The organism is Magnetospirillum sp. 15-1 (assembly GCF_900184795.1).
GTDB lineage: Bacteria > Pseudomonadota > Alphaproteobacteria > Rhodospirillales > Magnetospirillaceae > Phaeospirillum.
Genome location: NZ_FXXN01000014.1, coordinates 1 through 57,504 on the forward strand (window position 1 = coordinate 1; position 57,504 = coordinate 57,504).

The window sequence follows — 57,504 nt, forward strand, 5'->3', positions numbered from 1 at the left end:
ACCAAGGCCGGCGACCGCTATCTCCGCTCCTTGCTCGTCGTCTGTGCCACCGGCATGTTGCGCCACCGAACCGAAAGCCCGTGGATCAAGGCGCTGCTGGAACGCATGCCGGCACGCAAGGCTACCGTCGCCATCGCCAACAAGCTGGCCCGGATCGCCTGGGCTATTCTCGCCCATGGCGGCACATATCACAGGCAGGCCGGATTGGCCGCCTGAACCAAAGTCCAACCACGGCACTTCGATTGCGAGGGCGATGAAAGCGTGATGGCGACCGGTCAGACCCACGAGCCGAAAAACCCTGTTCGTGTCCCGGCCGGTCGAGGCCGTACGGATGATTTGGGAGCGGTTCGCGGATCACATCATGGCCAGCGGCAAGGTGTGCCGCGCAAACAGGCCGGACACATGACTGCCCCAGACCGGCGGACACTGCGCCTAATTTTCCTTGCAACGCAGGGGCCGTCCACACATGATCACGGAGAATGAAAATCCTCTCTCCGTGTCCATCCGCAAGCGGTGCGAAGCGCCGCATCCGTGTCTTCCGTGCCTTGTGGCTCCCCTCGGGCCGCGTCGGATTAAACCGGACGGCTGCGGGCTACGCCTCAGGGTGACGGGAACCCTCAGGTGATGTTGAAGCGCGACAGGGTCTCGGCCAGATCGTCGCCGAATTGAGGTCCCTTGCGGATCAGCGAGGCCCGCGGCGGCAGGCCCTTCAGCTTGGGATTGCCCCACTCGTAGCTGGTGAACAGGGCGAAGGGAATGGACTCGGTCACCGGCATGGCGCCCAGCGCGCAGCCCAGATCGACACCCGACAGCAGGCCCAGCTCCACCGAGGCGATCACCATGTCGGGACGGGTGCGCACCACGGTTTCCATGGCGGCAAAGCCGTCGCGGATGGTCGAGGTGCGATAGCCGCAGGCGGCCAACTCGCGCTCGACGATGCGCGACATGGCCTTTTCCGGCACCACCAGCAGGATTTCGACGTTCTTCTTCTCGATCTTGCCGAAATCGATGTCGGCGGTGCGCTTGGCCGGCAGGGCGCGCACCACGGCGGGGGCGTCGGCCTCGGAAATCTGCTCGCCGTCGGCCAGCTTCTCGATCTTGTCGACGAACACCTGAATCTCGTCCAGCTCGGACGGCCCGGCCTCCTTCAGCTCGCCCACATACTCGTCGAAACGGTGGGTGACCAGCTTGATCATCGGCAGGGTGAGACCCTGGGCATGGCTGCGCAGATTGCTGGCCTCGCGCTTCAGGGTGGCCAGACCCTCGGCGGCGGCAATGCTCTTCGAGCGCATGTTGCCGACCAATACCTGAAGCTGGCTGGCGGTATCGCGCAGCTCTTCCAGGAATTCGTTGATGACCCGAAGTTCGTTCTCGTTGTCGGCTGTATCAATAGCGGCCATGCTTCCCCCAAACAACTATGCCCGCAAAGGGATACACCACTTGCGGCATAGAGAAAACCCATCCGTAGGCAAGATTATTCGGCTGCCTGACGCTCCGCGACCAGCATGTCGGCCAGGGTATAGCCGTCCAGGACCTTGAAGAACGCCGACAGGCCCGACGACAGGGCGTCGCGGGCGATGCAGCTGCCCGACAGCCGGCACTCATCGGCCGAATCGCAGCGCATGCAGCGGACCAGGGTAAAGTCCTCTTCGGTCTCGCGGATGAACTGGCCCAGCTTGACGTCCTCGGGCCGGCGCAGCAGGCGGACGCCGCCGTACTTGCCCCGTACCGTCTCCAGATAGCCGGCGCGGCCCAACTGGTGCACCACCTTGGTCAGGTGGTTCTTGGAGATGCCGTAGCACTCGGCGATCTCGTTGATGGTGACCAGATCGCCCTTGTGCTGCCCCACATGGACGAGGACACGCAGCGCGTAATCGGTATGCAGGGTCAGACGCATGGTGGTGATTATCCACATGAAAATTACGGGAACGCTGAACATGCTGCGATAATATTTGATTTTGGTCAAGACCGCCGGAAGGCATGGGTGCCATACATTTCGCCGATTTCTTTCCACGCCGGAACCGTGTGGCCGCCACCCCCCTTCCCCCATGCCCGCTCCGCTTGTACCATCACGGCGAAGAGGCGAAGGATGGGACCCGCCGGTCATGGCGTATGCGCGCTTCGTTCGTTGGATCAGGGCCTTGCCCATCGCCTGGCGCATTCCGCTGGTGGTGGCGCTCAACGTCTTCGTGGCTCTGGCGGTCGGGGGCCTGGGCTGGCACGCCGCCTCGGTGATGGACAGCGACCTGGACGAATTGCGTACCGTCCAGCACCGCACCACCGCCCTGGCCGAGATCGACATCCGCGCCTCGCGCCTGCAGGGCATGATCCGCCAATATCTGGCCAATCCCACCGACGACCTGCTGAAGGACGCCATGCGCCGCTCGGAGGAGCTGTTCGTGGCCATGGGCGACGCCACCGCCCACCAGAAGCCCCTGTCCGAGGATGCCCACGCCATGCATCAGGCGGCGCGGCGCTTCGTATCGGGCTTTCAGACACTGAAGGCCATCAACGCCGATACCCTGCGCCTTTATGAAAGCGACGTGCTGCAATCCACCAGCGAGATGTCGGGCCTTTACGCCATCCTCAACTCCACCGCCCGGTCGCGGGCCAACGACCCCTTGAGCCCAGCCCTGGTCAAGTCCCACGAGAATTTCGTCGAGGCCTTGATTTCCATCAACGCCTTCTATTTCAACGGCTCCGGCGCCGGGGCATTCAACGCCCACGCCAGCCTGCAGCGGGTGACCGACACCGTTCCCGCCCTGACCGGGCTGGCCACCAGCGACCTGCAGCGCGATGCCCTGGCGGTGATCGGCACGCGGGCCCGCACCCTGTCGGCGGCCATCGACGCCATCGCGCGCGGCTTCGACGAGCGCTCCCGCATCCTGACCGACGAGGTGGATGCCAGCCAGGCCGCCATGTCGGCGGCCATTGACCGGCTGATCATCCAGGGTCGCGACCGCGAGGAACGGCTGCAACGCCGCTCGCGTCACGAACTGCTGCGCCTGGCGGTGGTCGGGGCCAGCGCCGCCCTGGTCCTGTTGCTGGTCGGCGCCTGGGTCAGCTGGATGATCGGCCAATCCATCCGCTCGCCGCTGCAGCGCCTGCGCGAGACCATGGAGGCCGGAGCCGGCGGCGACTGGTCGCGCGAGGTCGAGGGCCGCGACCTGCACGACGAACTGGCGGCCATGGCCCGCACCGTCGAGGTGTTCAAGCGCAACTCCCTGGAAAAGCAGCGCCTGGAGGCCGAACGCGAGGAGGCCGGGCGCCGGGCCGAGGCGGCCAACCGCCAGACCCTGCAGGATTTGCTGGCCCAGATGGAGGCCCACGAGCACCCGGCCTCGTTCGCCCAGCCGGTGGCCGCCGCCCCCGAAACCGAGGCCGCCGAGATCGCCGCCGCCTTCAACCGCGTTCTGGCCAAGTTCCACGAAGTCAACCGCGGACGCGACGCCGCCATCGACGCCCTGACCACCGCCAAGGAGAACGCCGAGGCCGCCAATCTGGCCAAGTCGGCGTTCCTGGCCGCCATGAGCCACGAAATCCGCACCCCCATGAACGGGGTGATCGGCATGCTGGAACTGCTGGACCACACCGAGCTGGATACTGACCAGCGGGACCTGGTGGCGACCACCCGCGATTCGGGCCTCGCCCTGCTGCGCATTCTCGACGACGTGCTGGATTTTTCGAAGATCGAGGCCGGCCGCCTGGAACTGGAACGGGTGCCCGTCCGCCTCGACCGCATCGTCGAGGGCGTGGTTCAGACGGTCAGCCCGGCGGCGGCGGCCAAGTCGCTCGGCATCTCGGCCTTCATGGACCCCGGCCTGCCCTCCACGGTGCTGGCCGATCCGGTGCGCCTGCGCCAGATTTTGTTCAATCTGGCCGGCAACGCCGTCAAGTTCACCGCCGAGGGCCGCGTCGCCATCCATCTGGGCCATGGCGGCACCGACGGGCAGGGCCGCGTGGTGCTGACCATCCGGGTGGTCGACACCGGCATCGGTATCGATGATTCCCTCCGCGACCGGCTGTTCCAGCCCTTCACCCAGGCCGAGACCTCGACCACGCGGCGCTTCGGCGGCACCGGGCTGGGTCTGTCCATCACCCGGCGCCTGGTGGATTTGATGGATGGCACCGCCGGTTTCGAATCCCGGCCGGGCCAGGGCTCGTCCTTCTGGTGCCGCCTGCCGCTGCCCACCATCGAGCCTCCCGTGGCCGAAGCGCAGGAAACCCCGCCCACCGCCGTTTTCATGGGCCTGCGCATACTGGTGGTCGATGCCGATACCGAGGAGCGCACCCTGATCGCCCTGGTCACCGAGCAAGGCGGCGCCGCCGTGGTCCGCGTCCCCGGCCCCAGGGAGGCCGAGGCGGCATCGCGCAAGGCGACCACCACCCAGGCGCCCTTCGATCTGGCCCTGATCACCGCCGATTCCGTCGCCTGCGAGGACCTGGCCCCCCTGGGCAGCACGCCGCTGCTGTTCATCGAGGGGCAGGATTCCGAACGGCGTTTCTGCCTGGAGCGCCAGCCCAACTGCCTGGGCTTCCTGGGACGGCCGCTGACCCGCACCCAGCTCATGGCGGCGGTGGAGCGGGTCATCGGCCCGGCCTCGCCCGCCCGCCCGGCCTGCGCCCCCTCGGCCCCGCCCGAGCCGCGCGACACCGCCTGGGACGGCGCCCCCATCCTGGTGGCCGAGGACCACCCGGTCAACCAGCAGGTGATCCGCCGCCAGTTGCACCTGCTGGGCTTCACCGCCGAGATTTTTCCCGATGGCGCCGCCGCCCTGAGCGCCTGGCGCGCCAGGCCCTATTCCCTGGTGCTGACCGACTGCCACATGCCCATCATGGACGGCTTCCAACTGACCGCCGCCATCCGCGCCGAGGAAAAGGCCGAAGGCCGCCGCACCCCCATCCTGGCGCTGACCGCCAACGCCCTGGCCGGCGAAGCGGAGCGCTGCCTGCGGGCCGGCATGGACTCGTATCTGTCCAAGCCGGTGGAGCTGCCCCATCTGCGCGAGGCCCTGGCACGCCTGCTTCCGGCCTATGCAAAAGGATAGAGTTTTCTTCTAATTCAACGAGATAGCGCTACAAAGAATCATAATTCGCGCTTTGCTTCACCAATAAAGCATCGATAACCTGAAACTGGATCCGGGTATCCGGACGCCAGGGGTTATTCGGATATGCCAAGGGACGATGTCAGGGTGAAGAGGTCGACGGGCGCCGCCTCCGGGCCGCCGCGCACCCACAACGACGTGGTCCGCGTCATCAATGACCTGCTGAAAAGCCGGGTGGCGACCATCTTCCGCTCGCTGATCCCCGCCTTCGAGAATACCTCGGGCGAGGAGTTCTACGACATCGTCATGGCCAATTCCGAGATGCTGCACGGCTGCATCAGCATCTTCCAGCGCAACCGCCAGGCCTTCCGCAATCTGCTGGTGGACGCGCGCGGGCGCCCGGTCAACGACGACTTCGTGACGCTGCGCTGCGGCCGCTCGGTGCACGACATCATCGCCATGATCGTCCGCACCCATGCCAAGCGCCACTTCAAGGCCGCCCTGGGCGGCGACCCCAACGACCCCACGTCGCGGGCCGGCGCCATGTATCAGGCCATCAACGAATACCTGATCCACGACTGGCAGGTGCCGCTGGTTCCCCATTACGCCCCCCTGCCCCTGGCCAAGGTGCGGGAGATGGGTCCCCGCCTGCTGGACATCCGCGAGGCGGAAATCCTGACCTCCATCGCCGGAGCGGCGGCGGAGGCCTCCGCCCTGCCCACCCATTCGCCCCGCCCGCCCGCCGCGCCCGAACTGCCGCAGCGCGAACAGCAATGGTGGAAGGCGCTGAACGATCCGTCCGTGGTCAAGGTGCTGGGCCAGCGCCAGGAATCCGAGACCCGCGAACTGGTCGCCGCCCTGGCCGAGATCAACGATCTGGTGCATGTCGACCTGTTTTCCCGCCTGGGGCTCAGCACCTTCCAGGCGGCGATCATCATGGTCACCGCCTACAAGCTGCTGGGCCGCGCCGGCTTCAACACCCAATTCGGCATCCCCGGCAAGCCCACCGTGGTGGCCGCCATTGCCCAGCGCCTGGACAAGCGCGAGGTCGGCCCGCATACCGACCTCAAGCTCATGCCGCAGATGATGGAAGGGGCGTTGCGGGGCTGACCCGCCCCGCGTCCCGCCCCTACTCCGCCGTGAAGACCGGCTTGCGCTTGGCGCGGAAGGCCGCCAGCCCCTCGGCGTAGTCCTTGGTCTCCAGGAAGCGGTAGCACTCGTCCAATTCCGTCTCGGACACCGGGGTGGCATCGTCCAGGCGGGCGATGAACGCCTTGTGCCAGCGGTTGGCCAGGGGGGCGCCGGCGGCGATGCGCTTGGCGGTGGCGGCCAGTTCCGCTTCCAGCGCGTCATCCTCGACCACCCGGTTGACCAGCCGCTTGGCGAGCGCCTCGTCGGCATCCATGATCCGGCCTTCCAGCAGGATTTCCAGGGCGGCGGCCGGACCGGCCACCCGGCGGATCTGCGCCAGTTCGGGATAGGCCATCACCACCGAAATCTTGTTGATGGGAACGCCGAACTTGCCCGACCTGGCGGACAGGCGGATGTCGCAGCAGCAGGCCAGTTCCAGCCCGCCGCCGACGCAGGGGCCCCACACGGCGGCGACCACCGGCTGCGGACAGGCGCGCACCGTGTCCAGCGCCTTGCGCATCACCAGATCGTAGGCCTTGGCCTGGGCGGGATTGGCGCGCAGGGTGTCGAATTCCTCGATGTCGGCGCCCGGCGCGAAGGCCTTGGTGCCGGCGCCGCGCAAAATCACCACGTGAATAGACTTGTCGGCGGAAATGCTCTCGAACGCCTCGGCCAGCCCCCGCCACATGGGCAGGTTCAGAGCGTTCATGCGGTCGGGGCGGTTCAGCGTCACGGTGGCGATGGCGCCCTCTCGGACAAGCTGGATCACGTCGGACATTTCAGTTCCCTATTCTGTCTTCTTGCAGGAAGGCGCGATTGTGCCTATAGACCCCCGTATCGGCAAGGCAAGAGGGCTCACCCATGGCAACCACCGTTTCCCGTACCCCGGAACAGAAGCAGGCGGCGCTGACCACCGCGCGCATCCTGCTGGAGATCAAGGCGATCAATTTCCGCCCGGAAGAGCCCTACATCCTGACCTCGGGCTGGGCCAGCCCGGTCTATGTGGACTGCCGCAAGGTGATCTCGTTCCCGCGCGCACGGACCAAGATCTGCGAATTGATGACCAAGGCCATCATGCGCGAAGTCGGCTACGAATCCGCCGAGGCGGTCGCCGGCGGCGAGACGGCGGGCATTCCCTATGCGGCGTGGATTTCCGACCGCATGGGTCTGCCCATGCTCTACATCCGCAAGAAGCCCAAGGGCTTCGGCCGCAATGCCCAGATCGAGGGCGATTTCAAGGACGGCGACCGGGTGGTGCTGGTCGAGGACCTGGCGTCCGACGGCGCTTCCAAGGTCAACTTCGTCAATGCGCTGCGTGAGGCGGGTGCCAAGGTCGACCATTCCTTCGTGGTGTTCTTCTACGGCGTCTTCCCCGGCGCCATGAAAAGCCTGGAGGAAATCGGCGTCGATCTCGGCTATCTGTGCAATTGGTGGGACGTACTGGAAGTGGTCGAGGAAGAAGGCCAGTTCGACAAGCGTGCCGTCGAGGCCGTGCGCTCCTTCCTGCACGATCCGGTCGGCTGGTCCAGCCTGCACGGCGGCCGCAGCGCCTGAAAATGGGAATACCCCGTCGCCGTATAGCGGCGGGGTTAGGCCCAAGGGGCCGCGCGGCTTATGCCGCGGAAGGCAAGGGCGCGGAGGCGCCCGCCCACCGCTTGAGGGCGATGCAAATATTCAATCGCCCCCCGTTTCGTTTCCCATGTTGCGAAGCTTGATCACCAGGATGGTGCCGGCCAGCCCCAGGGTGGGCAGATTGGCGGCGACGATGGGCCACGCCCCCAGCAGCAGGCCGTAAATCGTCCACAGGGCCACCCCGGCGACGAAGGTCGCCCACATGGCCAGGGATATGTCCCTGGTCTGGCGGGTACGCAGGGTCTTGACCACCTGCGGCACGAAGGAGATGGTCGTAAGGAGGCCCGCGACAGCACCAAGCAGGTCGGTGGGTGAAAGCCAGTCCATTGGGCACAGCCTGAAAGGAAACGGATCGTGCTTCCCTATATCACGGTTCTGCTGCTCTGCCAGCTTGCCGGCGAGGTGCTGGTCCGCCTCTCCGGCTGGCCCCTGCCCGGCCCGGTGGTCGGCATGGTGCTGCTGTTCACCGGCCTGGTGATCCGCGGCCGGGTGCCGGCCGGCCTGGACCTGGCGGTCAAGGCCATCCTGTCCAACTTCGCCCTGCTGTTCATTCCGGCCAGCGTCGGCGTCATGGTCCACATGAAGCTGATCGCCGAGGAGGCGCTGCCCATCGCGGCGGCGGTGCTGGGCAGCACGTTCGCCACCATCGTCGTCGCCGGACGGCTGATGCAGGCCCTGGGCAACCGGTCCAAGCCGAAGCAGGGAGACCCGTCATGAGCGGCGATCTTTCCAGTATCTGGGTCTACCTCTCCACCTCGCCGCTGCTGGGGCTGACCTCGACGCTGATCGCTTATCAGGCGGCCATGTGGCTGTTCGAGAAGGGCGGGCGCTCGCCGCTGCTCAACCCCATCCTGGTCTCGGTGGCGATCATCGTCGGCTTCCTGCTGGCCACCGGCACCGAGTACCGCACCTATTTCGACGGCGCCCAGTTCGTGCACTTCCTGCTGGGGCCGGCCACCGTCGCCCTGGCGGTGCCGCTTTACAACCAGATGCCCATCCTGCGCCGTGCCTGGCCCGCCATCCTGCTGGTGATCCTGGTGGGCGCCGTGATGGCGGGGGTCAGCGCCGTGGCCCTGGCCTGGGCCCTGGGCGGCTCCGAAAAGGTATTGCTGTCCCTGGCGTCCAAGTCGGTGACCATCCCCATCGCCATGGGCATCACCGAGCGCATCGGCGGCATTCCCTCGCTGACCGCCGTGATGGTCATGCTGACCGGCATCTTCGGGGCGGTATGCGGCGGCTGGATACTCGACCTGTTCCGGGTCAGGGATCAGGCGGCGCGCGGCCTCGCCCTGGGGATCGCCTCCCACGGCATCGGCACGGTGCGGGCATTGCAGATGAGCGAGACGGCGGGAGCCTTCGGCGGTCTGGCCATCGGGCTGACCGGTCTGGTCACCGCAATCCTGGTGCCGCTGCTGGTGGGATTACTGCGGTAGGACCTTCCTGATCCCGGCCAGATTCCAGCCCTTGGCAACCTCGCTCAGCACGTCGCTGCTGGCGAGGTTGTCGCCCTCGATCTGCAGCAGGACGCGCGGCCCCAGCACCATCAGCACCTCGCCGTTGCGGCCCTGGGGGTCCCAGCGCAGCCCGGCCTCCTCATTGCCCACCTTGACCTTGCGGCCGTTGGGCTGGGGAAAGGCCGCCAGTTGGGCGATCGCGGCGGAGACCGCCGGGCTGTCGATGATCAGCGAGATGTTCAGCGTGCCGTCGTCGCGGCCATAGGCCCGCGTCACCGCCATTCCACCGCCGCTGCCGGCCAGGGACTGGGTCTCCACCGGCTCGGCCTGCCAGCCGGAGGGAGGAGGAGGCAGGAATTCGGCCAGTTGCCTGCCCAGCCGGGCCTGCAGTTCGGCCAAGGCGGCCTCCAGCTCCATGGCGGCACGGGCCAGGTCACCCTTGGCATGGGCGGCGCGGGCGGCGTCCAGGTGGGTGGGAACCACATCGGCGGCCCGAGCCGGCGCGGCCAGCAGGGCGGCAATACAAAGAGAAAGCGCGACGCGGCGCATGATTCGGAGTCTCTCCCGCATGTTTCCCCAAAAGCTTTACAACGGGGAAAGGCGGGCGGCAAGGATGCGCGGCGCCCCGGCTTCTGATAGGTTTTTGTTGAATTGGGGGGAAGTGCTCGTTTGAACGCCGTATTCCTGGTCCTGGTCGTCGTCTCGTTCCTGGTGGCCGCCTTCGCCGAACTGTCGGGCGGAGCGGGCGCCATGGAAGCGCTGTCGGCCGGGCTGATCGACGCGGTGGCCGGCGCCGTGCCCCTGGCCCTGGGGCTGGTGGGCATCATGGCGCTGTTCCTCGGCCTGATGAAGGTGGCGGAGGCCGGCGGCCTGCTCGCCGCCGTGGCGCGGCTGCTGGAGCCGGCGCTCGGCCGCCTGTTCCCGGAAATTCCCGCCGGCCACCCGGCCATGGGCGCCATGGTGATGAACGTGGCCGCCAATCTGCTGGGGCTGGGCAATGCCGCCACGCCGTTCGGCATCCGCGCCATGGAGCACCTGGAAAGCCTCAACCGCCACAAGGGCACCGCCAGCAACGCCCAGGTGCTGTTCCTGGCCATCAACACGGCGGGGCTCACCCTGCTGCCCACCAAGGTCATCGCCTTGCGCGCCGCCACCAGTTCCGTCTTGCCCGCCGCCATCGTCGCTCCCACCCTGATCGCCGGCCTGGTCGCCGCGCTGGTGGGCGTGCTGGCGGCACGCGGACTGCAGGGCGTATGGCAGCCCCGAAGGGATGAGGACGCCGCGCTCCCCCATCAGGCGCCCGGTCCGTTATGGCCCTGTATCGCCGCGCTGGCCGGCGTGCTGGCCCTGGCGGCGGCAATGCTGGCCTGGGGCAAGGTGTTGGGACCGTGGATTCTGCCCTCCCTGGTGGTCGGGCTGCTGCTCTACGGCGCCGCCAAGGGCGTCCGCCTTTACGAAAGCTTCGTCGAGGGAGCCAAGGAAGGCTTCGAGGTGGCGGTGCGGATCATTCCCTATCTGGTGGCCATCCTGGCGGCCATCGGCATGGTGCGGGCGTCGGGCGCCATGGATCTGCTGATCCGCCCGCTGGGGCGCCTCACCGAGGGATTGGGTCTGCCGGCCGAGGCGCTGATGATGGCCGCCCTGCGCACCCTGTCGGGCTCGGGCTCCTACGGCATGCTGGCCGCCAGCCTGAAGGACCCGGCCATCGGCCCCGATTCCTATCTCGGCGCCCTGCTGTCCACCCTTTACGGCTCGACCGAAACCACCTTTTATGTGCTCGCCGTCTATTTCGGGGCGGTGCAGGTGCGGCGCATCCGCCACGCCCTGGCGGTGGGGCTGCTGGCCGATCTGGCCGCCCTGGTCACCGCCGTGATCGTCTGCCGGCTGCTGTTCGGAGGATTGCCATGAGTTTCGCCGCCGAACTGACCGCGCTCGCCTCGGTGGTCGCCATCGACGTCACCCTGGCCGGCGACAACGCGGTGGTGATCGGCATCGCCGCCGCCGGACTGGCGCCCGAGCAGCGGCGCAAGGCCATCCTGTGGGGCATCGCCGCCGCCGCCGGCCTGCGTATCCTTTTTTCCCTGTTCGCGGTGGAACTGCTGGGCATCATCGGCCTGCTGTTCGCCGGCGGGCTGCTGCTGCTGTGGGTGTCGTGGAAGCTGTGGCGCGAACTGCGTCAGGCCACCCACGGACACGACGACGCGGACGCCGACGCCGTGCCGGCCCAGCCCAAGAAATTCGCCGAGGCGGTCAAGCAGATCGTCCTGGCCGACGTCTCCATGTCGCTGGACAACGTGCTGGCGGTGGCGGGCGCGGCGCGCGAGCACGTGTGGGTCATGGTGATCGGACTGGCGCTGTCGGTCGCCCTGACCGGCGCGGCCGCCGAGACGGTGGCCCGCATTCTCAAGCGCTGGCACTGGATCGCCTATGTGGGTCTGGGGATAATCGTGGTGGTGGCGCTGCGCATGATCTGGGACGGAGCGCAGCCGCTGCTGGTGCTGGCCAACGCCGCTCGGGGGTAGGGAGCCCTCAGGCCCCCAGCCACTCGGCTCGGAGCGCATCCCGCTCCAGGACCAGCCACTGGATGGCCAACACCGCCATGGCGTTGTTGATGCGCCCGTCCCGGCACATGGCCAAGGCTTCGGCGGGGTCGATGACGAAGACCCTTATGTCCTCGCCCTCGTGGGCCAGGCCGTGGGTGCCGGCGATGGTGGACGAATCCACCCGGGCGCAGTAGAGCTTGCAGCTTTCCGACGAGCCGCCGGCGGTCACCAGATAATCGCCCACATGGACCATGTCGGTGGGGTCCGAGCCCGCCTCCTCGCGGGTTTCGCGCCGGGCCACCGCTTCGGGAGGCTCGCCCTCCTCGATGATGCCGGCCACGCATTCCACCAGCCAGGGGTGCCAGCCGGCGGCATAGGCACCGGGGCGGAACTGCTCGATCAGGGCGATGCGGTCACGCTCGGGGTCATAAAGCAGCACCACCACGGCGTGGCCGCGCTCGAACACCTCGCGCGTCATCACATCGGTCCAGCCGCCGGCGAAGGTGCGGTGGCGCAGGCGGTAGCGGTCGACCTGGAAATAGCCCTTGAAGACCGTCTCCTTGGAGAGGATCTCGACGTCCTTGTCCCGGTCCATGGCCATCATGCTCCCAGCAGCGAACCGGCCACGCCGACCACGATGCTGATCATGCCCAGGATCAGATTGACGGTGACGATGTGACGGATACGGACCTGATACTCGGCCGCCTTGGGGTAGTCCGAGGCGGCGAAGGCCCGCTTGAAGCCTTGCCAGGGGCCGAAGAACAGCTGGAAATACAGGGCCATCATCACCAGCCCGATCAGCTGCATGATGTCCACATGGCTGGGGCCGCCGGTGAACCCGGCCTTGAAGCCCATCAGCAGGGTGGAATAGCCGGTGGCGAGCAGCACGGCGATACTGATCCATACCCAGAAGAAGAAGCGGGGAAAGACCTCGCGCCACACCGCCAGCCGCTCGGGCGGCTGGCGTTCGGCCAGTACCGGGCGCAGGATCAGGTGGGCGAAGAACATGCCGCCCACCCAGACCACTGCCGCCAGAGTGTGCAGGGCCATGGCGATGGCATAGGCGTGGTCGAGGATCATGTCCATGGCGTCAGTCCAATCCCAGGATGCCGGCGATTTCATCGGCCAGCGCCTTGATCTCCTTGGTGGCGGTATGGCGGGGATTGCTCTCCACCACGCCCTTGCCCTCCATCATGGAGGCGGCGAAGGCCACCCGGTTGCCCAGCACCGTCTGGGCCACCGGCACCTCGGAATCACGAATCTTCTTGCGGACCGCGTCCACCAGCTTGCCGCGCGACGGGGTGCGGTTGAACACCATCAGGGCGGGCGATTTCTCCTTGCGGGCCATGTCCAGCGTCGGGCCGGTGGCCCAGAGGTCCATGGGGGAAGGCTGCATGGGAACCAGGATCAGGTCGGCGGCGCGCACCGCGATGCGCACCTCGGTCTCGGCATGGGGCGGGGAATCGATCAGCACCAGATCCACATCCCGCTTCAGGCGGTCCAGTTCGGTGGACAGCCGCCAGCCCGAGGCCTGCACGAAGACGATGCCACCGCCAGCTTCCTCGACCAGGGCCTTGCGGATGTCGTACCAGGCGGCCAGCGAGCCCTGCGGATCGATGTCGAGCAGACCGACGCGGCGCCCGGCACGGGCGAAGGCCACCGCCAGTTGCGCGGCGATGGTGGTCTTTCCGGCGCCGCCCTTTTGCTGGGCGATGGTTACGGCCTTGGCCGCCATGATGTCCCCCTCGTCTTGAACCGTCGGGAGAAGGCTATCCCTTTGGCCTCATTTTGCAAGGGGCTGTGAGCCGTCGCAGCGGATTCCCAGGGTGAAGATGGTTTCCTCGCCCACCTCGCAGAGGTCGTCGGGCCGGAAGCCCGGCAAGGCCCTGTTGACGAAGGCCGGCAGATTGTTGGCCTGATTGCCCCGGAACACCGTGCAGGGATAGGCGGCGACCACCTCGGCCACCACCATGGGCTTGTTCCACTGCATGAAGCCGCTGCTCCACCACGAATGCTCGTTGATGAACCAGGTGTAGTGGTCCTTGGGCATGAACTCGGCCAGCTTGGGCGAGTAGCGGGCCTTGGAGTTCATATCGCCGCGCTGCAGCGCATAAGACAGGGTCGAGGCGGAATCATAGTCGATCTTGGCGCAGGCCTTGAACCGGTTCATGTCGAAGGCCTGGGTCTGGCGGGTCCAGCGGGCCAGTTCGGCATATTGCCTCCACGAGGCCTGGGCGCTGATGACCACCAGGACGAGGCCGAGCACGCTCCACACCCTGAGATGGGGGCGGGGCGGGAATATCTTGGCCGACAGCACGAACAGAAGGGCGAGGCTGGGGCCGGTCAGCAGCAGGGCCGGCACCAGGTAATGGGCGGCGGGCTGCTTGGCCACCGCCAGGATGGTGAAGACCTCCGCCGCGACCAGACCGGCCAGCAGCCCGGCCATCTTGTCCGCCGTGATCAGGCCGCGCCGCCGCAGCCGCACATAGCCGCCCAGGGCGAACAGCGACAGCCCCACCACGATGGTGAAGATGATCTTGGAGCCGAACAGGCCGATCACCGCCTTGCCATAACGGCCCGATTGCACCACGCCGGCATCGCCGGCGCCATAGGCGCCGCTGTGGGTCAGTACCCTGGTCCACCAGCCCAGGAAAATATCGAGCGACGGCAAAGCGGGCGAGAAGAAGATCAGGAAGCCGGCGATGGTGGACAGCGGCAGCACCAGGAACAGCCGGCGGCGGTCCAGAATGAACAGCGGCACCAGCCCCAGCGCCACGAACTGGATCTTGCAGGCGATGCCGAAGCCCAGCGCCAAACCCAGCCAGCCCACCTGCCGGTCGGTCAGCGTCTCGGCCTTGGCCACCTTCAGGGCGACGATCAGCACCCAGGCCACAGCGATGATCAGAAAGCCCTCGGGCTTGGGGTGCAGGCCGAACTTGGGGATGATCATGGACAGGAACGGCGCGCCCTGGGCCAGCAGGGCCGGGGCCAGCCGGCCGGTCGCCACCATGAAGGCGCGGCCCATCAGGACCAGCGACAGGCCGATCAGCGGGTACATGACCCAGGTGACCACCCGCAGATGCCGCTCGGGATCGCGCAGCACGGCGTCGACGATGGCCCCGGTGGGCTCGCCCACATGCATCAGCCGGTAGACCATGGCGATGAACACGTGCACCGGCGTGCCGGGATGGCCCATGTCGGTGGGAGCCAGCCCCTCGACCAGCAGCAGGCCGTTGGTCAGGTAGTAGTAATCGGGGTCCAGGTTGAACACCTGCCAGAACGGCTGCGACGCCGCTCCCATGGCGAACAGCAGGGCGGTGAACAGCGCGGGAAGGATCAGGAGGCTGAGATTACGCTTCACGGCTTCACCTGCAGGACGGCATAGAGGTTGGCGCCCCAGATCTCGGGCGGATTGAGCAGCGCCCAGGACAACAGCCGGCAGACCAGGGCGTCGGTCAGACGCCGCCGGGTCGAACCCTGACGCTGGCCGTAGAGCAGCGGGGCGGCGAAACCGGCGGCATCGGCCAACTGGCGCACCGAGATAGGGGCGAAGGCGGTACGGTGGGTCAGGTCGCCGTACTGGTAGGACAGCCCCCAGGGCGAGCCGGCATTGGGCACCTTGATCACCACCCGCCCGCCATCGGCGAGGCGGCCGCGCAGGGATTGCAGCAGGCGCAGGGCGTCCGACGCCTCGAAATGCTCCAGCACGTCCAGCAGGACGATGCGGTCGAAGCGGCCCAGGGATTCGTCGGCCAGCACCTCCCACACGTCGCGGCAGATGAAATCGTCCCGCGCCGCCTCTGGGATGACCTTGGCCAGGGCGGGATCGTGGTCGATGCCCAGGACGCGGCGCACGCCCTTGCCCCGCAGATAGGCGAGGAAGGCGCCGGTGCCGCAACCGATCTCCAGAAAGGAATGGGAGGGAGAGCATTCGGCCGGCCCCCAGATTTCGGCGTCGAGCCGCGCCACCTGCTTGGGGCCGACCTGCGGCGTCACATAGCCCTTGTGGCTGGCATAGGTGCCGTAGAATCCCGGCGCACGCTGGTTCAAACCGGCCTCCCCTGTCTGTGTGTTGGGTGTAGCGGATCAAGGCGGCCTTGGGCAAGCCGCCGATTTGGCCCTATACTGCCCATCTCCTTCAAGCGCGAGGACACCATGCCAGGCAAACCCGCGTCCCCAGGCAAACCGGCGTCCAGGGCGAAAGCCCCCGTCCGCCTCTCCCTCACCGTCAACGGCATGCCACGCGACGCGGCGGCGGCCGATGGCGACATGCCGCTGATCTTCTGGCTGCGCGACGAGTTGGGCCTTGCCGGAACCCATCTCGGCTGCGGTAAGGGCGAGTGCGGCAGTTGCACCGTGCTGATTGATGGCGAGCCGGCCCGCTCGTGCCAGACCACCCTGGCGATGGCGGCGGGCAGGGCGGTGACCACCATCGAAGGGCTGGGCACGCCCCAGGCGCCTCATCCGCTCCAGGCCGCCTTCATCACCGAGCAGGCCGCCCAATGCGGCTGGTGCACCGCCGGACTGGTGGTGGAAGGCGCCGCCCTGCTGGCCCGTAACGCCCAACCCAGCCGGGACGAGGCCAAGGCGGCGCTGGACGGCCATCTGTGCCGCTGCGGCAGCCACCACCGTGTATTGCGCGCCGTGATGCGCGCCAGCGGGAGGGAGCCGTCATGAATCCGCCGCTCTCGCGCCGCGCCCTGTTGGGCTCCATGGCGGCGCTCACCGTCGCCTTCGCCCTGCCCCGTCCGGCCCGATCAGCCGCGGCCAAGACCAATGATCCGGCCGAGGTGGACGGCTTCCTGGCCATCGGCGCCGACGGCTCGGTCACCGTCTATTGCGGCAAGGTCGATCTCGGCCAGGGCCTGCGCGTCGCCATCCGCCAGATGGCCGCCGAGGAACTGGGCATCGGCATCGAAGCCATCGCCCTGATCGAGGGCGACACCCTGCTCACCCCCGACCAGGGTCCCACCGCCGGCTCCACCGGGGTGGCCAAGGGCGGCGTGCAGATCAGGCAGGCCGCCGCCACGGCGCGTCAGGCCCTGATCCGCCTGGCCGCCATCCGGCTGGAGCGCGCCCCGGAGGATTTGGACCTGCTGGACGGCGCCGTCACGCCCAGGGACGGCGGCCGCTCCATCGGCATGGGTGATCTGGTGGGAGAGGGCGGCTTCGCCCTGAAGCTCGATCCCAAGGCGCCGCTGCGCGATCCGGCCGGGTACCGGGTGGTGGGCAAGCCCCTGCCCCGCCCCGACATCCCGGCCAAGGTCTGCGGCACCCACGCCTATGTCCACGATTTCAAGCTGCCCGGCATGCTGCACGGCCGGGTGATCCGCCCGCCCTCGGTGGGGGCAAGCCTGCTCCAGGTGGATGAGGGCTCCATCAAGGCGGTCAAGGGCGCCCGCGTGGTGCGGATCAAGGACTTCCTGGCGGTGGTGGCGAGCCGTGAATGGGATGCCATCCGCGCCGCCCGGATGCTGAAGGCCGTCTGGTCGGACTCCGCCCCGCTGATGGGGCATCGGGCGGTACGGGCCGCCCTCGGGACCGGCCCCTTCATCGCCGAGGAGGTCCTGAAGACCAAGGGCGACGCCGCCGCCCGCCTCGCCGAGGCGCCGCCCGCCGTGGAATATTACTGGCCGGTGCAGTCCCACGGCTCGCTGGGTCCCAGTTGCGCCGTCGCCCAGGTCAAGGACGGCACCGCCACCATCTGGACCGCCTCCCAGGCCACCCACAAATTCCGTCCCGCCTTCGCCGCCCTGCTGGGCTTGCCCGTGGACAAGGTGCGGCTGGTCTATCTCGACGGTTCGGGCTGCTACGGCATGAACGGCCATGACGACGCCGCCGCCGATGCCGCCCTGCTGTCCAAGGCCACGGCCAAGCCGGTACGTGTGGCCTGGAGCCGCGATGATGAACTGGGCTGGGACCCCAAGGGGCCGCCCCAGTTGATCGCCTTGCGCGGCGCCATGTCGCCGGCCGGACAAGTGCTGGGCTGGAGCACCGAGATGTGGCTGCCCAAGGCCACCGCCGGCCTGTCCAACGTGCCGCTGCTGGCCCCCGAGGCGGCGGGCATCAACCAGCCCAGGGGGCTGATCACCGGCCTGATCGCCCAGAACGGCGACCCGCCCTACGCCACCACGGATCTGGAGGTCAAGGTCCACTGGCTGGCCGATGCGCCGCTGCGCCCCAGCAACATCCGGGCGCCGGGCAAGATCGCCAATGTCTTCGCGGTGGAAAGCTATTTCGACGAATTGTGCGCCGGCGTGGGGCTGGACCCGCTGGTCACCCGCCTGATGGGCCTGCGCGATCTCAGGGGCGTCGCCGTGCTGAGCAAGGCGGCCTCCATGATGGCCTGGGCGCCGCGCCCCGTCCCCAACCCCAAGGGCGACGGCAACGGGCGCGGCATCGCCTATGTCCATTACAAGCACTCGGAAACCTATGTGGCCGTCGCCATGGAGGTGGCCGTGGACCGCGACACCGGCCGTATCGTCGTGAAAAGGGTGACCTGCGCCCACGATTGCGGGCTGGTGATCAATCCCGACGCCCTGAAGATGCAGGTCGAGGGCTGCATCCTCCAGACCCTGTCGCGCACCCTGCTGGAGGAGGTGACCTTCGACCAGTCCCGCGTCACCTCGACCGACCAGTCGACCTACCCCATCCTGGGCTTCGCCGAGGTTCCCGAACTGGCCATCGAACTGATCGACCGCCCCGACCAGCCGCCCATGGGCGGCGGCGAGGCGGCCACCACCCCGGTACCCGCCGCCCTGGCCAACGCGGTGTTCGACGCGGTGGGCATCCGGCTGCGCACCGTGCCGTTCACGCCGGAGCGGGTGAAGGAGGCCCTGTCCCGCCTCCCCCGGCCGGCGGAGGGCGATCCGAAGCCCAAGGACGACGATACCGACACCTGAAGCGTACGCCCCTTGTAGTTCACCACCCGACTAGCTACATTCTTCCCGTGGTAATTAGATGGAAACTACACAAGTCATGACGGACATTCGCGACGGCTTCCTCGACTCCATCGGCAACACCCCCCTGATCCGCCTCAAGCGCGCGTCGGAGGAAACGGGCTGCCAAATCCTGGGCAAGGCCGAGTTCCTCAACCCCGGCGGTTCGGTCAAGGACCGCGCCGCGCTCGCCATCATCCAGGACGCCGAGCGCAGGGGCCTCTTGAAGCCCGGCGGCGTGATCGTCGAGGGCACGGCGGGCAATACCGGCATCGGGCTGGCCCTGGTCGCCAATGCGCTGGGCTATCGCACCGTCATCGTCATGCCCGAGACCCAGAGCCAGGAAAAGAAGGACATGCTGCGGCTGGTGGGCGCCGATCTGCGGCTGGTCCCGGCGGTGCCCTATGCCAATCCCGGCAATTACGTGCGCTATTCCGAGACCCTGGCGGGCGAGTTGGCCAAGACCGAGCCCAATGGCGTGCTGTGGGCCAACCAGTTCGACAACACCGCCAACCGCATGGGGCACTTCCACACCACCGGTCAGGAGATCTGGCGCCAGACCGACGGCAAGGTGGACGCCTTCACCTGCGCGGTGGGCACCGGCGGCACCCTGGCGGGCACCGGCATGGCGCTGAAGGAGCACAACAAGGACGTCAGGGTGGTGCTGGCCGATCCCATGGGCTCGGCGCTGTACAACCATTATGCCCATGGTGAACTGAAGGCCGAGGGAACCTCCATCACCGAAGGCATCGGCCAGGGCCGCATCACCAAAAACCTGGACGGCGCCCCCATCGACGATCAGGTGCAGGTCACCGACCACGAGGCGCTGCCGCTGATTTTCGATCTGGTCAAGCGCGAGGGACTGGTTCTGGGAGGATCGAGCGGAATCAATGTGATGGCCGCCATCAAGGTCGCGCGCATATTAGGCCCCGGACACACAGTGGTGACAGTGCTGTGCGATTATGGTACCCGCTATCAAAGCAAGCTGTTCAATCCGGCCTTCCTGCGCGAGCGTGATCTGCCGGTTCCCGATTGGCTGGACTGAGCGGCGACCAAACAAAAGCAAGCCCGCAAGGGGGGACACAAAGCATGAGCTATCCCAATCCGGACGCCCTCGTCAGCACCGAGTGGCTGGCCTCCCATCTCAGCGCCCCCGACGTCCGCGTCGTGGACGCCAGCTGGTACACGCCGGCCCAGAACCGCAACGCGCGCGAGGAATACGACGCCGAGCACATCCCCGGCGCCGTGTTCTTCGACATCGACGAGATCGCCGACACGGATTCTCCCCTGCCCCACATGCTGCCGGCCCCGGAGAAGTTCTCCAGCAAGGTGCGCAAGCTGGGCCTGGGCAACGGCAACAAGATCGTGATCTACGACGGCTCGGGCTTCACCAGCGCCGCGGCGCGCGCCTGGTGGATGTTCCGCACCTTCGGCCACCGCGACGTCTCGGTGCTGGATGGCGGCTTCCCCAAGTGGCTGCGCGAAGGCTTGGCCGTCGAGGACCTGCCCCCGGTGCCGCGCACCCGCCACTTCATCAGCCACTACAACCATCTGTTGGTCCGCGACCTGGACCACATGAAGGCCAACCTGGAAAACAAGCGCGAACTGGTGCTCGACGCCCGCGCTCCCGCCCGATTCAAGGGCGATGCGGCCGAACCGCGCCCCACCAAGCATCAGGGCCACATCCCCGGCTCGGTCAACGTGCCCTTCGCCGACCTGATCGACGAGAAGACCCGTTGCATGCTGCCGGCCGATCAGTTGAAGGCCCGTTTCGACGCCGCCGGCCTCGATCCCAAGCAGCCGGTGGCCATCTCCTGCGGCTCGGGCGTCACCGCCTGTACCGTGGCGCTGGCCTTGGACCTGCTGGGCCACGAGAACGTGGCGATCTATGACGGCTCGTGGGCCGAATGGGGCAACCGCGACGATACGCCCATCGAGAAATAGGCATTTCTCGACCGACCGGTCAGAAAACGAAGCCCCCCGCCCTCGCCGGCGGGGGTTTTTCGTTCAGGAGGCCTGGGACGGAGAGTCCGGCCGCTACATGGATATTTTGCCGAGGGCCGCCTGGGCCGCCGCCGCCTTCTCGCGGGCCTTGGCCGTATCCGGCTCGGCCGCGCCGTCCTTGACCATCTTCAGGGCGGCCTGCAAGGCGGGAACCTTGTCCATGGAGGCGTCCTGGATGGCGCCGAATCCCTGATCCTTGCAGGGGTTGGCCTGGGTCGCGTCAAAGCCCTCGCCCGCCGGGCCGACCAGACAATTGATCACATGCTGGAGATGGCCCCTGACCATCTTTTCCTCGGTCGCGGCGGCGGCCATGCCGGCATGGGCGGTAGCGGTGGCCACCTGCTGCTTGAAATCCCCCGCCACGGCGGGAGTGGTGCAAAGCGCGGCGAAGCCGGCCACGGCAATCGCGGCCGACAGCATCTTGATCCGAAGCATGATAAACCTCCTTGGAGGACGGCCCCAACCAACCGGGACTTAAGTCATGGAGAGCCCTCTTTCAACCCTCATATACCACAACATAGGCTGGATGGATGGGGTAGCATGCGAATCAAGCTTCGATCGCATATTGAAGCGCCACCGATTCACGTCCATATTTGAATCGTTGGACAGAAAGGAGATGTTCCATGCGTAACCGAAAGGCTCGTGCCCGCGTTGCCACGCAGGACAATTCCCATCTGATCCTCGCCGCCTTCGCCGCCCTGGCGGTGCTGGCCGCCGCGGCCCTGGCGCTGGCCGCCTAGCTTCAGAATTCTCTTGGCCGCACGTGCCCGGCGAGTCACCATGCTCGCCCCCGTCCCGGCCAGCAGAGAATCATGAAGAAGAGCACCCGCATCCTCCATGCCGGCCGCAAGCCGGAACAGTTCCACGGCGCCGTCAACCCCCCGGTCTATCACGCCTCGACCATCCTGCACTCCTCGGTGGCAGCCATGGAAAAGAGCGGCAAGACGCCGTTCGAGGGCGTGCGCTACGGCCGCTTCGGCACGCCGACCACCTTCGCCCTGGAAGAGGCGGTGGCCGAGCTGGAAGGCGGGCACCGCACCGTCGCCACCTCGTCGGGGCTGGCGGCCATCACCGGGGCGCTGCTGGCCTTCCTCAAGGCCGGCGACCATCTGCTGATGGTCGACACCGCCTATTTCCCGACGCGGAAATTCTGCGACACGGTGCTGAGCGGGCTGGGTATCGAGACCACCTATTACGACCCGCTGGCGGGCGCCGGCATCAAGGCCCTGATGAAGCCCAACACCCGTGTGGTGTTCACCGAAAGCCCCGGCTCTCTGACCTTCGAGGTCCAGGACATCCCGGCCATGGCCGAGGCGGCGCACGCCGGCGGCGCCATCGTCATGATGGACAACACCTGGGGCGTTCTGCACTTCCAGCCCTTCACCAAGGGCGTCGACATCTCCATCCAGGCGGCCACCAAGTACATCGTCGGCCATGCCGACGCCATGCTGGGCACCATCACCGCCGCCACGCCCGAGCTGTGGCTGACCGTCAAGACCTCGCTGGCCACCTTCGGCGCTTCACCGGGCACCGAGGAGATGTATCTCGGCCTGCGCGGCCTGCGCACCCTGCCGGTCCGCCTGCGCCAGCACGCCGAAACCGCGATGCGCCTGACCACCTGGCTGGAGACCCGGCCCGAGGTGGATCGCGTGCTTTATCCGCCGCTCCCCTCCGATCCCGGCCATGAATTGTGGAAGCGGGACTTCACCGGAGGCTGCGGCCTGTTCGGAGTGATCCTCAAGCCGACCGCCAAGGCGGCGGTGGATGCCATGCTGGACGGCTATTCCCACTTCAAGCTGGGCTTTTCGTGGGGCGGCTTCGAAAGCCTGGTGATTCCCACCAGCGGGCATTCCATCATCCGGACCGCCACCGCCTGGGCTCCCGCCGGCCCGTCCCTGCGCTTCCATGCCGGGCTGGAGGACACCGACGATCTTCTGGAGGATTTGGAGCGCGGCTTCGAGCGGCTGGCATGCGCCGCCTCCTGACCGTCCTGCTCTTGGCTCTGCCCGGACCGGCGCTGGCTCATCCCCATGTGCTGGCCGACGTCCACGCCCTGGTGGAGTTCAAGGACGGCAAGATCGTCAGCCTGTTCATGGGCTGGAAGTTCGACCCCGTCTTCAGCGCCTCGCTGCTCAAGGATTTCGACAAGAACAACAACAACCGCCTCGATGCCGACGAAATGAAGGATTTGGAGCGCGAGGCCTTCCGCGACACCAAGCCCCAGGCCCATTTCACCTACGCCCGCATCGGGGCGGAGCCGGTGGTCTGGCCCGACGCCACCGACTTCAAGGTGATCGGGGTCAAGGATTCGCTGATGTATGCCTTCCGTCTGCCGTTGCCCCGCCCGGTGGACCCGCGCAAGGAAGCGTTCAGCTTCACCACCTATGAAGAGACCTTCTACATCGACATGGACTTTCCCAATGACAAGGCGGTCACCCTCAACGGCGAAGGCTCGGCGGGATGCAAGGTGGTGATCGCCCCCGATCACGGCAACACCATCTTCGGCGGCGCGGTGACGCCGAAGCGGGCGACGATTACATGCGAGTAGGGCACATGCGGCTGATCGTCCTCGTTCTTTCGCTGCTGCCCGCCTCGGCCTGGGCCGCCCTGGTGCCGGGCGGCGGAGCGGCCGCGCCGGGCGATCAGCTGCCCGAGCCGCTGCGCAGTATCGCCGCCTGGGGCTTCGCCCTGCAGCGCGCGCTGACCGGAGAGTTGCGCGAGCAGTTGGCGGTAATGAAGAACACCGGCTCGTGGGAACCGGCCGCCGCCATCATCCTGGCCGCCTTTCTCTACGGCGTGTTCCACGCGGTCGGCCCCGGCCACGGCAAGGTGGTGATCGGCGGCTGGTTCGCCACGCGGCGCGCCCGCATCGTTCACGGTCTCGCCGCCAGCCTGATCGCCGCCATGGTGCAGGCCGGCTCGGCCATCGTCGCCGTGGGGCTGCTGGCCGGCATCCTCAGTCTGGCGCCGCGCGCCGTCACCGCCGGAGCCGCCTGGCTGGAGGTCGGCTCCTTCGCCATGATCGGCGTCATCGGCGCCCTGATGACCTGGCGGACGCTGACCGGCAAGGGCTGCGGCCATGATCATGGTCACCATGAGCATGAGCACGGGCACGGGCACGGGCACCATCATCACGACGGCACCTGCTGCGGCCATCATCACCATGCCCCGCCCCGCGACGAGCGGAGCGAGCGCAACGCCCTGTTCGCCATGGCGGCGGCGGTGGGCTTCCGTCCCTGTTCCGGCGCCATCCTGGTGCTGCTGTTCTGCTTCGCCAACGGCATGGTTCTGATCGGTGTACTGTCGACCCTGGCCATGGGCGTCGGCGTCGCCCTGACGGTGGCGGCCATCGGGCTTGGCGCCCTGGGCCTCAACCGGCTGGTGGAGCGGGGATTCGGCGCCTCCAGCCTGGGCGGGCGCATCCGTTTCGCCCTGGCGCTGGCCGGCTCGCTGGCCATCACCTTGCTGGGCGTGGTGATGCTGATCGGCGCCATTGTCAACGGACCGACACCAACCGGCTAGAATCTCGAGAATTCGTCGATTTTGTCACAGGCCGTTCATCCGGCGGGCAGCAAGGTTAGAATGGCCTGATATGACAGTCATTCCAGGCCACTACATCCTTACGCCAGACCAGCCCCACCCTTTCGCCCTCTGACGATCGGATACCTTCGCATAAGTAACAACCCGAATGGGTTAGGGGCGCCGCCTGATGGTGCCCCCTCGATCTCCAGCTTAGAATCCCCATATCGCACCAAGGTTCACATGCGATTGGAGACGGCCATGGCCCCCCTGGATTGCACGATGGATCACAGCCTGAAGCTGGCGGGCAAGCAGATCAGCTACCGCTTCTTCACCGGCGGGCAGGCGCCGCTCAAGGTCGACCTGTTCTTCGACCGCAAGACCTTCCGCCTGGATATCCCGCCCACCGCCCCCAAGCCGGACTGGGCCAGGCTGAGCCATCACCGCTGCCCCAACTGCACCCTGTCCGAGGATTGCGCCTATTGCCCGGCGGCGCTGGGCATCGCCATGTTCCTGCCCAGCTTCAAGGATTGCGTCTCCCACGACAAGGCGGTGGTCGAGGTCGAGACCGACAACCGCACCATCGTCGCCAAGACCACCCTGCAGTCAGGTCTGGGCTCGCTGATCGGGCTGGTCTGCGCCACCTCGGGCTGCCCGCTGACCCGTTTCCTCAGGCCCATGGCCCGCTTCCACCTGCCCTTCGCCGACGAGCAGGAGACCCTGTTCCGCTCGTTCTCGTCCTGGCTGCTGTCGGCCATCGTGCAGCAGCGCATGAGCGGCACTGAAGGTCCGGTGACCCTGGACGGGCTGAAGCAGCACTATCAGGACCTGTCGGTGATGAACTCGCATCTGGCCGAGCGCATGCGCAACTCTGTCAGCCGTGACGCCCTGCTCAACGCGGTGATCATCCTCGACCTGTTCGCCCAGATCGCCCCCGACAATATCGACGGGGGCTTCGAGGACATCCTGGACGCCTTCACGGTCGAGGACGAGTGATTCGAAATCCGAATGATCAATTCGGATTTCGAATTCAGCGCCCATTGCGGGCGCGGCCAAGCAAACCAAAGGTTTGCGCCCGGCGAGGGGCAAACAAATCACGCCAGCTTGAGGCCGAGGATGCCCACCACGATCATGGCGATGCAGGCCAGACGCAGGGCATCGGCCGGCTCGGCGAACAACACCATCCCGGCAATCACCGTGCCCACCGTGCCGATACCCGTCCACACCGCGTAGGCGGTGCCCAGCGGCAGGGACCGCACGGCCATCCCCAGCAGCACCACGCTGCCCACCATGGCGGCGGCGGTCAGCACCAGGGGCAGCGGCCGCGACAGGCCATCCACGTATTTCAGCCCCACCGCCCAGCCGATTTCCAGCAATCCGGCGGCCAACAGAAGAATCCACGGCATTTCGCAATGCTCCGTCCGAACCGGGCCGTCCCGGAAGTGGGGGAAGAGGGGCCGGGTCGTCCCGTCCCTACCGTTGATCGAAGCGGATCTCGATCCGGCGGTTCTTGGCGTAAGCGACTTCGGTGGTACCGGTGTCCACCGGCTGGAACTCGCCGAAGCCGGCCGCCGCCAGCCGGTCCCGGGGCACGCCGTCGGCGGCCAGCGCCCTCAGCACGGTGATGGCCCGGGCGGTGGACAGTTCCCAGTTGGACGGGAACTTGCCCGAGGTGATGGGACGCTTGTCGGTATGCCCGTCGACGCGCAGCACCCAGTTGAGCCCCTTGGGCATGCCGGCGGCGATCTCCTTGACCGTGGCGGCCAGACGCCGCACCTGCTCGCGCCCCTGAGGTCCCAGTTCGGCCGAGCCGGTCTCGAACAGCAGTTCCGACTGGAAGACGAAGCGGTCGCCCTCGATGCGGATGCCGGGATGATCGCCCAGCACCTTCCTGAGGCGGCCGAAGAATTCCGAGCGGTACTTCTGCAATTCCTCGACCTTGCCGGCCAGGGCGACGTTGAGACGCTTGCCCAGGTCGGAAATCTGGGCCTTGTTCTCCTTGTCGCGGGCCTCGGAGGCATCCAGCGCGGCGGTGACGCGGGCCAGTTCGTCCCGCATGGCCTCGATCTGGCGGCTGAGCAGCGCCAACTGGGCGCGCCCCTCGTCCGAGATCTTCTTCTCGGCGGCCAGTTCGGCCTCTTTCTCGTCCTTCAGGGCCAACAGGGACGCCATGTCCTGGTTGACGCCCGCCGCCCAGGCCTCCAGCTTGTCCTTTTCCGCCCGGCTGCTGACCAGTTCGGCCTGCAGCGCGGCGTTGGCCTTGGTCTGCAGGTTAAGCTTCTCGGCCAGGGCGGCCATCTCGCGGCCCAGATCGTCCAGCGCCTTCTGGCGGCCCGACAGCGCCTGTCCCAGGAAGAACTGGGCCAGCACGAAAATCATCAGCAGAAAGACGATGACCATGATCAGCGTCGCCAGGGCATCGACGAAGCCGGGCCAGATGTCGACGGAACGGCGGGCGCGGCGCAGGGCCATGGATCAGCGCTCCAGCGGTTCCTCGGCGATGGCGGCGATGGTGCGCGCCAGCAGCCGGATTTCCGTGCGGAGCTCGGCCGTCAGTTGCTCGCGGCTGACCACCGTCTCGTCCACCAGCCGCTTCATGCTGCCGTCCAGGCTGCGCAGATGGGTGCGGCTGGCGTCGTCCATGCCGCCGCCGGAGCCGCCCTCGACCATGCGGGCCATCAGGGCGCGGGTCTCCAACTGCCCCTCGCCCAGCTTGAGCAGCAGCGATTGCTCGACCTTCATGTGGTCGGTGAGCGTCGACAGCTTCTCGGTCAACTGGGTCAGCGAGGCGTTGACGCTGCCCCGATTGTCCTCGCCGCGCGCGATCACCCGCTGCAGATTATCCAGGCTGTCGGCGGTCTGCTCCAGCAGGGCCTGGATATAGGCCGGTACCGACTGGCCGGCGCCGCCGTCCTCGGCCGAGGTCAGCGGGCCGCCGGTGCCCAAGCGGGTCTGCCCGGCCAGCCATTCCTCCAGCTCGTTGTAGAAGGCGTTCTGCGCCTGACCGGCATTGAGGTCGAGGAACCCCAGGGCCAGCGATCCGGCCAGACCGAACAGCGAAGTGGAAAAGGCGGTGCCCATGCCGGCCAGCGGCTTGGACATGCCGGCCTTCAGGCCCTCGAAGGCGGCGGCCGGATCGGCACTGCCGACCGCCAGGGACGCGATCACCTCGCCCACCGAGCCCACCGTCTGCGACAGTCCCCAGAAGGTGCCCAGCAGGCCGAGGAAAATCATCAGCCCGACCACGTAGCGCGACAGGTCGCGCTGCTCCTCCAGCCGGGCGGCGATGGAATCCAGCACCGAGCGAAGCGCCATGGCCGACAGGCTGACCCGGCCCTGGCGCTCGCCCAGCATGCCCGCCATGGGAGCCAGCAGGCGCAGGCGCCCGGACAGGGCCGGCTGGCCCTTGCGCCAGTTGTCCAGCCACTCCACCTCGGGGGTCAGCAGCATCACCTGACGGAAATTGAGCACGATGCCGGCCACGAACACGCCCAGCAGTAGGCCGTTCAGGGCCGGATTGTGGGAGAAAGCCGCCATCAGCCCCTCGTGCAGCAGGGCGGCCAGGGCGGCGACCAGCACCAGGAAGGCGGCCATGCGCAACAGATAGCGGGTGGGACGGATCATGGGCGACACTCGATCAGGCTGCAGGCGGAAAGGCTCGCGTGCCGGTTACCCTGGCACGCGATCGTGTCCGAAATACGGCGAACAGCCGTCGCTCAGCGCGCCACCAGCATGGCGTCAACGCGGTCGGCGGCCCCGGATTCCACCTTGTTGCCCAGCGCGCGAACCTCGATGCGGGTGGAGCGCACCCCCATCTCCATCAGGTACTTGCGCACCTCGAGCGCCCGGGACAGCGACAGGCGCCGCGCCTTGCTGGCATTGGCCTCGTCGCCGGCGGCATAGGCCAGCAATTGGAGGTTCAGGTTCTCGTCCTTATCCATGCGCTGGGCCAGACGGTCCAGTTCCATGCGGGCGGATTCGGGCAGATGGGAGCTGTCGGTGGCGAAGGGCACCGTCAGATTGTCGCCCTTGCGGCTGGGCGCGGCGGCCGGGACCGGAGCGGCCGGCGGCAGGGCCGCCACCTGGGGCAGCGGCGCCGGAACGACGGCGGGCGGCGGAGCGGGCGGAGCCACCGGCAGCGGCGGCGCCACGGGGGCCTGAACCACCGGAGCGGGAGCGACCGGCACCGGGACGACGGGCATGGGAGCGGCGGGCATGGGAGCGGCGGGCGCCGGAGCAGCCGGTGGGGGCGTCTTGACGAACTGCACCGCCGACGGAGGCTCGGGCGCCTTGGGAGCCTCGACCACCTTGGGCGGTTCGACCTTGACCGGCTCGGGCGCCTTGGGAGCCTCGACCACCTTGGGCGGCTCGACCTTGACCGGCTCGGGCGCCTTGGGAGCCTCGACCACCTTGGGCGGCTCGACGGGCTTGGGAGTCTCGATGGCCTTGGGCGGCTCGACCTTGGCGGGCGCCTTGGGCGGAGCCGGCACCTCGGCGGCGACATCCGGCTTGGCCGGCTTGGGGGCCGGAGCGGCAGCCGGGGCCTTGGGCGCCTCGATGATCTTGGCGGGCTCTGGCTTGGCGGGTTCGGGTGCCGGAATCTCGGCCTTGGGCGCGGCGGCGACCTTTTCCACCTTGGGGGCGGCGGCAACCTTGGGAGCGGCGGCCTTGTGGCCCTCGGCATAGGGCCTGAAGCCCGATTGCGGCGCCTTGGGAGCGGCGGGGCGCGCCACGGGACGCGGAGTCCCGGGAATGGCGGCGGATGGCGGACGGGTCACCAGACCCGGCAGGGTCGGCTCCGGACCCAGCTTATCCAGCACGTCCCAGTTGACGTCGACGCTGGGGCGGTATTCCCCCACCACCACCTGGGCGGATGCGGGCGCGGCCGCGACGGAAACAAGCGCTCCCAGCGCCAGCAACGCGACCTTTCTCCCCCTGTTCATCACGCCACTCTCCCGGCTGGAATCCCTCGATATTCTTATGGTCAAGAATCTAGCCGAACCGGAGTCCGGCCACAACCCTATCCCCGCGCCGCCTTCAACAGCTTCATCAGCGGCTGGTGCAGGTGGTCGTTGGCGGCCAGGACCTGACCGTTCTCCAGCATCTTCGAACCGCCCTGGAAGTCGGTGACATAGCCGCCCGCTTCCTTGACCAGCACGATGCCCGCCGCGATATCCCACGGCTGGATGCCGGTTTCCCAATAGCCGTCGCAGCGCCCGGCCGCCACATAGGCGAGGTCGAGAGCCGCCGAGCCGAAGCGGCGGATGCCCGCCACCTGACCCATCACCGCGCCCAGCTCCCTGAGGAAGGTCTCGTGACCCGGGCGGCCGATGAAGGGAATGCCGGTGGCGATCAGGGTCTCTTCCAGCTTGCGCCGAGCCGAGACGCGCAGGCGGTGCTCGTTCAAGAAGGCGCCGGCGCCCTTTTCCGCGTGGAACATCTCGTCACCCAGCGGCTGGTAGACCACGCCGGCGAAGAGTTCGCCGTCACGCTCCAGCGCGATGGAGATGCAGAAATTGGGGATGCCGTGCAGGAAGTTGGTGGTGCCGTCGATGGGATCGATGATCCAGCGATGGCTCTTGTCGTCACCGGCGACCTCGCCGCCTTCCTCGAGCAGGAAGCCGAAACCGGGACGGGCCTTCTTCAGCTCGGCGCGCAACGTCTTCTCGGCCCTGAGATCGGCCGAGGACACGAAATCGGCAGGCCCCTTCTTGGAAACCTGCAGCTGTTCGATCTCGCCGTAATCGCGGACCAGGTTACGGGCGGCCTTGCGGGCCGCCCCCATCATGACGTTGAGCAGTGCCGAGCGAATGATCACCGTTCAGCCCTTGAACCGCTCGACATAGGTGCAGTCGGTGGTGTTGACGATGATCACCTCGCCCTCCTCCAGGAAGGGGGGGACCAGGATCTTCATGCCGTTTTCCAGCCGGGCGGGCTTGTAGGACGACGACGCGGTCTGGCCCTTCACCACCGGGTCGGCCTCGACCACCTTCATCACCACCTTTTCCGGCAGGGTGATGGAGACCGGCGAACCCTCGACGAAGTCCACCTCGACCACCATGCCGTCCTGCAGGAAGCCGATGGTCTCGCCCAGGGCGTCGTTGGGCATGGTGAACTGCTCGAAGCTCTCGGAATCCATGAAGGTCATGATGGAATCGTCGCGGAACAGGAAAGTGCATTCCTTGGCCTCGACGTTGCACTTCTCGACGGTATCGGCGGTGCGCCAGCGCTCGTTGGTCTTGTTGCCGGTGCGGATGTCGCGCATCTCGACGGTGATGAAGGCCCCGCCCTTGCCGGGCTGCACGATCTGGATCTTGAGCACGGCGTACTGGCGGCCGTTGTGCTCGAGGATGTTGCCGGGACGAATCAGATTGGCATTGATCTTCATGGGACTTCCAACAGGGCTGACGGAAAATTGGCGCGGACCGTAACAGGTCGTCCACGGGAAGGCAAGAATACCCGTCAATCGGGCGGATAGCCATGCCGGACACCCGCCGGATCGGTCACCGCCGCCGCCTCTTCATCCCAATAGTCCGGTCCCACCGGCACCTTGCCGGCCCCGCCGGGAATATCGAGCACGTAGGTGGGCTGGGCGATGCCCGACAGCCGGCCGCGCAAGCGACGCATCAGCGCGCGGCCCTCGGCGATGGTCAGGCGGAAATGGCCGGTGCCCGGCGCCAGATCGGGGTGGTGCAGGTAGTAGGGCCGCACCCGGTGACGCACCAGGGCGCGGAACAATTCCTCCAGCACCTCGGCGCGGTCGTTGACGCCTTTCAGCAGCACGGTCTGCGACAGCAGCGGAATGCCCGCCCCGGCCAGACGGGAAAGAGCGGCGGCGGCCTGGGGCGACAGCTCGCGGGAATGATTGACGTGCACCGCCAGCCACACCGCCTTGCCCGGCCCGCCCAGCACTCCCGCCAGCCGGGCGGTGACGCGGCCGGGATCGCTGACCGGCACCCGCGAATGGATGCGGATCAGGTCCACATGGGTAATGGCCCCGATGCGGCCCAACAGCGCTTCCAGCCGGGCGGCGGGCAGCATCAGCGGATCGCCGCCGGTCAGGATCACCTCGCGGATGTCCGGGCGCTCGGCCACGTAGGCCAGGGCGCCGTCGATCTCCGCCTCGCCCATGGTGGCGTCGGCATCGCCCACCCGGGCGCGGCGGAAACAGAAGCGGCAATAGACCGGACAGACCAGCAGCGGGGTCAGCAGCACCCGGTCGGGGTAGCGGTGGACGAGGCCCTTCACCGGGCTGTAGGCTGCGTCGCCGATGGGGTCGGCCAGATCCTCCGGCGCCGTGACCAGTTCCTCGGCCGACGGCACGTATTGCCGGGCGATGGGATCAAGCGGATCGGCCGGGTCGATCAGATCGGTAACCGCCGGGGTCAGCGCCACCGCGTAGGAGCGGGCGACACGCTCCACCGCCTCGGCCGTATCAGGCGGAATCAGGCCGGCATCCAGCAGGTCGGCGGCGGTGCGGAGGGTGCGGCGGCGGGCGGAAGCTGCGGTCATGAAGAAAATTCACCACGAAGGCGCGAAGGCGCGAAGGACCACGAAGATTGAGGGCAAGTCCTTCTTTTCTCTTCATGCCTTCGTGCCTTCGTGGTTAACCAAAGGCCGACACGCATGACGAGATGCCGGTTCTAAAGGAAAAAGCCATGGCAGGTAAAGGATGGTGGCGGCCCGAGGTGTTCGCCGGGCGCCGGGCGAACCTGGAGCTGCGCTCCCGCGTGGTCAACGCCACCCGCGCCTTCTTCGCCGCCCGCGACTTCGCCGAGGTGGAGACTCCCTGCCTGCAGGTATCGCCGGGGCTGGAACCCCACCTCAAGGCCTTCGCCACCGCCTTCACCGATCCCTATGGCGGTCCCGACCGGCCGCTCTATCTCCATACCAGCCCGGAATTCGCCATGAAGAAGCTGCTGGTGGCCGGCGTGCCGCGCCTCTACCAGTTGGCCAAGGTGTTCCGCAACGCCGAGCGCTCGGCCACCCACCATCCGGAATTCACCATGCTGGAATGGTACCGGGCCGGCGCCTCGCTGGACGATCTGATGGCCGACACCGAAACGCTGGTCCGCGACTGTGCCCGCGCCGCCGCGGTGGAGCGGCTGCGGCGCCGGGGGACCGGGTGCGATCCCTTCGCCCCGTGGCGGCGCCTGTCGGTGGCCGAGGCCTTCGCCGAATACGCCGGAATCGACGTGCTGGCCACCGCTCCCGATCCCTGGGCGCCCGACCGTGCGCACCTCGCCGCCGAGGCAACGCGCATCGGCATTTCGGTCAGCCCCTCGGACGCCTGGGAAGACATCTTCTTCAAGGTGATGCTCGACCGCATCGAGCCCCATCTTGGCTTCGACCGACCGGTCATACTGCATTCCTATCCGGTGTCCATGGCGGCGCTGTCGCGCCCCTCCCCCGCCGACCGGCGGGTGGCCGAGCGCTTCGAGGCCTATGCCTGCGGCGTGGAACTGTGCAACGCCTTCGGCGAGCTGACCGACCCGGCCGAGCAGCGCCGCCGCTTCACCGCCGACATGGACCTGAAGCAGGCGCTTTACGGCGAGCGCTATCCCCTGGACGAGGATTTCCTGGCCGCGCTGGAGGCCGGCATGCCGGATTCGGCCGGCATCGCCCTGGGCTTCGACCGGCTGGTCATGCTGCTGGCCGGGGCGGACAGCATCGACGAGGTGCTGTGGGCGCCGGTGGCCGGCTAGAATGCTTCAGCTTCAAGCCGAAGCATTCCAGGATTCTGTGTATACGAATACTCCGCTTTTTCAGGGCTCAAGCGCCGCTCGGGCTTAAGAGTTTTTCGATTTTCCGATTCAGCTTAAATGCGAAAAAACTCTAAATAACGTCCGCCAGGGTCTTGCCGTCGAACACGCCCAGGAAGGCGGCCAGGGCATCGTCCACCAGACGGCGCAGCCGGCACTCGACGATGGGACAGGTGTCGCAGGGCTCGTGGCAGGGCAGCAGGGCCAGATTCTCCTGCTGGCGGAACAGCTCGCCCAGGGCGATATCGGAAGGCTCGCGCGCCAGACGCAGGCCGCCATGCTTGCCCCGCACCGTCTGCACATGCCCCAACTCCGCCAGGGAGCGGACGATCTTCTTCAGATGCTCGGCCGAGATGACGTAGTACTCGGCCACCTCGCGCACCGTCACCACCCGGTCGCGGTGCCGCGACAGGTAGATGAGCAGACGAATGGAAAAGTCGGTGAATTGGGTGATCTTCATGGTGCTTCCGCCCGGGGGTGGGAACCCATGGTGCTACAGGCGGCCGACCCGTTCAACGACCTTGGCGACCAGACGGGTGATTTCACCGTTGTCACCCAGCGGAGCCAGGGCCTCCAGTTCGCCCAGCAGGCTGTAAAGCACCTCTTCGCCGAACATGCCGCACTTGCCGCGCATGGCGTGGGCGTGGTCGGCGAGACGGGGCCGGTCGAGCCCCTCGGCCAGGGTGCGCAGGACCTGCTGGTCCTTGGCCATCTCGGCCATGAAGGCGGGCAGCAGGTGCTCGAGCCCAGGGGGAATGTTGATGCCCGCCGCCAGCCCGGCATCGAGCGGAGCGGCATCGGTATCGGCCGCCGGCAGCATCTCGGCCATGGCGGCCAGCAGGTCCGAGCGGGCGATGGGCTTGGACAGGAAGCGGTCGAAGCCGGCCTCCAACGCCCGCAGCCGGCTGGACTCGGAATCGTCGACGGTCAGGGCGATCAGCGGCACCGGCGCCAAGCCGTGGGAGGATTCGAACAGGCGGATGGCCTTGGCGGCCTCGAATCCGTCCACGCCGGGCATGCAGAGATCAAGAACCACCAGTTGATGGCGGCTGCCGCCGTCGGGGCGGATGACGGTGGCCTTGGCGATGGCCTCGGCCCCGTCGGCGGCCTCGTCCACGACGCAGCCGGTGCCGTCCAGGAAGTCGCGGAACACCAGACGCACCAGTTCCATGTCGTCGGCGAACAGCACCCTGACGCCGTGGGGCGCCACGCCCTGCATCTCTTCATGCTCGGGCAGGCCCAGACGCTCGACCACGAATTCGCGGAAGCGCGAGCCACTGAGCGGCGGCGAGAAGAAATAGCCCTGGGCGGTGTCGCAGCCCCGCGCGGTGATGAAGGCCAGTTGCTCCTCGGTCTCGACACCCTCGGCCACCACCTCGAGGCGCAGCGAATGGCCGAGCGCGATGATCGCCTCGACCATGGTGGCGTCGTCGCCGCTCTGCCCCATGTCGGAGATGAACGAGCGGTCGATCTTCAGCACGTCCACCGGAAAGCTCTTCAGATAGGACAGCGAGGAATAGCCGGTGCCGAAATCGTCCACCGACAGGCTGACGCCCAGAGCGCGGATGGCCTCCATCTTGGCGAGGATTTCCTCGCCGTTGGACAGCAGCAGGCCCTCGGTGATCTCGATGGTCAGCAGCCAGGGCGGCAGGCGGGTTTCGTCCAGGGCGCGGCGGATGATGCCGACGATGTCGCCCTGCTGGAACTGCCGGGGCGAGATGTTGACGGCGATGTTGATCTCGCCCAGTCCCATGCCCTGCCAGACCAGCGCCTCGCGGCAGGCGGCGGTCAGCAGCCATTCGCCGATGGGACGGATCAGGCCGATCTCCTCGGCCAGGGGCACGAACTGGTCGGGACTGACCACGCCGAGATAGCGGTTGTGCCAGCGCAGCAGCGCCTCGGCCGCCACCACCTTGCCCGTCTTCACGTCGACCAGCGGCTGGAACACCAGATGGAATTCGCCCTGGGCCAGCGCCCCGGACAACTCGTCGGCCAGACGCGAACGGGCCTGGGCGCGGGCGTCCATGGCCGGGGTGAAGAAGCGGAAGGTGTTGCGTCCGGCCTGCTTGGCCTGCTGCAGCGCCGCGGTGGCGTTGCGCATCAGCGCCTCCACGTCCTCGCCGTCGCCGGGCCACAGGCACACGCCGATGGAACACGAGATCAGGATGTGGTGGTGCTCGACCACGAAGGGTTCCTGCAGCGCCTCCAGCACCGAACGGATCACCGCCTCTACCTCGGCGGTCATCCGCACGCCGGCCAGCACCACGGTGAACTCGTCACCGCCGAAGCGCGCCGCCGTGTCACCCTGGCGCAGGCAGGCCTGGAAGCGCCGCGACGCTTCCTGCAGCACCTTGTCGCCGATCCAGTGGCCGAGCGAATCGTTGATGTTCTTGAAACCGTCCAGGCCGATGAACAGCATGGCCGCCTTGGAGCCCTCGCGCGCCGCCAGGACCAGGGCCTGCAGCAGGCGGTCGAGGAACAGATTGCGGTTGGGCAGCTCGGTCAGCGGGTCGAAATTGCTGCGATGCCAGAGCTGTTCCGCCGTTTCGCGCGCCTCGGTGATGTCCCGGAAGACCGCGATGCGCCGCGCCGGCAGGCCATCGGCGCCGCGCTGGGTGCTGACGGACAGCCACAGCCGCACCGGCCGGCCGTCCTTATGGCGGTCGACGATCTCGCCCTGCCACTGGCCGGCGGTGGACAGCTGGCGCCACATCTCCTCGTAGAAGCTGCGGTCGTGGAACCCCGAGCTGAGCATGTGGGGATCGTTGCCGATGGCCTCTTCGGCCGAATAGCCGGTGATGGTGGTGAAGGCCGGATTGACGGCGATGATGCGATTGGCCGAATCGGTGGCGAACATGCCCTCGAAGGCATTGTCGAACACCGCCTGATAGAGCGAGAGGCGCTCCACTTGCTGCGACAGCTCGTCGACCCGCCGCAGCGGCGACTTCCCCTTACCTTCGACCACGACGCCCCCAAAAATCGGCTGCTGAGAGCATGGCCCCGAACATCTTTCAACGCAAGAGGGCTACCCGAGCAACAGCGCAGAAAGCTGGCGGAAGTCGTCGACGATCCAGTCGGCGCCAAGCTCGGCCACCGGCCCGTGGCAATAGCCGAAGGACAGCGCCACGCTGCGCACTCCGGCCCGGCGGGCCGACACGATGTCGTTGGTGGAATCGCCCACCATGACGGCGGCCCCGGCGGGCACCCCCAGGCGTTCGAGGATACAGGTGACGTGGGCCGGATCGGGCTTGATGGCCGGCGCGTCGTCGGCCCCCACCACCAGATCGAACCAGCGGTCCAGGTCCAGGGCCGCCAGCACCTCGGCGGTGGCGCGGCTGGGCTTGTTGGTGCACACCGCCAGGGCCAGCCCGGCGGCCTTCAGCTCGGCCAGGGTCTCGGGCACGCCGGGCCAGGGCCGGGTACTCTCGGCCGAGCGCGGCTCGTAATCGGCCAGGAAGCGCGCCAGATAGGGCTCGACCTCGGGACCGGGCATGCCGCCGCTGGCCATGAAGGCGCGGCTGACCAGCGTCCCCGCCCCGTCGCCGACCATGGACATCACCGCCCGGTCGTCCAGCGGCCCGCGCCCCTCGGTCGCCAGCAGGCGGTTGACCGCCCCCACCAGATCGGGAAGCGAATGAATCAGGGTGCCGTCCAGATCGAACAGTACCGCCCGCAAGCCCATGCCCACTGAAACCTTCCGCAACAAAGATTGACTTGGCCGTCTCGGGCCTTTTGTGGCACCTTCCGGCCACAACCGCAACAGATTGGGTCCAGCCCGCATCATGGCTTCCAGCAAGCTCGCCGTCATCGTCCTTGCCGCCGGCATGGGGACGCGTATGAAGTCGTCCCTGCCCAAGGTGATGCACCCGCTGGCGGGGCGGCCCATGGTGAGCCATCTGCTCGATACCGTCTCGGGCCTGGCGCCCAACCGCATGGTGGTGGTGGTCGGCCCCGACATGGAGGTGGTGAGCAAGACCGTCGCCCCCCATCCCACGGTGATCCAGGCCGACCGCCTGGGCACCGGCCACGCCGTTCTCCAGGCCAAGGCGGCGCTGGGCCAGTTCGACGGCGACGTGCTGGTGCTCTATGGCGACACGCCGCTGATCACGCGGGCCACCCTCGAACGCATGCTGGCCGAGCGGCGCGGCCCCCGCGATCCGGCGGTGGTGGTGCTGGGCTTCAAGCCCGCCGACCCCGCCCATTACGGCCGTCTGGTGGTGGGCGCCGAGGGGCTGAAGGCCATCGTCGAATACCGCGACGCCACCCCCGACCAGCGCGAGAACCCGCTGTGCAATTCCGGCGTGATGGCCATCGACGGCAACCGTCTGTGGAGCCTGATCGAGCGCGTCGACAACAGGAATTCCAAGGGCGAGTACTACCTGACCGACATCGTCGCCCTGGCCCGCGCCGACGGCGCCACCTGCACCCATGTGGAGGGCGACCCCGCCGAGCTGCTGGGCGTCAATTCCCGCTCGGAGCTGGCGGTGGCCGAATCCCTGGTTCAGGCCCGCCTGCGCGAGACGGCCATGGATAACGGCGCCACCCTGATCGACCCCGCCACCGTGTGGCTGTCGTGGGATACCCGGATCGGCCGCGACGTCACCGTCTGGCCGCACGTGGTGTTCGGCCCCGGCGTCACCGTGGGCGACAACGTCGAGATCAAGGGCTTCTGCCACTTCGAGGGCTGCTCCATCGAGGACGGCGTGGCCGCCGGTCCCTTCGCCCGCCTGCGTCCCGGCGCCGAGATCGGCGAGAACGCCCATATCGGCAATTTCGTCGAGGTCAAGAAGGCCACGGTCGAGGCCGGCGCCAAGATCAACCACCTGACCTATATCGGCGACGCCCGGGTCGGCGCCGGCGCCAATGTGGGCGCGGGCACCATCACCTGCAATTACGACGGCTTCAACAAGTCGTTCACCGACATCGGAGCCGGGGCCTTCATCGGCTCCAACACCTCCTTGGTCGCTCCGGTGACCATCGGCGACGGCGCCGTGGTCGGTGCCGGATCGGTGATCACCAAGGAGGTGACTCCCGGCGCGCTGGCGGTGGCCCGCGGCTCGCAGATGGAACTGAAGGGCTGGGCCGAGCGTTTCCGCGCCCAGCAGGCCGCCAAGAAAGCGAAGAAGGACTAAGCCCCATGTGCGGCATCGTCGGCATCATCGGCAAGGTGGAAGTGGCCCCTCTCCTGGTGGAGGGGCTCCGGCGCCTGGAATATCGCGGCTATGATTCGGCGGGCATCGCCACCCTGGTCAACGGCGATATCGAACGCCGCCGGGCCGAGGGCAAGCTGGCCAACCTGGAAGCCCTGCTGAAGACCAGGCCGGTGGGCGGCCTGATCGGCATCGGCCACACCCGCTGGGCCACCCACGGCGTGCCCAACGAGCGCAACGCCCACCCCCACGCCACCAGGCGGGTGGCGGTGGTGCACAACGGCATCATCGAGAACTTCCACGAGTTGAAGGCCGAGCTGTCCGCCAAGGGCCACGTGTTCGAGAGCGATACCGACACCGAGGCGGTGGCCCAGCTGATCGACCACAACCTGGGCCTGGGCATGGCGCCGGAAGAAGCCACCGCCAAGGCGCTGGAGCGCCTCCAGGGCGCTTTCGCGCTCGGCATCATCTTCGCCGGGCGGCCCGACATGATGATCGCGGCGCGCCAGGGCTCGCCGCTGGCCATCGGCTATGGCGCGGGCGAGATGTATCTCGGCTCGGACGCCCTGGCCCTGGCGCCCCTGACCCAGAAGATCAGCTATCTCAACGACGGCGACTGGGCGGTGCTGACCGCCGAAGCCGTGGTCATCCGCGACCGCACCGGCGCCATCGTGACCCGCGAGGTACGCCAGACCCAGTTCTCGGGCGCCATGATCGGCAAGGGCGAGCACCGCCACTTCATGCTCAAGGAAATCTTCGAGCAGCCGGAAGTGGTGGGCGGCACGCTCAACACCATGCTGAATCCGGCCGAGCGGACCATCACGCTGCCCAAGCTGCCCTTCGATCTGGCGGCGGTGAAGCGGGTGCGGATCATCGCCTGCGGCACCTCGTTCTACGCCGCTTCGGTGGCCAAGTACTGGATCGAGAAGCTGGCCCGCCTGCCGGTCGAGGTGGATATCGCCTCGGAATTCCGTTACCGCTGCCCGCCCATGGAGGCGGATGGACTGGCCATCTTCATCTCGCAATCGGGCGAGACCGCCGACACCCTGGCGGCGCTGCGCTATTGCCGCGAGCACGGCCAGAAGACCCTGTCCCTGGTCAATGTGCCGGAAAGCACCATCGCCCGCGAATCCGAGGCCGCCCTGCTGACCATGGCCGGCCCCGAGATCGGCGTGGCGTCGACCAAGGCCTTCACCACCCAGTTGACCGTGCTGGCCTGTCTCGCCATCGGCATGGGCCGCGCCACCGGCGCCCTGTCGGCAGAGCAGGAGGCGGAAATCTGCCGTTCCCTGGCCGAGATTCCCGCCCGCATCGCCGAGGTGCTGCGCCGCGACGACGATATCCGGGTGATCGCCCAGGGCATCGCCGAGGCCCGCGACGTGCTCTATCTCGGGCGCGGCACCGGCTATCCCATCGCCCTGGAAGGCGCGCTGAAGCTCAAGGAAATCAGCTATATCCACGCGGAAGGCTACGCCGCCGGCGAGCTGAAGCACGGCCCCATCGCCCTGATCGACGATTCCGTTCCGGTCATCGTCATCTGCCCGACCGACGAGCTTTATGAAAAGACCGCCAGCAACGTGCAGGAAGTGGTGGCGCGCGGCGGCCGCGTGGTGTTCTTCTCCGACAAGGAAGGCATCGAGCGGCTGTCGGCCAAGGTCTATTCCTCCATGGCCCTGCCCAGTGTCGACCCGGTGGTCGCCCCCATCCTCTACGCCATCCCGGTGCAACTGCTGGCCTATCACGTGGCCGTCGCCAAGGGCACCGACGTGGACCAGCCCCGCAACCTGGCGAAAAGCGTCACGGTGGAATGACCGCCTCCCGCGCTCCCAAATGGCTGAAGCCCGCCGTCGATTTCGGTCCGCTGGCGGTGTTCATGGGGCTTTACTGGCTGAAGGGCCTGTTGCCGGCCACCGCCGGGCTGATGGCGGCGACGGCGGTGGCCCTGATACTGTCCTTCGTCTTCACCCGCAAGGTCGCCCTGATGCCCCTGGTCACCGCCCTGGTGGTCGGCGTGTTCGGCGGGCTGACCCTGTGGCTGAACGACGAGACCTTCATCATGATGAAGCCGACCATCGTCTACGGCCTGTTCGCCATGGTGCTGGGCGGCGGCCTCGTGCTGAACCGTCCCACGGTCAAGGCGGTCCTGGGCGAGGCGCTGCGCCTGGACGATGCCGGCTGGCGCACCCTGTCGCTGCGCTTTTGCCTGTTCTTCGCCGCCATGGCGGCGCTCAACGAGGTGGTGCGCCACGTCGCCACCATGGATGTCTGGGTGCTGTGGAAGGTGCCGGGCAGCATGGTGCTGACCTTCGTCTTCATGCTGTTCCAGATGCCGATGGTCCGCCGCCACATGCCGGATGAGACCGTTTCCGCGGGCGAGTAACCCCGGCAGGAATACCTCGGCAATATGTGCCCTGGGCAAAATTTGCCGGGACGGACCTACCGATCATCCTTATAAGAAACATAGGAATTCCCTCGGCTCGTCTTGCGAGAAGGGTTCGGCATGTTTCTTGCGTTGCCACGCGGAATTAGGTCAGGCATCGCCGCGATCGTCTAGGGTCCGGTCGGAGAAGCACTCATGGTCTCGTCCATATCGTCGCTGAACGAGGCGCAGATCGCTCAACTGAGCGGTGCGACCATTCGGAGCCTGACGGCCTCGGATATCCGCGACCTCAGCTCCTTCCAGATCGCCGCCTTCACCGTCTCCCAGATCCAGGAGTTCAGCGGCACCCAGCTGGCGGCGCTCAGCACCTCGCAGATGACGGGGCTGACCGAGACGCAGATCGGCGCGCTGGCTCCGTCCCAGGTGGCGTTCAGCGGCGACCAGCTGTCGGTGCTGCTCGACGCCCAGTTCGACGCCTTCGGCGTGGACGTCATCTCCTCGCTCTCCACCCTGCAGATCAAGGGACTGACCGCCACCGACCTGGGCGAGATGACGGTGACCCAGTTCCGCGCCATGGCCCCCAGCCAGTTGGCGGCACTGTCGGCCACCCAGGTCCGGGGCCTGACCGCCACCGAGACCGGGGCCCTGACCCCCACCCAGATGGCGGGAATGGCGTCGAGCCAGATCGCCGCCATGACCGGCACCCAGGTGGGCAGCCTGACGGGCGAGGCCCTTGGGTCGCTGACCCTGGCCCAGGTGACCGGACTGTCCGTCACCGGCATGCTGGCGCTGACCTCCAGCCAGATTACCGCCTTCAGTCCGACCCAGATGACGGCGCTGTCCATTACCCAGGTGCGCGGCCTGAACCAGACGGCCGCCGGAGCCATGAGCCTCGATCAGATCGCCGCCCTGAGCAGCGCCCAGATCGCCTCGTTCAGCGCCTTCGGCATCCAGGGCTTCACCGAGACCCAGGTCGCGGCGCTGAGCAGCACCCAACTGTCGTCCATCACCGCGTCGCAGTTCCAGTTCCTCAGTTCCTCGGCCATCGCCACCCTGACCCCGACCCAGATGGGAGTGCTGACCTCCAGCCAGTTCGCGGCGCTGACCACCAAGCAGGTCTCGAGCCTGACCGCGACGCAGCTGGCGGCCCTGACCACCACTCAGATTTCCTATCTCACCGTCCGCGGACTGGGCGGCCTGGACGCCGGGCAGATCGACCAGTTATCGGCGACCCAGGTGTCGGCGTTCACCTCCGCCCAGATCCGCAGCCTGTCGACCACGGCGGTGGAATCCCTGGACGCCACCCAGATCGCCGGGCTGTCGCTGGGCCAGATCTCGGCCCTGACCACGGCTCAGATCGCCACCTTCTCCACCGACGAAATCGCCGGGCTGACCGCCGCCCAGGTGACGGGGATCAGCACCACCGACATCGGCTGGCTGTCGCAGGAGCAGGTCCAGGCGCTGACCGCGTCGCAGATGGGAGCGCTCAGCGCCACCCAGATCAAGGCGCTGAACGCCACCGAAATCGGCTATCTGTCGCCCGAGCAGTTGCAGGCCCTGAGCGGCGGCCAGATTTCCGCCCTGGCGCTCACCGCCATCGGCGGCCTGACCCAGACCCTCCTGCAGTCCTTGACCGCGACACAATTCGCCGCCCTGTCGGGGACCCAGATCAACATGCTGGGCGCCGATCAACTGCACGCCCTGACCCCGACGCAGATCGCAGGCATGAGCCAGTACCAGGTAAAGGGCCTGGGAATCCGCGCCCTGGCCGAGTTCGACGAGACCCAGGTGGGCGCGCTGGGAACCACCCAGATGGCCGCCCTGACCACCTCGACATTGCGCGGTCTGACCGAATTTCAGATGGTCCAGTTGAGCGCCGAGCAGTTGGGAGCGCTAAGTCAAACCCAATTGGGAGCGCTGGCTCCCACCCAGATCGCCGCGTTCAGCCCCACCCAGATCGCCACGCTGACGCCCACTCAGATGGCCGGGTTCAACATCACCCAGATCGCCGGGTTGGCCAACGACCAGATCGACCTCATGAGCCCCAACCAGTTGGGTGCCCTGAACCTCACCCAGCTCCGCGGCCTGTCCCCGACGCAGATCGCCGAACTGACCCCCACTCAGATCGCCGGGCTGACCCTCACTCAGATGGCGGCGCTGACTCCGACCCAGATCAAGGGATTGTCGGTCGAGGTCATCGAGAGCATGTCGGATTCCCGACTGGCGGCGCTGTCGCCCCTGCAGATCGGCGGCCTGAGCATCGACCAGCTCGCCGCCCTGAGCGAAACCACCCTGGACCGGCTCAGCACCACCCAGTTGGGCGGCCTCACCGCCGGCCACATCCACGCCTTCACCGACGAGCAGTTCGCATCGCTCGACGCCACCCAGTTCCGCGCCCTGACCACCACCGGGCTGCTGGGGCTGTCCCAGGATCGGGTTCCCCTGCTGAGCGAGGCCCAGGTCACGGCACTGACCACCATCCAGATCTCCGGGCTGGGCGTCAACGTGGTCGCCGCCCTGACCGCCGATCAGATAAGTCATCTCTCCAGCACGCAACTGAAGGGGCTGCAGGCGACCCAGGTGGCGGCGCTGTCCGCCGAGGCGCTGGCCGCGCTGACCCCGAGCACCCTGGCCAGCCTGACCACGTCCCAGGTCGGCGGCCTGACCGCCACCCAGATCGGCCAGCTCAGCAACGACCAGTTCTTCGGCCTGTCGCAGACCCAGGTGACGGCCTTGCGCCAGACGCAACTGGCGGGCCTGACCCCCACCCAGTTGGGCGAGATGCCGGTCACCCAGATCCGCGCCCTGAGCGCCACCCAGATATCGAGCCTGGCGGATACGGCGGTGGCCGCCCTGTCGCCCGCCGCCATCGCGGCGCTGAGCAGCGGCCAGATACGGGCGCTGACCGCCACCAATATCGGCCTGCTGTCCGATACCCAGATGGGGGCGCTGGCCCCATCCCAGATCGCGGCGCTGGGCGTCCCCACCCTGCGTGCCCTGACCGAGGCCCAGGTGGCCGGCCTTTCCGCCGCCCAGATGGGGGCGCTGACCGTCACCCAGGTGGCTGGGCTGACCGAGACCCAGATGGCGGCCCTCGGCAACGAGCAGGTGGCGGAGCTGTCCATCAACCAGATCCGCGCCCTGAGCTCTGTCCAGTTGGGGGCGCTGAACGCCGACCAGTTGCAGAGCCTGACCAGTACCGAGATCTCGGCGCTGACCGCCACCCAGATCCGCGGCCTGGGCGCCGCCACCCTGGCCGAGCTTGCCACCACCCAGATCGGGCTGCTGAGCTTCACCCAACTGGCCTCGCTGTCGACCACCGGCGTCACCGGCCTGACCAGCAGCCAGATCGAATCCCTGTCGACCACCCAGCTTCGGGTGCTGTCCACCACCCAGATCGCCGGCTTCAGCCCCGATCAGGTGTCCAACCTGTCGCTGACCGTGCTGTCGTCCCTCAGCCGCACCCAGTTGGGCGGCATGACGGCCACCCAGGTCGGCGCCATGACCCAAAGTCAGATCGAAGGGTTGAACGCCACCAGCATCGCCGCGCTGTCGTCGGGCGGCATCGCCGGATTGACCGAAACCCAGGTGGCTGCCCTCAGCGTCACCCAACTGGCCGGCCTGACCCCCACTCAACTGGCCGGGCTGACCGCCGCCCAACTGTCCCGCCTGGATTCCGGCGAGATCGGCGAGCTGTCGATCACCCAGTTGCGCGGCCTGTCCGCCGCCCAGTTGGCCAGCCTGACCCCGACCCAGGTCGGCGGCCTGAACCAGACCCAGCTGTCGGCCCTGACCCCGGCCCAGATCGGCGGCCTGGGCGTCACTCAGTTGGAGGCGCTGGGTCCGTCGCAGATGGGATTTCTGACCGCCACCCAGGTGACCGGCCTCAGCCGCACCGCCCTGTCGGGCCTGTCCAGCGCCCTGGTCGGCGGGTTGGGCACCACCCAGTTGCGGGCGCTCTCCGCCACCCAGATCAGCGCCCTGTCCGACGACGGCCTGGACGGGCTGGATTACGACGAACTGGCCTTCCTGTCGGTCTCCCAGATCCGTGGCCTGACCTCGAGTCAGGCTGCCAGCCTGGATTCCAATCAATTGGGGGCACTGACCGCCACCCAGGTGGCGGCGCTGAGCACCAGCGCCCTCGGCGGCCTGACCACCACCGGTATCTCCGGGCTGAACCCGGCCCAGCTGGCCGCGCTGAGCACCAGCCAGATCGCGGCCCTGAGCGTCGATCAGGTGGGAGGGCTGGACAGCGCCACCATCGCCGCCCTGACCGTCACCCAGATCCGCGCCCTCGGCCCGGCGCAGCTGGCCGGACTGGGAACCGATCAGGTAACCGCCCTTACCGCCACCCAGGTGGCGGCCCTGTCCACCACCCAGATGCGCGTGTTGAACAGCAATGTCGTCGCCAATCTGGACATCGGCCGATTGAGCGTCACCCAGGTGGGATGGTTGTCCGCCGCCGGCATCGGCGGCCTGACCCCGAGCCAGATCGCCCAAATGTCCTCGGCCCAGATGCGGACCCTGTCGGCCACCCAGGTGGGATGGCTGACCGCCGACCAGGTGCAGAGTCTGACCTCGGCCGAGTTGTCCTCCCTGACCATCACCCAGTTGTCCGGCCTGACCGCCGACCAGATGGGGGCCGTCACCACCACCACGCTGGACGGCCTGACCGCCACCCAGATGGGAGCGCTGTCGGCCACCGCCATGAGCGGGCTGACCGAGACCCAGATGGCCACCCTGGGCGAGACCCGTATCCGGGCTCTGTCGGTGACCCAGGTGGCCGGCCTGACCGATGTCCAGACCCTGGCGCTGACCACCGGGCAATTGGCCGCCCTGTCGGCCACCCAGATCACCGCGCTGGGCACCACAGCCCTGGCCGGGCTCAACGCCACCCAGGTCACCGCGCTGACCGATACCCAGATCAAGGCCCTGTCGGCCACCCAGATCGCCGCCCTGTCCGAGGACGGGCTGGACGGGTTGTCGTCCAACGATATGACGCTGCTGTCCACCACCCAGTTGCGCGGCCTGACCGCCGACCAGATGGCATCCCTGTCCACCGGGCAGGTCGCCGCCTTCTCCGCGGCCCAGGTCGGTTCGCTGAGCGCCGTGACCATCGGGGGCCTGAGCAACACCCAGATCGCCTCCATGAGCGATACCCAGATCAAGGCCCTGAGCCCCACGCAGGTCGGCGGCCTGAGCCTGGATCAGGTGGCCGCCCTGGGCACCACCACCCTGGGTGCGCTGACGGCCACGCAACTGCGCGGCCTGGGCGCCACCCAGCTGGCGGTTCTGGGCGCCGACCAGGTGACGGGGCTGACCAACACCCAGTTGGCAGGACTGTCCACCACCCAGATGCAGGGACTGTCTCCGGATACCGTCGTCAACCTGACCACCACCCAGTTGGGGGCCTTCTCCATCACCCAGATGGCGGCCCTGTCCGCCTCGGGCATTTCCGGCCTTTCCGCCACCCAGATCGAATCGCTCTCCACCGTCCAGTTGCGGGCCTGGAGCGCCGGCCAGGTGGGCGCCCTGACCCCCGACCAGGTCGCCGGGCTGACCGCCGCCGAGCTTGGCGCCCTGACCATCACCCAATTGGGCGGCCTCAACGCCAATCAGGTGGGAGCGTTGTCCACCACCACGCTTACCGGCATGACCGCCACCCAGATGGGGGCGCTGTCGGCCAACGCGGTGGGCGGCCTGTCGGCCACCCAGATGGCGGTGTTCAGCGAAACCCGCATCCGGGCCATGACCGCCACCCAGATCGCCGGGCTGAGCGAGGACCAGCTCAGCGCCCTGGCCACCACCCAACTGGCCTCGCTGGCCGCCACCCAGATCGCCGCCATCGCCGCGTCGGCCATCGACGGGCTGTCGGCGGCGCAGGTCAGCAGCCTCAGCACCACCCAATTGCGCGCCCTGTCGACCGCCCAGGTGGCGGCACTGTCCGAGGCCGGCATCGACGGATTGTCCAACACCCAGATGGCGTCGCTCACCAGCACCCAGGTGGGCGTGCTGAGCGCCGACCAGATGAGCGGGCTGACCAGCGGCCAGTTGGGCGCCCTGTCGGCCACCCAGGTCCGCAGCCTGGGCACCGTCCAGTTGGGAGCGCTGGACTCCGCCCAGTTCTCCGGGCTGTCCACCACCAGCCTGGCGGTCCTGACCCCCACCCAGATGAGCGGGTTGGCCGGAACCCAGTTGGGCGCCCTGAACTCGACCCAGCTCGCCGTCCTGTCCATCACCCAGATTCGCTCGCTGTCGGCGACCGGAGTGTCCGGTCTGCCCACCACGGAACTGGCGCAGCTGTCCACCACCCAACTGAGCGCGCTGTCCGCCACCCAGGTGGGAGCCCTGAGCCCGACCCAGGTCGGCGGGTTGGCCACCACGGCGGTCACCACGCTGACCGCCACCCAGATGACCGGACTGAGAGCCACCCAGGTGGCGTCCCTGTCCACCACCCAGCTCGCCGCCCTGTCGGTCACCCAGTTGCGCGCCCTGTCCGTCTCGGCGCTGAGCGGCCTGACCGGCGACCAGAGCGCCAGGCTGAGCACCACCCAGGTGGCGGCACTCACCACCACCCAGGTGGCGGGGCTGACCCAGGCGACCTTGTCCGGCCTTTCGGCCGGCCAGATGGCGGCGCTGTCCAACACCCAGCTACGCGCGCTGACCGTCAACCAGATGGGGGGACTGACCGCCACCCAGGTGGCCGGGTTGACCGGCACCGCCTTCGCCTCGCTGTCCACCACCCAGTTGTCGGGCCTGGGCGGCACCCAGACGGCGGCCCTGACCACTACCCAGGTGAGCGGACTGACCGCCACCCAGATCGCCGCCCTGTCGTCGGGCGGGCTGGGAGGCCTGACCGCCACCCAGATCGACGCCATGACCACCACCCAGTTGCGCGGCATGTCGGCCACCCAGATCGGCCAGTTGTCCGAAGCCGCGGTAAGGGACCTCAGCACCACGGATATCGGGGCGCTGACCATCACCCAGATCCGCGGATTCCTGGACAGCCAGGTGGACGAGTTGAACGAGACCCAGATCGGAGCCATGACCGCCACCCAGATCGCCGCCCTGTCGGTGACGGCGGTGGCCGGGCTGGGCGTCACCCAGATCGACGGCCTGTCCACCACCCAGATGGGCGGACTGTCGGTGAGCCATCTGGCCGCGCTGACCACCACCGCCCTGTCCAGCCTGTCGGCCCAGCAGATGGACGCCCTGTCCGTCACCCAACTGCATGGCCTGACCCCGGTCCAGATGGCGGCTCTGGGCACCGACCAGATTCAGGGGCTGTCCTCCACCGACCTGGCCGGGCTGTCCACCTCGCAGTTGGGCGGGCTGAGCTCCGTGGGCGTCGGCGCCCTGTCGGGGTCCCAACTGGCCAGCCTGTCCACCACCTCGCTCACAGCCCTGTCCAATACCGGCCTGTTCGGCCTGACCCCGAGTCAGTTGGCCGGCCTGTCGCTGACCCAGATTCTCGGCCTGGGCGCCACCCAGATGGCGGCGCTTGCCACCACGGCGGTGACCGGCCTGTCGTCCACTCAGGTGGCGGCGCTGTCCACCACCCAGTTGCGCAGCCTGACCGGACCGCAGATGGGCGCGCTGTCCGCCAGCCAGATCGCCGGCCTGTCCACCACCCAGGTGGCCTCGCTGGCCGCCACCCAGTTGGCGGGCATGACCGCCACCGGCATCGGCTCGCTGAGCGTCACCCAGTTGCGCGGCCTGTCCACCACCCAGATCAGCTCGCTTTCCAGCACCGGCATCGGCGGCCTGACCGAGACCCAGCTGGGGGCGCTGACCACCACCCAGTTGCAGGCGGTGACCGTCACCCAGATAGGGTCGCTGACCACCACCCAGGTGAGCGGCCTGACCGCCACCGAGATCGACGCCCTGACCACCACCCAGTTGGGCGGCCTGTCGGCCAGCGGCATCGCCTCGCTCAGCACCACCCAGATCTCGGCGCTGACCACCAAGCAGATTTCCTCGCTGTCGCAACTCGGCATCTGGGGCTTGACCGCCACCGAAGTGGCGGCTCTGTCCACCACCCAGATCGGGGCGCTGACGCCGTCCCAGATCAACGCCCTGTCGCCCACCGGCATCGTCGGCCTGAGCATCGAGCAGTTGGGGAGCCTCAACTCGACCCAGTTCTACGCGCTTGCCGGAGAGCAGATCGCCGCGCTGACCCCGACCGAGGTCGCCGGCCTGACGACCGCCCAGATCGCCCAGATGGACAGCGAGCAGTTGGGGGCGCTGACCCGCGTGCAGATCCGTGCGCTGACCACCACCCAGGTCCAGGCCCTGTCCGTCACCCAGATCCGCTCGCTCAGCACCGTGCAGGTGACCAACCTGACCGGCGGTCAGTTGCAGGCTCTGACCAACACCCAGTTCGCCGCCCTGTCGGCCACCCAGGTAGGGGCGCTGACGCCGACCCAGGCCAGCAATCTCAGCACCTCCGAGATGGCGGCCCTGTCGCCCAACCAGTTGGGCGGCCTGACCACCACCCAGGTGGCGGGGCTGTCGACCACCAATGTGGGAGCGCTCTCCACCACGCAGATCGAGGCGCTGAACGCCATCCAGATCGACGCTTTCACCAGCACGCAGATCGCCGCCATGACGCCCGAGCAGATCGCCGCCATGCAGTCGGCGGTGGCTTAAAGCCCTTACTCCTCCACGCCGACCTTCTCGGCCAGGAGAAGATACTGGCCGTCGGCGTCGATCACCGCCTCGCGGACCCCGTCGCGTACCGGCGATTGCTCGACGATGGCGGCCAGGGGCGACAGCCGCGACTTCGCCTCGTCCAGCGAGGCGACGTAGATATAGGGCGTCGTGCGGTTGAGCAGGACCGCCACGGTCCAGGGGCTGAACTGGCGCTCCATGAAGGCCTTGGTGGCCAGCAACTGGTAGCTGTGCCCGGCGCGCAGGCCGACGCAGCCGGCATCGCCGCTGTCCACCGGTTCGAAGCCCAGGGCGAGATACATCTCGACCGCTTCGCTGATGTCGGGCAACACCGTCAGGGGGGTCACCCGGCGGGCCAGTTCCTCCATGGTCTCACTCACCTTCGGGGAACACCGCCCATTTGGGCTTGGCGGCGATCAGCCCGGCTCCGCCGGCCGCCAGTCCGGCTCCGCCTTGGGCGCGGAACTGTTCCAGGCGCACCAGGGCCAGTCCCACGGTGCCGCAAGCCGAGCGCATTTCGCCGGCTTCCGCCTCGCCCAGCAGGATCGGGGTGCCGGGCGCGGGCGCCGGGCCATCGATCTCCACCGGCATCAGCCGCTTCCTGATCAGGCCGCGATACTTGGTGCGCGCCGTCAGTTCCTGGCCCATGTAGCAGCCCTTGTTGAAGTCGACGCCGTTCAGCTCCTCGAAGCCGTTTTCCAGCAGGATGGCCTTGTCCACCTCGAGATCGCGCGAACCGTCGGGCAGGCCGAGGCGGATGCGCGCCTCGTCCCACACCGCGAACGGCGCCGGCTTGAAGTCGTTGGCCTCCAGCACCCGGGGGCCGCCATCGGCGGGCAGCAGGGCACGCAGGCCGGCCCCGGCCAGGCGGGGGTCGACGAAGACGCTGCCGCCGGCGAATTCGGTGGCGACACCCGCCTCGTTGGGCAGATCGAAGGCCGAAGCCGCCCCCTCGCCCAGCACGGCGAACACCGCCATGTTGGCCGCCACGGCCACCGTCACCTTGGAGCGCAGCTTGTACATGGAGAGCTTCTTGCGCAACTCCTCGATGCGCGCCGCCTCGGCCTCGACCAGGAAGACGTCGCCCAGTTCCACCACGAACAGGTCGTAGAGGAACTTGCCCTGCGGGGTCAGCAGGGCGGTGAACACGGCCCGGTCGCCCGCCACCTTGTTCATGTCGTTGGAGACCAGCCCCTGCAGGAAGGCGCGGCGGTCCTCGCCCCCCACCTCGAGCACGGCACGCTGTTCCAGACGCACGAAGACCTTGTCGCTCATCAGTCAAATCCTCTCTGGCAACCTTCAGGACAAAGGGTGGGTCAAACCAGCCGGGATGACAAGCCCCACCGGCCGTCTTATAAGATTCCCACGATGCATATCACCCTGGTGGACGATTCCATTCCCTTCGACGGCTATTCCGCCGCCTCGCGCCCGCTGGGCGGAGCGGAGAAGGCCTTCGCCTCGCTGCCCGGCGCCCTGGCGCGGCTGGGCCACACCGTGCAGGTGTTCAACCGCTGCCGCTGGGGCATGTATATCGAGAACGCCCAGTGGGAGACCTTCGAGGGCAGGAAGCCGCTGCGCACCGACGTGCTGATCGCCTTCCGCAAGCCCTCCCTGCTGGAATTCGTCCGCCATGCCGGCCGGCGGGTGTTCTGGCACACCGGCCCCGGCCGCATGCTGGAGCGCCCCGCCGCCAAGGCCATGCTCGACAACCACAAGCCGCTGCTGCTGCTCGTGGCAGAGGCCCAGGCCCGGGATATCACCACCAAGGGTCTGGCCGCCGGGCTGCTGCCCATGGCGGTGCGCTCCGATTACTCGAACGGCGAGCCGCGCCCCCAGGACCCGCCGCGCGCCATCGTCACCACCCATCCCGCCCACGGTCTGGATTGGCTGGTGGACCTCTGGGTGGCGAAGATTCACCCCCGCGTTCCCAATGCCGAACTGCACATCCATTCCATGACCCTGGCCGCCGCCGCCGAGGGAACGGCCATCGACGAGGCGCTGCGCCCCCTGGCCGCCAAGGTCATGGAGGCCCGAATCCACGGCGTCTCCGTCCACCGTCCCCAGGGCGACTACCTGATGGGCGAGGCGCTGCGCGAGGCCAGCGTCCACCTGTTCCCCGGCCATGCCGACGACATGGGGTGCTTCACCCTGATGGAAAGTCAGGCGGCCGGCTGCCCGGCGGTGATCCGTCCCCTGGGCGCCGCCCCCGAGCGCATCGTCGACGGCGTCACCGGCTATGCCGCCCCCGACGACGAGGCCTTCGCCAATCTGGCCGCCATGCTGCTGACCGACCGGTCGGTCGGACAAGCCATGGGGACAGAAGCCCGCGCCCTGTGGAAGACCCGCACCTGGGACGGCGTCGCCGCCACCCTGGAAGGCTGGCTGAAATGATCCGGCTGCTGCAGGCCATGGCCGGCGCCCCCCATGGCGGCGCCGAGGCGTTCTTCGAGCGCCTGGCTCCCGCCCTGGCCCGCGCCGGAGTCACCCAGCGCCTGCTGATCCGCGACAATCCCAAGCGTGCCGCCCTGCTGCGCGGCCAGGGCTTGGAGGTGGTCGAGGCGCCGTTCGGCGGCGCGCTGGACCTCGTCACCCACTGGCGCTTTCGCCGCGAGGTCAAGGACTTCCAACCCGACATCGTGCTGACCTGGATGAACCGGGCATCCCGCTTCGTCCCCAAGGGCCCCCATGTGACGGTGGGCCGCCTGGGCGGCTATTACGATCTCAAATACTACCGCCAGTGCGACCACCTGATCGGCAACACCCCGGACATCCGCGACTGGATCATCGCCCAGGGCCGCCCGGCCGGGCAGGTCCACTACGTCCCCAATTTCGTCGCCGACACCCTGGGCACCGCGTCGGTATCGCGCGCCTCGTTTGACACCCCGCCCGGCGCCCCGCTGATCGTCGCCATGGGCCGGCTGCATCCCAACAAGGCCTTCGACGTGCTGCTCAAGGCGGTGGAGCCCCTTCACGACTGCTATCTGTGGATCGCCGGCGAAGGCCCCCAGCGCGCCGAGCTGGAAGCCCTGGCCGCCCATCTGTCGGTCAAGCCCCGCGTGCGCTTCCTGGGCTGGCGCGACGACGTGGCGGCGCTGTATGCCACCGGCGACCTGTTCGTCTGCCCCTCGCGCCACGAACCCCTGGGCAATGTGGTGATCGAGGCCTGGGCCGCCGCCCGCCCGGTGATCGCCTGCGCCTCCCAGGGGCCGAAACAACTGATCACCGACGGAAGCGACGGCCTGCTGGTACCGGTCAACGACGAGCAGGCCCTTTCCGCCGCCATCCGCCGCCTGCTGACCGAACCCGATACCGCCCGCGCCCTGGCCGATGCGGGCCGCGCCGCCTACGAGCGCCAGTTCACGGAAGCCGCCGTGGTGGCGCGCTACCTGGAGTTCTTCGACAAGGTGAAACGCTGATGTGCGGCATCGCCGGAGTGATGACCGTCAACGCCACGCCGGAAGAGGCGGTGCTGGACAAGCTGTCCGATGCCCTGGCCCATCGCGGCCCCGACGGGCGCGGCCGCCATGTGCACGGCAATGTGGGGCTGGTGCAGAACCGCCTGTCGATCATCGACCTGGAGGGCGGCAAACAACCCATCCTGGACGGCCAGGGCAACGCTATCGTCGCTAACGGCGAGGTCTACAATTACCTGGAACTCAAATCCGACATGGCGGGGCAGGCCTTCGTCACCGGATCGGATTGCGAGCCGCCGCTGCACCTCTATCGCCACCAGGGGCCGGCCTTCGCCCGCTCCCTGCGCGGCATGTACGCCATCGCCATCCACGATACCGCCGCCGAGAAGCTGATCCTCAGCCGCGATCCGTTCGGCATCAAGCCGCTCTATCTGGTGGAAGGTGCCCCCCTGGCAAAGGACGGGGGCCTGGCCTTCGCCTCCGAGCCCCAGGCCCTGATCGCCGCCGGGCAGGCCAAGCCCGAGGTGGATTCCGCCGCCCTGGCCGAGTTGCTGCAATTGCAGTTCACCACCGGCACCCGGACCATCTTCAAGGGCATCCGTCGCCTCGCCCCCGGCGAGACGGTGGTGGCCGAGGCCGGCTGCGTCACCGAAAGCCGCCGCCTGCCCGCGCTTCCGGCCGGCGGCCCGGTGGAGGGCAGCCTGGACCGCCTGCTGGACGAATTGGACGACGTGCTGACCGAATCGGTGGAGATGCACCAGCGCTCGGACGTGCCCTACGGCATGTTCCTGTCGGGCGGCATCGATTCGTCGGTGGTGCTGGCCCTGATGGCCCGGCTCAACCCCAGGGGCGTGCTGGCCTTCACCGCCGGCTTTCCCGGCACCAGGGTGCACGACGAACGCGCCCATGCCCGCGAGCTGGCCCGCGCGGTGGGCGCCCACCATGTGGAGGTGGAGTTCGGCGAGGCGGATTTCTGGCAGTTGCTGCCCCGGGTCGCCGCCGCCATGGACGATCCGGCGGCCGATTACGCCTGCCTGCCCACCTTCAAGCTGGCCCAGGAGGCCAGGAAGCAGGTCAAGGTCATCCTGTCGGGCGAGGGTGGCGACGAGTTGTTCGGCGGCTATGGCCGCTATCGCCACGCCATGCGCCCCTGGCCGCTGACCAAGCTTATGCGGCGTTCCGGCACCTTTGACGGGCTGGACGTGCTGCGCGACGGCATCACCGAGCACTGGCGCCACGGCATGAAGACGGCCGAGCGGGCCGAGGCCATGCATGGCCGCTCGCGCCTGCAGGTGGCCCAGGCGGTGGATTGCGCCGACTGGCTGCCCAACGATCTGCTGACCAAGGCCGACCGCTGCCTGATGGCCAACGGCATCGAGGGACGCGTGCCGTTCCTCGATCCGGTGGTGGCGGCCTTCGCCTTCCGCCTGCCCGACCACCTCAAGGTCAGGAAGGGATTGGGCAAGTGGCTGCTGCGCCGCTGGCTGGAGACGGCGCTTCCCGCCGCCCAGCCCTTCGACAAGAAGCGCGGCTTCACCGTGCCGGTGGGCGAGTGGATCAAGGCCCGGCCGGATATCGGCCAACTGGTGGCCCACCAGCCGGGCATCGCGGAAATCTGCCGCCCCGGCGCGGTGGAGGCCCTGTTCCGCAACGTCGGCAAGGAGACCGGCTTCGCCTGCTGGACCCTGCTGTTCTATGCCCTGTGGCACCAGCGGCACATCCTTGGACGAATTCCCAGTGGTGATACCTTTTCCGAGTTGGCGGAAAGGATATAATCCCCCCGGTTACCTGATTGGAGAGTGCCATGGCCCAGACCTTCGACCTGATCCTGCGCAATGGTACCGCCGTGACGCCCAACGGCACGCTGCGCACCAATATCGCGGTAAGCGACGGCCGCATCCGGGCCATCGGCGACCTGCTGGGCGCCTCGGCGGCCGAGGAGGTGGATGTGCGCGGCCTGACCGTGCTGCCCGGCGTGATCGACACCCAGGTGCATTTCCGCGAGCCGGGCCTGGAGCACAAGGAAGACCTGGAGAGCGGCACCCGCGCCGCCGCCCAGGGCGGTGTGGTCGCCATCTTCGAGATGCCCAACACCAAGCCGTCCACCACCACCGCCGACGCCATCCGCGACAAGCTGGCGCGCGCCAGGGGCCGCGCCTGGGTGGACCACGCCTTCTTCATCGGCGCCGCCTCGGACAACATCCCCCATCTGGCCGAGTGGGAGCGTATCCCCGGCTGCGCCGGCATCAAGGTGTTCATGGGGTCTTCCACCGGCAACCTGCTGGTGGCCGACGACGAGACTCTGGGCCGGGTCCTGGCCGAGGGATTCCGCCGCATCGCCGTCCATTGCGAGGATGAGGGAAGGCTGATCGAGCGCAAGCATGTGGCCGAGGAAGGAGCGCATCCCCGCGTCCACCACCAGTGGCGCGACGTGGAGACCGCCCTGATGGCCAGCACGCGGCTGATCAATCTGGCCGAGAAGGCCGGGCGGCGCGTCCACGTGCTGCACGTCACCACCGCCGAGGAAATGGAGTTCCTGGCCGGGCACAAGGATATCGCCACGGTGGAGACCACGCCCCAGCACCTGACCCTGGCGGCGCCCGAATGCTACGAGCGCCTGGGCACCTATGCCCAGATGAACCCGCCCATCCGCGGCGCACGCCACCGCGACGCCCTGTGGAAGGCCATCGCCGATGGGACCGTCGACGTGCTGGGCTCGGACCACGCGCCCCACACCCGCGAGGAGAAGGACAAGCCCTATCCCGCCAGCCCGTCGGGCATGACCGGGGTACAGACCCTGGTGCCCCTGATGCTCGACCACGTCAAGCAGGGCCGCCTCAGCCTGGAGCGTCTGGTGGACCTGACCAGCGCCGGCCCGGCCCGGATTTATAACATTACCGGCAAGGGCCGCATCGCGGTGGGTTACGACGCCGACTTCACAATCGTGGACATGAAGGCCGAGCGCATCATCACCAACGATTGGATCGAAAGCCGCTGCGGCTGGACGCCGTTCGACGGGCAGAAGGTCACCGGCTGGCCGGTCGCCACCATCGTGCGCGGCCAGACGGTCATGCGCGACGGCCAGTTGCTGGGCTCGGCCTCGGGCGAGCCGGTGCGCTTCCAGGAAAGCCGCTAGGCGCCGGGCCGGTGAATCTCCGCCCCTCCAACCGCCGGATTTTGGTGGGATTGCTGGGAGCCATGCTCCTGGTGCTGTGGGGATTCGTCGCCTACTGGTCGTGGTCGCAGCGCAAGAGCGTCATCGTCTCGAGCACCGTGATCCTCGAGCAGTTGACCACGGCGGCCGAGGAACAGACGCTGCGGCTGTTCCGGCACGCCGAGACCTCGCTGATGGTCAGCAATCACTGGCTGGCCGAGCATCCCCAGTTGGACCCCGGCGACTCGCCCTCGTTCATCGCCCTGGTGGATCGCCTGCGCCACATGTCGGACGGCATGCTGGATATCCGCATGGTGACCCGTTCGGGCGGCCTGCATTACATTCCCCGGCGCGGCCCCAAGGCGCTGGCCGACGTGTCCGACCGCGACTACGTCAAGGCGCAAAGCCGCATGGAGACCCGAGGCTTCTTCATCGGCAACCCGCTGATCAGCCGGGTGACCGGCAAGTGGGGCATTCCGGTCTCCGTCCCGGTGGACAAGGGCGGCGCCGACACCACCGTGCTGTTCGCCGCCATCGAATTGGACCGCATCGCCAAGACCTTCGAGGCCGAGCGCATCAAGCCCTCCGGCTCCATCGCCATCCTCAGGGCCGACGGCACCTTCTTGTTCCGGGTGCCGCAGGAAGATCACGTGATCGGCCTCAACATCGCCGACACCCCGTCCTTCAAGGAGAATTACGCCCTGTCGCTCAAGGGCGTCTTCCGCTCGTCCAGCCAGTTCATCGACGGCAAGGAGCGGATCGTGTCGTTCCAGCGGCTGCGCGACTATCCGCTGATCGTCATCGTCACCGCCGGCATCGACGATCTGCTGGCGCCCTGGCGCCGCGAGACCGCCACCCTGGTGGCCATCGCCGGCCTGGTCTCCATGGCCATCGGCCTGCTGACCCTGGTGCTGCTGCGCTCCATGAAGGCGGAGGAAAAGGCCCAGAAAGCCACCGAGCAGGCCCGGCACGAGGCCGAACTGATCCTCTCCAAGGCGGGCGAGGGGATTTGCGGCGTCAATGCCGCCGGGCGGGTCACCTTCATGAATCCCGCCGCCCGCGTCATGCTGGGCTGGGACCATGAGGACCCCACCGGCCAGAACCTGCACGTCACCAACCACCACAGCCGGGCCGACGGCAGCGATTATCCCGGCGACCAATGCCCGGTCGCCCACACCCTGAGCGACGGCGAGACCCGCGAGGTGCAGGGAGAGACCTTCTGGCGGCTCAACGGCTCCAGCTTTCCGGTGGAGTTCATCGTCACCGGCATCATGGACGAAAACGTCGTCAAGGGGGCCGTGCTGGTGTTCCGCGACATCAGCGAGCGTCTGGCCGCCGAACAGGCGCTGACCAATCAGGCCACCGAACTGTCGCGCTCCAACGCCGATCTCGAGCAGTTCGCCTATGTGGCCAGCCACGATCTGCGCGAACCGCTGCGCCAGGTGGCCAGCTTCGTATCGCTGCTGGAGCGCCGCTACGGCCCGGCCATGGACGACGACGCCCGCGACTACATCGCCTATGCCCGCGAGGGCGCCAAGCGCATGGACCGGCTGATCATCGATCTGCTGGAATTCTCGCGCATCGGCCACCGCTCCCTGCCGGTGGAGACGGTCAACCTGGGCGACGTCGTCGACGAGGCCATCGCCAATCTGCGCACCACCATCATCGAATCCGGCGCCCAGGTGGAACGGACCCCCGGCATGCCGGTC

The 57,504-nt window shown here is 67.9% G+C and carries 48 protein-coding genes and 1 pseudogene (1 of these 49 only partly in view); 26 read left to right on the forward strand and 23 right to left on the reverse strand.

Going from position 1 to position 57,504, the window contains the following annotated elements:
• Window positions 1-216: pseudogene (locus CP958_RS26205) on the forward strand (IS110 family transposase); the annotation flags it as partial.
• 401 nt (window positions 217-617) lie between these two features.
• On the opposite strand, the gene CP958_RS01885 reads toward CP958_RS26205, so the two are convergent.
• Window positions 618-1,400, reverse strand: coding sequence for a response regulator transcription factor (locus CP958_RS01885; RefSeq protein WP_096700323.1), 783 nt, complete (start codon window positions 1,398-1,400; stop codon window positions 618-620).
• Between the two features lie 74 nt (window positions 1,401-1,474).
• Window positions 1,475-1,897: an Rrf2 family transcriptional regulator gene (locus tag CP958_RS01890; RefSeq protein WP_096700412.1), complete on the reverse strand. Its 423-nt coding sequence runs from the start codon at window positions 1,895-1,897 to the stop codon at window positions 1,475-1,477.
• A gap of 244 nt (window positions 1,898-2,141) precedes the next feature.
• Between CP958_RS01890 and CP958_RS01895 the strand changes: the two genes are divergently transcribed.
• Window positions 2,142-5,048, forward strand: coding sequence for an ATP-binding protein (locus CP958_RS01895; protein WP_170958805.1), 2,907 nt, complete (start codon window positions 2,142-2,144; stop codon window positions 5,046-5,048).
• Window positions 5,049-5,192: 144 nt separating this feature from the next.
• Complete coding sequence (locus CP958_RS01900) at window positions 5,193-6,155, forward strand: hypothetical protein (RefSeq protein WP_242442689.1); 963 nt, start codon at window positions 5,193-5,195, stop codon at window positions 6,153-6,155.
• Between the two features lie 19 nt (window positions 6,156-6,174).
• On the opposite strand, the gene CP958_RS01905 is transcribed toward CP958_RS01900, so the two are convergent.
• Window positions 6,175-6,954: an enoyl-CoA hydratase-related protein gene (locus tag CP958_RS01905; protein WP_096700326.1), complete on the reverse strand. Its 780-nt coding sequence runs from the start codon at window positions 6,952-6,954 to the stop codon at window positions 6,175-6,177.
• An 83-nt stretch (window positions 6,955-7,037) separates the two neighbouring features.
• On the opposite strand from CP958_RS01905, the gene CP958_RS01910 reads away from it, so the two are divergent.
• Window positions 7,038-7,730: an orotate phosphoribosyltransferase gene (locus CP958_RS01910; protein ID WP_011383724.1), complete on the forward strand. Its 693-nt coding sequence runs from the start codon at window positions 7,038-7,040 to the stop codon at window positions 7,728-7,730.
• A gap of 120 nt (window positions 7,731-7,850) precedes the next feature.
• Here CP958_RS01910 and CP958_RS01915 read toward each other — a convergent pair whose 3' ends face one another.
• A complete protein-coding gene (locus tag CP958_RS01915) occupies window positions 7,851-8,135 on the reverse strand; it encodes a SemiSWEET transporter (protein WP_096700327.1) in 285 nt (94 codons plus the stop codon).
• Window positions 8,136-8,162: 27 nt separating this feature from the next.
• Between CP958_RS01915 and CP958_RS01920 the strand changes: the two genes are divergently transcribed.
• Both CP958_RS01920 and CP958_RS01925 read left to right on the forward strand, forming a co-directional pair.
• Entirely contained in the window at window positions 8,163-8,525 is a 363-nt protein-coding gene (locus CP958_RS01920; RefSeq protein WP_096700328.1) for a CidA/LrgA family protein, read from the forward strand.
• The gene (locus CP958_RS01925) at window positions 8,522-9,241 is read left to right on the forward strand and encodes an LrgB family protein (protein WP_096700329.1); all 720 of its coding nucleotides are present in this window, start codon (window positions 8,522-8,524) and stop codon (window positions 9,239-9,241) included. The genes CP958_RS01920 and CP958_RS01925 overlap by 4 nt, the downstream gene beginning before the upstream one ends.
• Here CP958_RS01925 and CP958_RS01930 read toward each other — a convergent pair.
• Window positions 9,230-9,811 (reverse strand): hypothetical protein, encoded by a 582-nt coding sequence (locus tag CP958_RS01930; protein ID WP_096700330.1) that lies wholly within the window; start codon window positions 9,809-9,811, stop codon window positions 9,230-9,232. The genes CP958_RS01925 and CP958_RS01930 overlap by 12 nt on opposite strands.
• 120 nt (window positions 9,812-9,931) lie before the next feature.
• Here CP958_RS01930 and CP958_RS01935 point away from each other — a divergent pair, with 120 nt between their 5' ends.
• Together CP958_RS01935 and CP958_RS01940 are read left to right on the forward strand one after the other, a co-directional pair.
• A complete protein-coding gene (locus CP958_RS01935; protein ID WP_096700331.1) occupies window positions 9,932-11,170 on the forward strand; it encodes a nucleoside recognition domain-containing protein in 1,239 nt (412 codons plus the stop codon).
• Entirely contained in the window at window positions 11,167-11,784 is a 618-nt protein-coding gene (locus tag CP958_RS01940) for a YjbE family putative metal transport protein (RefSeq protein WP_197706332.1), read from the forward strand. Before CP958_RS01935 ends, CP958_RS01940 begins: the two co-directional genes overlap by 4 nt.
• Before the next feature lie 7 nt (window positions 11,785-11,791).
• On the opposite strand, the gene CP958_RS01945 is transcribed toward CP958_RS01940, so the two are convergent.
• From CP958_RS01945 to CP958_RS01965, 5 genes are read right to left on the reverse strand one after another with little or no spacing between them, the layout of a single operon-like run.
• A complete protein-coding gene (locus CP958_RS01945) occupies window positions 11,792-12,406 on the reverse strand; it encodes an NUDIX domain-containing protein (protein ID WP_096700414.1) in 615 nt (204 codons plus the stop codon).
• Window positions 12,406-12,891 carry a DUF4149 domain-containing protein gene (locus CP958_RS01950; RefSeq protein WP_096700332.1) on the reverse strand — a complete coding sequence of 162 codons (486 nt, stop codon included), beginning with the start codon at window positions 12,889-12,891 and terminating at the stop codon, window positions 12,406-12,408. Before CP958_RS01950 ends, CP958_RS01945 begins: the two co-directional genes overlap by 1 nt.
• A gap of 4 nt (window positions 12,892-12,895) precedes the next feature.
• Window positions 12,896-13,540: a ParA family partition ATPase gene (gene parA, locus CP958_RS01955; protein ID WP_096700333.1), complete on the reverse strand. Its 645-nt coding sequence runs from the start codon at window positions 13,538-13,540 to the stop codon at window positions 12,896-12,898.
• A 48-nt stretch (window positions 13,541-13,588) separates the two neighbouring features.
• A complete protein-coding gene (locus CP958_RS01960; protein WP_096700334.1) occupies window positions 13,589-15,166 on the reverse strand; it encodes a hypothetical protein in 1,578 nt (525 codons plus the stop codon).
• On the reverse strand, window positions 15,163-15,855 hold the full coding sequence (locus CP958_RS01965; protein ID WP_096700335.1) for a class I SAM-dependent methyltransferase: 693 nt from the start codon (window positions 15,853-15,855) through the stop codon (window positions 15,163-15,165). The genes CP958_RS01960 and CP958_RS01965 overlap by 4 nt, the downstream gene beginning before the upstream one ends.
• Before the next feature lie 105 nt (window positions 15,856-15,960).
• Here CP958_RS01965 and CP958_RS01970 point away from each other — a divergent pair, with 105 nt between their 5' ends.
• The 4 genes from CP958_RS01970 (at window position 15,961) to sseA (ending at window position 20,687) form a co-directional block, all read left to right on the forward strand.
• Window positions 15,961-16,482, forward strand: coding sequence for a (2Fe-2S)-binding protein (locus tag CP958_RS01970; RefSeq protein ID WP_096700336.1), 522 nt, complete (start codon window positions 15,961-15,963; stop codon window positions 16,480-16,482).
• A complete protein-coding gene (locus CP958_RS01975) occupies window positions 16,479-18,707 on the forward strand; it encodes a molybdopterin cofactor-binding domain-containing protein (RefSeq protein WP_096700337.1) in 2,229 nt (742 codons plus the stop codon). Before CP958_RS01970 ends, CP958_RS01975 begins: the two co-directional genes overlap by 4 nt.
• 76 nt (window positions 18,708-18,783) lie before the next feature.
• The gene (locus tag CP958_RS01980; RefSeq protein WP_096700338.1) at window positions 18,784-19,788 is read left to right on the forward strand and encodes a cysteine synthase A; all 1,005 of its coding nucleotides are present in this window, start codon (window positions 18,784-18,786) and stop codon (window positions 19,786-19,788) included.
• 44 nt (window positions 19,789-19,832) lie between these two features.
• Window positions 19,833-20,687 carry a 3-mercaptopyruvate sulfurtransferase gene (gene sseA / locus CP958_RS01985; RefSeq protein ID WP_096700339.1) on the forward strand — a complete coding sequence of 285 codons (855 nt, stop codon included), beginning with the start codon at window positions 19,833-19,835 and terminating at the stop codon, window positions 20,685-20,687.
• A gap of 93 nt (window positions 20,688-20,780) precedes the next feature.
• Here sseA and CP958_RS01990 read toward each other — a convergent pair whose 3' ends face one another.
• The gene (locus CP958_RS01990; RefSeq protein ID WP_096700340.1) at window positions 20,781-21,182 is read right to left on the reverse strand and encodes a hypothetical protein; all 402 of its coding nucleotides are present in this window, start codon (window positions 21,180-21,182) and stop codon (window positions 20,781-20,783) included.
• 377 nt (window positions 21,183-21,559) lie between these two features.
• Between CP958_RS01990 and metC the strand changes: the two genes are divergently transcribed.
• The 4 genes from metC to CP958_RS02010 all read left to right on the forward strand — a co-directional run bounded on the left by metC (window position 21,560) and on the right by CP958_RS02010 (window position 25,262).
• A complete protein-coding gene (gene metC / locus CP958_RS01995; RefSeq protein ID WP_096700341.1) occupies window positions 21,560-22,732 on the forward strand; it encodes a cystathionine beta-lyase in 1,173 nt (390 codons plus the stop codon).
• Entirely contained in the window at window positions 22,717-23,295 is a 579-nt protein-coding gene (locus CP958_RS02000; RefSeq protein WP_096700342.1) for a DUF1007 family protein, read from the forward strand. Before metC ends, CP958_RS02000 begins: the two co-directional genes overlap by 16 nt.
• Before the next feature lie 5 nt (window positions 23,296-23,300).
• Window positions 23,301-24,269: an ABC transporter gene (locus CP958_RS02005; protein ID WP_096700343.1), complete on the forward strand. Its 969-nt coding sequence runs from the start codon at window positions 23,301-23,303 to the stop codon at window positions 24,267-24,269.
• A 258-nt stretch (window positions 24,270-24,527) separates the two neighbouring features.
• Window positions 24,528-25,262, forward strand: coding sequence for a hypothetical protein (locus tag CP958_RS02010; RefSeq protein ID WP_242442690.1), 735 nt, complete (start codon window positions 24,528-24,530; stop codon window positions 25,260-25,262).
• Between the two features lie 98 nt (window positions 25,263-25,360).
• On the opposite strand, the gene CP958_RS02015 is transcribed toward CP958_RS02010, so the two are convergent.
• From CP958_RS02015 to CP958_RS02045, 7 genes are all read right to left on the reverse strand, one after another.
• A complete protein-coding gene (locus tag CP958_RS02015; RefSeq protein ID WP_096700345.1) occupies window positions 25,361-25,672 on the reverse strand; it encodes a multidrug efflux SMR transporter in 312 nt (103 codons plus the stop codon).
• 67 nt (window positions 25,673-25,739) lie between these two features.
• Entirely contained in the window at window positions 25,740-26,738 is a 999-nt protein-coding gene (locus CP958_RS02020; RefSeq protein ID WP_096700346.1) for a peptidoglycan -binding protein, read from the reverse strand.
• A 3-nt stretch (window positions 26,739-26,741) separates the two neighbouring features.
• Complete coding sequence (locus tag CP958_RS02025; protein WP_096700347.1) at window positions 26,742-27,890, reverse strand: flagellar motor protein MotA; 1,149 nt, start codon at window positions 27,888-27,890, stop codon at window positions 26,742-26,744.
• A 92-nt stretch (window positions 27,891-27,982) separates the two neighbouring features.
• On the reverse strand, window positions 27,983-29,209 hold the full coding sequence (locus CP958_RS02030) for an OmpA family protein (RefSeq protein ID WP_242442691.1): 1,227 nt from the start codon (window positions 29,207-29,209) through the stop codon (window positions 27,983-27,985).
• A 77-nt stretch (window positions 29,210-29,286) separates the two neighbouring features.
• A complete protein-coding gene (locus CP958_RS02035) occupies window positions 29,287-30,084 on the reverse strand; it encodes an inositol monophosphatase family protein (RefSeq protein WP_096700349.1) in 798 nt (265 codons plus the stop codon).
• Window positions 30,085-30,087: 3 nt separating this feature from the next.
• Complete coding sequence (efp, locus tag CP958_RS02040) at window positions 30,088-30,654, reverse strand: elongation factor P (protein WP_096700350.1); 567 nt, start codon at window positions 30,652-30,654, stop codon at window positions 30,088-30,090.
• Window positions 30,655-30,728: 74 nt separating this feature from the next.
• Window positions 30,729-31,778: a lysine-2,3-aminomutase-like protein gene (locus CP958_RS02045; protein ID WP_096700351.1), complete on the reverse strand. Its 1,050-nt coding sequence runs from the start codon at window positions 31,776-31,778 to the stop codon at window positions 30,729-30,731.
• 146 nt (window positions 31,779-31,924) lie between these two features.
• On the opposite strand from CP958_RS02045, the gene epmA reads away from it, so the two are divergent.
• Window positions 31,925-32,971 carry an EF-P lysine aminoacylase EpmA gene (gene epmA / locus CP958_RS02050; RefSeq protein WP_096700352.1) on the forward strand — a complete coding sequence of 349 codons (1,047 nt, stop codon included), beginning with the start codon at window positions 31,925-31,927 and terminating at the stop codon, window positions 32,969-32,971.
• A 130-nt stretch (window positions 32,972-33,101) separates the two neighbouring features.
• On the opposite strand, the gene CP958_RS02055 is transcribed toward epmA, so the two are convergent.
• The 3 genes from CP958_RS02055 to gph are packed head-to-tail and all read right to left on the reverse strand — an operon-like array spanning window position 33,102 to window position 36,710.
• Window positions 33,102-33,488, reverse strand: a complete 387-nt coding sequence (locus tag CP958_RS02055; protein ID WP_096700353.1) for an Rrf2 family transcriptional regulator — start codon at window positions 33,486-33,488, stop codon at window positions 33,102-33,104.
• Window positions 33,489-33,521: 33 nt separating this feature from the next.
• Complete coding sequence (locus CP958_RS02060; RefSeq protein WP_242442692.1) at window positions 33,522-35,993, reverse strand: EAL domain-containing protein; 2,472 nt, start codon at window positions 35,991-35,993, stop codon at window positions 33,522-33,524.
• Window positions 35,994-36,053: 60 nt separating this feature from the next.
• Window positions 36,054-36,710 (reverse strand): phosphoglycolate phosphatase, encoded by a 657-nt coding sequence (gene gph / locus CP958_RS02065; protein WP_096700354.1) that lies wholly within the window; start codon window positions 36,708-36,710, stop codon window positions 36,054-36,056.
• Window positions 36,711-36,810: 100 nt separating this feature from the next.
• Here gph and glmU point away from each other — a divergent pair, with 100 nt between their 5' ends.
• From glmU to CP958_RS02085, 4 genes are all read left to right on the forward strand, one after another.
• Window positions 36,811-38,160 carry a bifunctional UDP-N-acetylglucosamine diphosphorylase/glucosamine-1-phosphate N-acetyltransferase GlmU gene (gene glmU, locus CP958_RS02070; protein WP_096700355.1) on the forward strand — a complete coding sequence of 450 codons (1,350 nt, stop codon included), beginning with the start codon at window positions 36,811-36,813 and terminating at the stop codon, window positions 38,158-38,160.
• Window positions 38,161-38,165: 5 nt separating this feature from the next.
• Window positions 38,166-39,989, forward strand: a complete 1,824-nt coding sequence (gene glmS, locus CP958_RS02075) for a glutamine--fructose-6-phosphate transaminase (isomerizing) (protein WP_096700356.1) — start codon at window positions 38,166-38,168, stop codon at window positions 39,987-39,989.
• On the forward strand, window positions 39,986-40,558 hold the full coding sequence (ispZ, locus tag CP958_RS02080) for a septation protein IspZ (protein ID WP_096700357.1): 573 nt from the start codon (window positions 39,986-39,988) through the stop codon (window positions 40,556-40,558). Before glmS ends, ispZ begins: the two co-directional genes overlap by 4 nt.
• A gap of 195 nt (window positions 40,559-40,753) precedes the next feature.
• Entirely contained in the window at window positions 40,754-49,207 is an 8,454-nt protein-coding gene (locus CP958_RS02085; protein ID WP_096700358.1) for a hypothetical protein, read from the forward strand.
• Window positions 49,208-49,212: 5 nt separating this feature from the next.
• On the opposite strand, the gene CP958_RS02090 is transcribed toward CP958_RS02085, so the two are convergent.
• Window positions 49,213-49,608, reverse strand: a complete 396-nt coding sequence (locus tag CP958_RS02090; RefSeq protein WP_141400393.1) for a hypothetical protein — start codon at window positions 49,606-49,608, stop codon at window positions 49,213-49,215.
• Window positions 49,601-50,503: a folate-binding protein YgfZ gene (locus CP958_RS02095; protein WP_096700360.1), complete on the reverse strand. Its 903-nt coding sequence runs from the start codon at window positions 50,501-50,503 to the stop codon at window positions 49,601-49,603. Before CP958_RS02095 ends, CP958_RS02090 begins: the two co-directional genes overlap by 8 nt.
• Window positions 50,504-50,596: 93 nt before the next feature.
• On the opposite strand from CP958_RS02095, the gene CP958_RS02100 reads away from it, so the two are divergent.
• The 5 genes in view from CP958_RS02100 to CP958_RS02120 are tightly spaced (at most 29 nt apart) and all read left to right on the forward strand, a layout consistent with a single transcriptional unit that may run on beyond the window.
• A complete protein-coding gene (locus CP958_RS02100; protein WP_096700361.1) occupies window positions 50,597-51,619 on the forward strand; it encodes a glycosyltransferase in 1,023 nt (340 codons plus the stop codon).
• The gene (locus CP958_RS02105) at window positions 51,616-52,644 is read left to right on the forward strand and encodes a glycosyltransferase (protein WP_096700362.1); all 1,029 of its coding nucleotides are present in this window, start codon (window positions 51,616-51,618) and stop codon (window positions 52,642-52,644) included. The genes CP958_RS02100 and CP958_RS02105 overlap by 4 nt, the downstream gene beginning before the upstream one ends.
• Entirely contained in the window at window positions 52,644-54,416 is a 1,773-nt protein-coding gene (asnB, locus tag CP958_RS02110) for an asparagine synthase (glutamine-hydrolyzing) (protein ID WP_096700363.1), read from the forward strand. Before CP958_RS02105 ends, asnB begins: the two co-directional genes overlap by 1 nt.
• Before the next feature lie 29 nt (window positions 54,417-54,445).
• Window positions 54,446-55,777, forward strand: a complete 1,332-nt coding sequence (locus tag CP958_RS02115) for a dihydroorotase (protein ID WP_096700364.1) — start codon at window positions 54,446-54,448, stop codon at window positions 55,775-55,777.
• A gap of 11 nt (window positions 55,778-55,788) precedes the next feature.
• Window positions 55,789-57,504, forward strand: partial view of an ATP-binding protein gene (locus CP958_RS02120; RefSeq protein WP_242442693.1) — the 5' portion only. Its footprint extends 342 nt past the window's final position; only the first 1,716 of its 2,058 coding nucleotides appear in the window; its start codon is at window positions 55,789-55,791; the stop codon falls past the right edge of the window.

What these genes read in the sequence shown, in the direction of transcription:
- CP958_RS01885 (WP_096700323.1), bottom strand. Translation starts at nt 1,400, where the DNA reads ATGGCCGCTATTGATACAGCCGACAACGAGAACGAACTTCGGGTCATC.
- CP958_RS01890 (WP_096700412.1), bottom strand. Translation starts at nt 1,897, where the DNA reads ATGCGTCTGACCCTGCATACCGATTACGCGCTGCGTGTCCTCGTCCAT.
- CP958_RS01905 (WP_096700326.1), bottom strand. Translation starts at nt 6,954, where the DNA reads ATGTCCGACGTGATCCAGCTTGTCCGAGAGGGCGCCATCGCCACCGTG.
- CP958_RS01910 (WP_011383724.1), top strand. Translation starts at nt 7,038, where the DNA reads ATGGCAACCACCGTTTCCCGTACCCCGGAACAGAAGCAGGCGGCGCTG.
- CP958_RS01915 (WP_096700327.1), bottom strand. Translation starts at nt 8,135, where the DNA reads ATGGACTGGCTTTCACCCACCGACCTGCTTGGTGCTGTCGCGGGCCTC.
- CP958_RS01925 (WP_096700329.1), top strand. Translation starts at nt 8,522, where the DNA reads ATGAGCGGCGATCTTTCCAGTATCTGGGTCTACCTCTCCACCTCGCCG.
- CP958_RS01930 (WP_096700330.1), bottom strand. Translation starts at nt 9,811, where the DNA reads ATGCGCCGCGTCGCGCTTTCTCTTTGTATTGCCGCCCTGCTGGCCGCG.
- CP958_RS01940 (WP_197706332.1), top strand. Translation starts at nt 11,167, where the DNA reads ATGAGTTTCGCCGCCGAACTGACCGCGCTCGCCTCGGTGGTCGCCATC.
- CP958_RS01945 (WP_096700414.1), bottom strand. Translation starts at nt 12,406, where the DNA reads ATGGCCATGGACCGGGACAAGGACGTCGAGATCCTCTCCAAGGAGACG.
- CP958_RS01950 (WP_096700332.1), bottom strand. Translation starts at nt 12,891, where the DNA reads ATGGACATGATCCTCGACCACGCCTATGCCATCGCCATGGCCCTGCAC.
- parA (WP_096700333.1), bottom strand. Translation starts at nt 13,540, where the DNA reads ATGGCGGCCAAGGCCGTAACCATCGCCCAGCAAAAGGGCGGCGCCGGA.
- CP958_RS01970 (WP_096700336.1), top strand. Translation starts at nt 15,961, where the DNA reads ATGCCAGGCAAACCCGCGTCCCCAGGCAAACCGGCGTCCAGGGCGAAA.
- CP958_RS01975 (WP_096700337.1), top strand. Translation starts at nt 16,479, where the DNA reads ATGAATCCGCCGCTCTCGCGCCGCGCCCTGTTGGGCTCCATGGCGGCG.
- CP958_RS01980 (WP_096700338.1), top strand. Translation starts at nt 18,784, where the DNA reads ATGACGGACATTCGCGACGGCTTCCTCGACTCCATCGGCAACACCCCC.
- sseA (WP_096700339.1), top strand. Translation starts at nt 19,833, where the DNA reads ATGAGCTATCCCAATCCGGACGCCCTCGTCAGCACCGAGTGGCTGGCC.
- CP958_RS01990 (WP_096700340.1), bottom strand. Translation starts at nt 21,182, where the DNA reads ATGCTTCGGATCAAGATGCTGTCGGCCGCGATTGCCGTGGCCGGCTTC.
- metC (WP_096700341.1), top strand. Translation starts at nt 21,560, where the DNA reads ATGAAGAAGAGCACCCGCATCCTCCATGCCGGCCGCAAGCCGGAACAG.
- CP958_RS02000 (WP_096700342.1), top strand. Translation starts at nt 22,717, where the DNA reads ATGCGCCGCCTCCTGACCGTCCTGCTCTTGGCTCTGCCCGGACCGGCG.
- CP958_RS02005 (WP_096700343.1), top strand. Translation starts at nt 23,301, where the DNA reads ATGCGGCTGATCGTCCTCGTTCTTTCGCTGCTGCCCGCCTCGGCCTGG.
- CP958_RS02010 (WP_242442690.1), top strand. Translation starts at nt 24,528, where the DNA reads ATGGCCCCCCTGGATTGCACGATGGATCACAGCCTGAAGCTGGCGGGC.
- CP958_RS02015 (WP_096700345.1), bottom strand. Translation starts at nt 25,672, where the DNA reads ATGCCGTGGATTCTTCTGTTGGCCGCCGGATTGCTGGAAATCGGCTGG.
- CP958_RS02020 (WP_096700346.1), bottom strand. Translation starts at nt 26,738, where the DNA reads ATGGCCCTGCGCCGCGCCCGCCGTTCCGTCGACATCTGGCCCGGCTTC.
- CP958_RS02025 (WP_096700347.1), bottom strand. Translation starts at nt 27,890, where the DNA reads ATGATCCGTCCCACCCGCTATCTGTTGCGCATGGCCGCCTTCCTGGTG.
- CP958_RS02030 (WP_242442691.1), bottom strand. Translation starts at nt 29,209, where the DNA reads ATGAACAGGGGGAGAAAGGTCGCGTTGCTGGCGCTGGGAGCGCTTGTT.
- efp (WP_096700350.1), bottom strand. Translation starts at nt 30,654, where the DNA reads ATGAAGATCAATGCCAATCTGATTCGTCCCGGCAACATCCTCGAGCAC.
- CP958_RS02045 (WP_096700351.1), bottom strand. Translation starts at nt 31,778, where the DNA reads ATGACCGCAGCTTCCGCCCGCCGCCGCACCCTCCGCACCGCCGCCGAC.
- epmA (WP_096700352.1), top strand. Translation starts at nt 31,925, where the DNA reads ATGGCAGGTAAAGGATGGTGGCGGCCCGAGGTGTTCGCCGGGCGCCGG.
- CP958_RS02055 (WP_096700353.1), bottom strand. Translation starts at nt 33,488, where the DNA reads ATGAAGATCACCCAATTCACCGACTTTTCCATTCGTCTGCTCATCTAC.
- gph (WP_096700354.1), bottom strand. Translation starts at nt 36,710, where the DNA reads ATGGGCTTGCGGGCGGTACTGTTCGATCTGGACGGCACCCTGATTCAT.
- glmU (WP_096700355.1), top strand. Translation starts at nt 36,811, where the DNA reads ATGGCTTCCAGCAAGCTCGCCGTCATCGTCCTTGCCGCCGGCATGGGG.
- glmS (WP_096700356.1), top strand. Translation starts at nt 38,166, where the DNA reads ATGTGCGGCATCGTCGGCATCATCGGCAAGGTGGAAGTGGCCCCTCTC.
- ispZ (WP_096700357.1), top strand. Translation starts at nt 39,986, where the DNA reads ATGACCGCCTCCCGCGCTCCCAAATGGCTGAAGCCCGCCGTCGATTTC.
- CP958_RS02085 (WP_096700358.1), top strand. Translation starts at nt 40,754, where the DNA reads ATGGTCTCGTCCATATCGTCGCTGAACGAGGCGCAGATCGCTCAACTG.
- CP958_RS02095 (WP_096700360.1), bottom strand. Translation starts at nt 50,503, where the DNA reads ATGAGCGACAAGGTCTTCGTGCGTCTGGAACAGCGTGCCGTGCTCGAG.
- CP958_RS02100 (WP_096700361.1), top strand. Translation starts at nt 50,597, where the DNA reads ATGCATATCACCCTGGTGGACGATTCCATTCCCTTCGACGGCTATTCC.
- CP958_RS02105 (WP_096700362.1), top strand. Translation starts at nt 51,616, where the DNA reads ATGATCCGGCTGCTGCAGGCCATGGCCGGCGCCCCCCATGGCGGCGCC.
- asnB (WP_096700363.1), top strand. Translation starts at nt 52,644, where the DNA reads ATGTGCGGCATCGCCGGAGTGATGACCGTCAACGCCACGCCGGAAGAG.
- CP958_RS02115 (WP_096700364.1), top strand. Translation starts at nt 54,446, where the DNA reads ATGGCCCAGACCTTCGACCTGATCCTGCGCAATGGTACCGCCGTGACG.